This window comes from Novosphingobium sp. FSW06-99, assembly GCF_001519065.1.
Classification (GTDB): domain Bacteria; phylum Pseudomonadota; class Alphaproteobacteria; order Sphingomonadales; family Sphingomonadaceae; genus Novosphingobium.
In genome coordinates, this window is record NZ_KQ954252.1 from 230,687 (window position 1) to 288,357 (window position 57,671).

General features: G+C 65.8%; 45 protein-coding genes (2 of these 45 running past the window's edge). 25 read left to right on the forward strand and 20 right to left on the reverse strand.

The window, feature by feature from the left end; translation table 11 throughout:
* Window positions 1-162 carry the 5' end (the start) of an HD domain-containing protein gene (locus AQZ49_RS03700; protein ID WP_067613061.1) on the reverse strand. It extends 402 nt beyond the left edge of the window, so only the first 162 of its 564 coding nucleotides appear in the window; the start codon lies at window positions 160-162; the stop codon falls past the left edge of the window.
* A 15-nt stretch (window positions 163-177) separates the two neighbouring features.
* Window positions 178-1,269 carry a TauD/TfdA family dioxygenase gene (locus AQZ49_RS03705; protein ID WP_067613063.1) on the reverse strand — a complete coding sequence of 364 codons (1,092 nt, stop codon included), beginning with the start codon at window positions 1,267-1,269 and terminating at the stop codon, window positions 178-180.
* Between the two features lie 167 nt (window positions 1,270-1,436).
* Here AQZ49_RS03705 and AQZ49_RS03710 point away from each other — a divergent pair, with 167 nt between their 5' ends.
* Window positions 1,437-2,429, forward strand: a complete 993-nt coding sequence (locus AQZ49_RS03710) for a GlxA family transcriptional regulator (protein WP_067613065.1) — start codon at window positions 1,437-1,439, stop codon at window positions 2,427-2,429.
* Window positions 2,430-2,452: 23 nt separating this feature from the next.
* The gene (locus AQZ49_RS03715) at window positions 2,453-3,679 is read left to right on the forward strand and encodes an MFS transporter (protein WP_231738694.1); all 1,227 of its coding nucleotides are present in this window, start codon (window positions 2,453-2,455) and stop codon (window positions 3,677-3,679) included.
* On the opposite strand, the gene AQZ49_RS03720 is transcribed toward AQZ49_RS03715, so the two are convergent.
* Both AQZ49_RS03720 and AQZ49_RS03725 read right to left on the reverse strand, forming a co-directional pair.
* Window positions 3,645-4,712: an alpha/beta fold hydrolase gene (locus AQZ49_RS03720; RefSeq protein WP_067613068.1), complete on the reverse strand. Its 1,068-nt coding sequence runs from the start codon at window positions 4,710-4,712 to the stop codon at window positions 3,645-3,647. The two genes, AQZ49_RS03715 and AQZ49_RS03720, sit on opposite strands and share 35 nt — an antisense overlap.
* Window positions 4,709-6,130, reverse strand: a complete 1,422-nt coding sequence (locus AQZ49_RS03725; protein WP_067613070.1) for a purine-cytosine permease family protein — start codon at window positions 6,128-6,130, stop codon at window positions 4,709-4,711. Before AQZ49_RS03725 ends, AQZ49_RS03720 begins: the two co-directional genes overlap by 4 nt.
* Window positions 6,131-6,393: 263 nt before the next feature.
* Here AQZ49_RS03725 and AQZ49_RS03730 point away from each other — a divergent pair, with 263 nt between their 5' ends.
* Both AQZ49_RS03730 and AQZ49_RS03735 read left to right on the forward strand, forming a co-directional pair.
* The gene (locus tag AQZ49_RS03730) at window positions 6,394-7,320 is read left to right on the forward strand and encodes an alpha/beta fold hydrolase (protein WP_067613072.1); all 927 of its coding nucleotides are present in this window, start codon (window positions 6,394-6,396) and stop codon (window positions 7,318-7,320) included.
* On the forward strand, window positions 7,317-8,300 hold the full coding sequence (locus AQZ49_RS03735; RefSeq protein WP_067613074.1) for an MBL fold metallo-hydrolase: 984 nt from the start codon (window positions 7,317-7,319) through the stop codon (window positions 8,298-8,300). Before AQZ49_RS03730 ends, AQZ49_RS03735 begins: the two co-directional genes overlap by 4 nt.
* Here AQZ49_RS03735 and AQZ49_RS03740 read toward each other — a convergent pair.
* Window positions 8,280-8,852, reverse strand: coding sequence for an NnrU family protein (locus AQZ49_RS03740; protein ID WP_067613076.1), 573 nt, complete (start codon window positions 8,850-8,852; stop codon window positions 8,280-8,282). The two genes, AQZ49_RS03735 and AQZ49_RS03740, sit on opposite strands and share 21 nt — an antisense overlap.
* A gap of 133 nt (window positions 8,853-8,985) precedes the next feature.
* Between AQZ49_RS03740 and AQZ49_RS03745 the strand changes: the two genes are divergently transcribed.
* The 17 genes from AQZ49_RS03745 (at window position 8,986) to AQZ49_RS03825 (ending at window position 34,673) form a co-directional block, all read left to right on the forward strand.
* Window positions 8,986-12,975: a non-ribosomal peptide synthetase gene (locus tag AQZ49_RS03745; RefSeq protein WP_156428118.1), complete on the forward strand. Its 3,990-nt coding sequence runs from the start codon at window positions 8,986-8,988 to the stop codon at window positions 12,973-12,975.
* A gap of 101 nt (window positions 12,976-13,076) precedes the next feature.
* Window positions 13,077-13,973 (forward strand): beta-keto acid cleavage family enzyme, encoded by an 897-nt coding sequence (locus AQZ49_RS03750; RefSeq protein WP_067613080.1) that lies wholly within the window; start codon window positions 13,077-13,079, stop codon window positions 13,971-13,973.
* Window positions 13,974-13,975: 2 nt separating this feature from the next.
* Complete coding sequence (locus AQZ49_RS03755; RefSeq protein ID WP_231738698.1) at window positions 13,976-15,439, forward strand: carnitine 3-dehydrogenase; 1,464 nt, start codon at window positions 13,976-13,978, stop codon at window positions 15,437-15,439.
* An 80-nt stretch (window positions 15,440-15,519) separates the two neighbouring features.
* Window positions 15,520-16,260, forward strand: a complete 741-nt coding sequence (locus tag AQZ49_RS03760; RefSeq protein ID WP_067613084.1) for an SDR family NAD(P)-dependent oxidoreductase — start codon at window positions 15,520-15,522, stop codon at window positions 16,258-16,260.
* A 9-nt stretch (window positions 16,261-16,269) separates the two neighbouring features.
* Window positions 16,270-17,310, forward strand: coding sequence for an alcohol dehydrogenase family protein (locus AQZ49_RS03765; RefSeq protein ID WP_067613481.1), 1,041 nt, complete (start codon window positions 16,270-16,272; stop codon window positions 17,308-17,310).
* A gap of 49 nt (window positions 17,311-17,359) precedes the next feature.
* Window positions 17,360-18,298, forward strand: a complete 939-nt coding sequence (locus tag AQZ49_RS03770) for a LysR family transcriptional regulator (protein WP_067613483.1) — start codon at window positions 17,360-17,362, stop codon at window positions 18,296-18,298.
* A 285-nt stretch (window positions 18,299-18,583) separates the two neighbouring features.
* Complete coding sequence (locus AQZ49_RS03775) at window positions 18,584-19,687, forward strand: putative urea ABC transporter substrate-binding protein (RefSeq protein ID WP_369819066.1); 1,104 nt, start codon at window positions 18,584-18,586, stop codon at window positions 19,685-19,687.
* Between the two features lie 11 nt (window positions 19,688-19,698).
* The gene (locus tag AQZ49_RS03780) at window positions 19,699-20,517 is read left to right on the forward strand and encodes an ABC transporter permease (protein ID WP_067613086.1); all 819 of its coding nucleotides are present in this window, start codon (window positions 19,699-19,701) and stop codon (window positions 20,515-20,517) included.
* Window positions 20,514-21,278 carry an ABC transporter ATP-binding protein gene (locus AQZ49_RS03785; protein ID WP_067613089.1) on the forward strand — a complete coding sequence of 255 codons (765 nt, stop codon included), beginning with the start codon at window positions 20,514-20,516 and terminating at the stop codon, window positions 21,276-21,278. The genes AQZ49_RS03780 and AQZ49_RS03785 overlap by 4 nt, the downstream gene beginning before the upstream one ends.
* Window positions 21,275-24,916 carry an urea carboxylase gene (uca, locus tag AQZ49_RS03790; RefSeq protein ID WP_067613090.1) on the forward strand — a complete coding sequence of 1,214 codons (3,642 nt, stop codon included), beginning with the start codon at window positions 21,275-21,277 and terminating at the stop codon, window positions 24,914-24,916. The genes AQZ49_RS03785 and uca overlap by 4 nt, the downstream gene beginning before the upstream one ends.
* Window positions 24,913-26,673, forward strand: coding sequence for an allophanate hydrolase (gene atzF / locus AQZ49_RS03795; RefSeq protein WP_067613093.1), 1,761 nt, complete (start codon window positions 24,913-24,915; stop codon window positions 26,671-26,673). The genes uca and atzF overlap by 4 nt, the downstream gene beginning before the upstream one ends.
* A gap of 108 nt (window positions 26,674-26,781) precedes the next feature.
* Complete coding sequence (locus AQZ49_RS03800) at window positions 26,782-27,120, forward strand: hypothetical protein (RefSeq protein ID WP_067613095.1); 339 nt, start codon at window positions 26,782-26,784, stop codon at window positions 27,118-27,120.
* Window positions 27,117-28,631 carry a methyl-accepting chemotaxis protein gene (locus tag AQZ49_RS03805; RefSeq protein WP_067613098.1) on the forward strand — a complete coding sequence of 505 codons (1,515 nt, stop codon included), beginning with the start codon at window positions 27,117-27,119 and terminating at the stop codon, window positions 28,629-28,631. Before AQZ49_RS03800 ends, AQZ49_RS03805 begins: the two co-directional genes overlap by 4 nt.
* 101 nt (window positions 28,632-28,732) lie before the next feature.
* Window positions 28,733-30,640: an NPCBM/NEW2 domain-containing protein gene (locus tag AQZ49_RS03810; RefSeq protein WP_067613100.1), complete on the forward strand. Its 1,908-nt coding sequence runs from the start codon at window positions 28,733-28,735 to the stop codon at window positions 30,638-30,640.
* A 116-nt stretch (window positions 30,641-30,756) separates the two neighbouring features.
* The gene (locus tag AQZ49_RS03815) at window positions 30,757-33,168 is read left to right on the forward strand and encodes a TonB-dependent receptor (protein ID WP_067613101.1); all 2,412 of its coding nucleotides are present in this window, start codon (window positions 30,757-30,759) and stop codon (window positions 33,166-33,168) included.
* A gap of 23 nt (window positions 33,169-33,191) precedes the next feature.
* Window positions 33,192-34,025, forward strand: coding sequence for an urea amidolyase associated protein UAAP1 (locus AQZ49_RS03820; protein WP_067613103.1), 834 nt, complete (start codon window positions 33,192-33,194; stop codon window positions 34,023-34,025).
* A 6-nt stretch (window positions 34,026-34,031) separates the two neighbouring features.
* The gene (locus tag AQZ49_RS03825; protein ID WP_067613104.1) at window positions 34,032-34,673 is read left to right on the forward strand and encodes an urea amidolyase associated protein UAAP2; all 642 of its coding nucleotides are present in this window, start codon (window positions 34,032-34,034) and stop codon (window positions 34,671-34,673) included.
* Here the strand turns inward: AQZ49_RS03825 and AQZ49_RS03830 are convergent.
* Window positions 34,670-35,203 (reverse strand): GNAT family N-acetyltransferase, encoded by a 534-nt coding sequence (locus tag AQZ49_RS03830; protein WP_304438449.1) that lies wholly within the window; start codon window positions 35,201-35,203, stop codon window positions 34,670-34,672. The genes AQZ49_RS03825 and AQZ49_RS03830 overlap by 4 nt on opposite strands.
* Before the next feature lie 224 nt (window positions 35,204-35,427).
* Between AQZ49_RS03830 and AQZ49_RS03835 the strand changes: the two genes are divergently transcribed.
* Complete coding sequence (locus AQZ49_RS03835; RefSeq protein ID WP_067613489.1) at window positions 35,428-37,068, forward strand: OFA family MFS transporter; 1,641 nt, start codon at window positions 35,428-35,430, stop codon at window positions 37,066-37,068.
* Window positions 37,069-37,116: 48 nt separating this feature from the next.
* Here AQZ49_RS03835 and AQZ49_RS03840 read toward each other — a convergent pair whose 3' ends face one another.
* Entirely contained in the window at window positions 37,117-37,731 is a 615-nt protein-coding gene (locus AQZ49_RS03840; protein WP_231738700.1) for a YceI family protein, read from the reverse strand.
* 106 nt (window positions 37,732-37,837) lie between these two features.
* On the opposite strand from AQZ49_RS03840, the gene AQZ49_RS03845 reads away from it, so the two are divergent.
* A complete protein-coding gene (locus AQZ49_RS03845; RefSeq protein WP_067613111.1) occupies window positions 37,838-38,461 on the forward strand; it encodes a hypothetical protein in 624 nt (207 codons plus the stop codon).
* On the opposite strand, the gene AQZ49_RS03850 is transcribed toward AQZ49_RS03845, so the two are convergent.
* Window positions 38,458-39,078 (reverse strand): ParB-like protein, encoded by a 621-nt coding sequence (locus AQZ49_RS03850; RefSeq protein WP_197410906.1) that lies wholly within the window; start codon window positions 39,076-39,078, stop codon window positions 38,458-38,460. The two genes, AQZ49_RS03845 and AQZ49_RS03850, sit on opposite strands and share 4 nt — an antisense overlap.
* Before the next feature lie 194 nt (window positions 39,079-39,272).
* Between AQZ49_RS03850 and AQZ49_RS03855 the strand changes: the two genes are divergently transcribed.
* A complete protein-coding gene (locus AQZ49_RS03855; protein WP_067613115.1) occupies window positions 39,273-40,121 on the forward strand; it encodes a TauD/TfdA dioxygenase family protein in 849 nt (282 codons plus the stop codon).
* A 26-nt stretch (window positions 40,122-40,147) separates the two neighbouring features.
* The gene (locus tag AQZ49_RS03860) at window positions 40,148-40,780 is read left to right on the forward strand and encodes a TIGR02466 family protein (RefSeq protein ID WP_067613119.1); all 633 of its coding nucleotides are present in this window, start codon (window positions 40,148-40,150) and stop codon (window positions 40,778-40,780) included.
* On the opposite strand, the gene AQZ49_RS03865 is transcribed toward AQZ49_RS03860, so the two are convergent.
* From AQZ49_RS03865 to AQZ49_RS03920, 12 genes are all read right to left on the reverse strand, one after another.
* The gene (locus AQZ49_RS03865; protein ID WP_067613121.1) at window positions 40,773-41,999 is read right to left on the reverse strand and encodes an MFS transporter; all 1,227 of its coding nucleotides are present in this window, start codon (window positions 41,997-41,999) and stop codon (window positions 40,773-40,775) included. The two genes, AQZ49_RS03860 and AQZ49_RS03865, sit on opposite strands and share 8 nt — an antisense overlap.
* A 222-nt stretch (window positions 42,000-42,221) precedes the next feature.
* Window positions 42,222-44,516 carry a TonB-dependent receptor gene (locus AQZ49_RS03870; protein WP_082701302.1) on the reverse strand — a complete coding sequence of 765 codons (2,295 nt, stop codon included), beginning with the start codon at window positions 44,514-44,516 and terminating at the stop codon, window positions 42,222-42,224.
* A gap of 46 nt (window positions 44,517-44,562) precedes the next feature.
* Window positions 44,563-47,439, reverse strand: a complete 2,877-nt coding sequence (pgmB, locus tag AQZ49_RS03875; RefSeq protein ID WP_067613126.1) for a beta-phosphoglucomutase — start codon at window positions 47,437-47,439, stop codon at window positions 44,563-44,565.
* Window positions 47,440-47,605: 166 nt separating this feature from the next.
* Entirely contained in the window at window positions 47,606-48,598 is a 993-nt protein-coding gene (locus tag AQZ49_RS03880) for a LacI family DNA-binding transcriptional regulator (RefSeq protein ID WP_067613128.1), read from the reverse strand.
* Window positions 48,599-48,716: 118 nt separating this feature from the next.
* On the reverse strand, window positions 48,717-50,414 hold the full coding sequence (locus tag AQZ49_RS03885) for a hypothetical protein (RefSeq protein WP_067613130.1): 1,698 nt from the start codon (window positions 50,412-50,414) through the stop codon (window positions 48,717-48,719).
* Entirely contained in the window at window positions 50,414-51,484 is a 1,071-nt protein-coding gene (locus AQZ49_RS03890) for a protein-glutamate methylesterase/protein-glutamine glutaminase (RefSeq protein WP_067613131.1), read from the reverse strand. The genes AQZ49_RS03885 and AQZ49_RS03890 overlap by 1 nt, the downstream gene beginning before the upstream one ends.
* A gap of 1 nt (window position 51,485) precedes the next feature.
* Entirely contained in the window at window positions 51,486-52,346 is an 861-nt protein-coding gene (locus AQZ49_RS03895) for a CheR family methyltransferase (protein ID WP_082701303.1), read from the reverse strand.
* Window positions 52,347-52,370: 24 nt separating this feature from the next.
* A complete protein-coding gene (locus AQZ49_RS03900; RefSeq protein WP_067613132.1) occupies window positions 52,371-52,868 on the reverse strand; it encodes a chemotaxis protein CheW in 498 nt (165 codons plus the stop codon).
* A gap of 2 nt (window positions 52,869-52,870) precedes the next feature.
* Window positions 52,871-54,568 carry a methyl-accepting chemotaxis protein gene (locus tag AQZ49_RS03905; protein ID WP_067613134.1) on the reverse strand — a complete coding sequence of 566 codons (1,698 nt, stop codon included), beginning with the start codon at window positions 54,566-54,568 and terminating at the stop codon, window positions 52,871-52,873.
* Window positions 54,569-54,593: 25 nt separating this feature from the next.
* Window positions 54,594-55,097, reverse strand: coding sequence for a chemotaxis protein CheW (locus AQZ49_RS03910; protein WP_067613136.1), 504 nt, complete (start codon window positions 55,095-55,097; stop codon window positions 54,594-54,596).
* Between the two features lie 2 nt (window positions 55,098-55,099).
* Entirely contained in the window at window positions 55,100-56,920 is a 1,821-nt protein-coding gene (locus tag AQZ49_RS03915) for a methyl-accepting chemotaxis protein (protein ID WP_067613138.1), read from the reverse strand.
* Between the two features lie 23 nt (window positions 56,921-56,943).
* On the reverse strand, window positions 56,944-57,671 hold the 3' end of the coding sequence (locus AQZ49_RS03920; RefSeq protein WP_067613141.1) for a chemotaxis protein CheA. It continues 1,213 nt past the right edge of the window; only the last 728 of its 1,941 coding nucleotides appear in the window; its start codon lies beyond the right edge, outside the window; it ends in the stop codon at window positions 56,944-56,946.

The following is a 57,671-nucleotide window of genomic DNA, read 5'->3' on the forward strand; positions in this document are numbered from 1 at the left end:
CAGCGAATGGACATAGCGATCGATCGGATAGCCCAGATCATGCCCGGCCAGCAGTTGCAGGTGCGCGATCATATGCCCCGCGATGCCCTTTTGAAACGCGACGAACTTTTCGTCGATCGGTTTCCAGTCTGCGGCGGTCGCTTCGTCGAAATGGCGGAACATCGTCACCGGGCTCCTTCAGGCGGGTTGCAACAGACGGCGCTTGCTGCCGACCATGTCGCGATCGAGATAGCATTGGCGCATGTGGCGCGATCCGGTGGCCAGTGTATAGCCGGTGCGGCCGTGCAACAGGCGGTAATTGTCCATCACCAGCAATTCCCCCGGTTGCAGCCGGAACTGCAGCGTCAGTGGCGAAACAGGCGCGATCAGTTTCCAGAACGCCGCGCGCGCGGCGTAATAGGCATCGAGCTGATCGACGGGCAGCCGCCCGACCATCTCCGTGCGGTTGTTGTAGCGTATCTGTACCACATCGCCCGCCGCATTGCGCTCGATCAACGGCGCCTGATGTTCGAGGAACGCGCTATCGTCGTGATAGCGAAAAGTGACGTCGGTACGGGTCAGCGTGTCGAATGCGGCCGGATCGATGCTGCGCAACATGGCGGCGGCGTGAAATCCGTCGACCAGCGTTGAATCCCCGCCATCGGCATCGTTTTGCAGGCAATGCAGCAGGATATAGCCCGGCACCGGGTCACGATAGGGATTGTCGCTGTGCGGTTCGAGATGGCGCGGGGTCATCGTCAGGTCATAGGCGTTGGGGATCGCCTTGACATCGGCCATCCCGCCCCAGTTGGTCATGCGGATCGGTCCGATCAGGTCGGCAAACGCCAGCCCGCCATCGGGTTCGATCGGCACGCCGCGCACGATTGCAAAGCCATAGGCATCGAGCCCCGCCAGCAAGGCGCCCAGCGCCGCCGGTCGCGCACGCAGATCGGCCAGATCGGCGCAGGGAAACCGCGCGGCATCGAGCGTGCCGTCCCAATGCACGTGTTGCGCCTGATGCGGCTGGACGGCGATCGCACCAGCCAGCCAACCGGCGGGCAGGCGCGTGGCAAAACCGTCGGAAAAGGCGATCGTGCCATCGTGGGCGGCGGCGGTGACGCGCAGATCGGTCGGCGTTTCGGCAGCCTCTTCCAGACGTTGTCCAGTTTGCGGATCGAGCACGGCGGCATCGGGCAGGCGTTCGCGCAGCCAGATCGGGTGCAGCAGCACGGGCGCATCCCCGGCGCCGGCCACCTGCAACAGCCCTTGTGCGGTGATGGTCAGATCCATGTGCGCAAAACCCTCTCCGATTCGAGCCACCAGTCTAACCGTGAACGCCACCGGCATTCACGCCTTTGCGACATCGCTGACTCATTTTGCGACAGGGGCCCGGTTCGCCTGCCATAAGTGAAAACGGGTTTTGCACTTGTGCGAATCTGTGTTTGTCTGTGCGGATCATGAACGCAGCATTTGGTCCGCTGGATCAGGAAACTTATTGCTTCTACCTTGTGCCGGGGTTTTCCGCGATGGGCTTTGTCGCGGCCATGGAACCCTTGCGCGTGGCGAACCGGCTGGCCCAGCGTCCGGTGTTTGCCTGGCGGCTGTTTTCGTCAGACGGGGCACCTGTCGAAGCTTCGTGCGGGTTGAAAGTCGCGGTCGACGGCCCGCTCGATGAAAGCGCCGCCTCGCTGATCGTGTGCGCGGGGTTTGAACCGCGCCGGGGCATAACCCGCCCGCTGATCGCAGCGCTGCGCCGCATGGCGCGCAAGGGCACCACGCTGGGCGCGCTCGACACCGGGGTCTATCTGCTGGCCGAGGCCGGGTTGATCGGCGATCATGCCGTCACGCTGCATTGGGAGGCGGTGCCAGCGTTTCGCGAAGACTGGCCCGATATTGTCGTGACCGAGGAATTGTTCGTGCTGGGCGAGCGGCTGTTCACGTGCGCCGGGGGCACCGCGGCGATCGACATGATGCTGGAACGCATCGCCCAGCGCCAAAGCCCTGCGCTGGCGCGCGCGGTGTCGGACCAGTTCATCCACAACCGCATCCGTCCGCACGAGGAACGCCAGCGGCTGGATCTGGGCGCGCGCATCGGCACGCGCGATCCGCGCCTGGTCACGGTGATCGCGCGGATGGAACGTTCGATCGAAAACCCCGCCCGGCTGGAAGACCTGGCCGATGCGGCAGGCGTCACCCGGCGTCAGCTCGAACGCCTGTTCATGGCCCATTTCGGGATCGGCCCGGCCTCGTATTACCGCAATATCCGGCTCGATCGTGCGCGCAGCTTTCTGGCCGAAACCAGCCTGCCGCTGATCGAGGTGGCGGTGGCCACCGGGTTTTCGTCGAAAAGCGCAATGGCGCGCGCCTATGTGCAGAAATTCGGCCGTCCACCGGGGGCGGAACGGGGGCGCTGGAAGGCCCCGCCGGTCCATTGCCTGCAAACCGCCTGAAACAACCAAAGACGAGGATCCGCTTGGCCATTGCATCCCCCGCCGCGCAAGGCACCATCCCCACCGACGCACGCATTCCGCTGGTGTTGTGCCTGGGCATCGCCGCGGTCAGCGGGGCCGCGCATATCGGCATCAATTATACCCAGTATCTGGTTGGCGGGCTGATCGACCGGTACGGGTTCGGCCAGTTCCTGATGGGGTGCTTTGCCTCGATCGAATCGTTCGCGTTTGCAGGCGCGATGTTCCTCTATGCGCCGCGCGCGCACAAGTTCAGGCCGCGCCGCATGGCGATCACCGCCAGCGTGTTGATCGCGGTGTCGCAGATCGCCTGTGCGTGGACCGCGGTCTGGCCGCTGCTGCTGCTCAGCCGGGTGGTCACCGGGTTCGGGTTCGGCACGCTGAACACCGCGGTCAATGTCGCCGCCGGACGCACCAGCCAGCCCTCGCGTGCGATCTCGGTGGGCATATCGCTGCAAGTCGTACTGTTTGCGGTGATGAACTGGACCATCCCGACGATAGGCAAGGATGGCGGGGTTGGCGCCATGTTCATCGCGCTGGGGCTGATATCGGGCACGCTGGCGCTGGGCATGCTGCCGCTGCCCGATACGGTCGAGGCTGGCACGACCGGTGAGGTGCAGCACGATGTGCCGCCGATCGCGCCCGGCGGCTGGCCGGTGCTGGCGGCGATGGCGCTGTTTGCCTTTGGCACGATGGCGATCTGGCCGTTCATGGAACGCGCCGCGCACGCCATCCATCTGCCGGCGACGACTTATGGCCTCTATCAGGGGCTGGCGATGGCGCTCAGTTGTCTGAGCACTTTTGCGCTGACGATCGCGCTGGCCAGGGGGCCCCGGCCGTGGTTGCTGGAACTCGCGTTGATGACCTGTGGCACGATGTGCGCGGTGCTGACCACGGTGAACAGCCAGGCGGTGTTCGCGGTGGCGCTGCAATTGTACAATATCTCGTGGTATATCACGTATCCGCTGCTGCTCGGCCTGGCCTATGTGCACGATCCGCATGGGCGGTTGGCCGTGCGCACCACCGGCACCTGGCTGGTCGCGCAATCGCTGGGGTCGCTGGCGGCGGGCTATGTCGCGCAGGAAACCGCCGGCTACGGGGTGATCGGGTGCCTGGGCATGGGCACCTGTGCGGTGGCGGTGGGCATCGTGATCTGGTTTCAGGCGGGCCTGAAGCGCGTGACCGAGCGTGCCCCGCTTACGGCTGCGGTTGCCACAGGCACAATCCACTAGGCAGTCCGGCGGCGCGTTCGGGCGCCAGCAATTGCGCATGGCCGTGGCGGCACACCAGCGCGCGCGCCTTTGGCCCGGTTCCGGCCAGCCCCGACAGGTCGATCATGATCTGGTCCCAGTGGCGATATTGCACATCGTGGCCTTCGCCGGCGTATTCGCGCGCGGTGACCGGGCCGGCCATCCGGGTCTGCCAGAACTTGGCATTGGCGGGTGAAACGGTGTGGTCGTCCAGGCCATAGTACGTGAACACCGGCGCGGTCACTTTGGTCAGTGCGGGCGCCAGCGTGGCCAGATTGGCATGGCAATAGCGTTGCATTTCCGCCGCTTCGGGTGCGGCATTGCCCATTTGCCCGCGAATGAAGAACGCGCGCGCGCCTTCGTCATAGGCGCGGTCGGCAAAGCCGGGGATGGCATGGGTCGGGCTGGTATCGGGATAGCCCCACCAGATCTGCGGATTGTCGATCGTGGGGGCCAGCGCCTTGGCCACTTGCGGCGGGGACAAGTCGCAATTCACCGAATCGCCGACCATCCGATCGGCCAGTGCGGCGGCGAAATGCAGCGAGATGATCCGGTCGGGCATCGTCGCGGCGACATGCGCGGCATAGGGCCCGCCGCCCGAAATCGCCACCAGCGCAAAGCGCTGGATACCCAGGTGGTCGAGCACCGTGCGCACATCGCCGGCATAGTCGGCCAGCGACCAGCCGGGATCGAACGCGGTGTCGCCAAAGCCGTTGCGCTCCACGCTGATCAGCCGCAGATGCAACTGGCGGCGCATGGTTTCCAGATAGCCGGTCATCAGCATCGCGCGCGCGCTGGTGCCGGTGCCGCCCAGATAGAGCACGGGCCGCCAGCCTGCCTCGCCGGTGTCCGTATAGTGGAGCACGCGGCCGCCGGTGCCGGGCAATGCGACTACCGCCGGGCCCATCGCATCGAACTGGTCCTGCAATGCGGGCAGATGCCCCACGCTGGGCGGCTCGGCCAGCACGGGGGTGGCCATCAGCAACAGCGACAGGCAAGCGGTGCGACCGATCATGCAACAACTCCATCTTCCAGCCCGGCATCGGCCACGGCAATATGCGCGCGTTCGGCGACCAGATCGATCGAACGGCACGCCAGATAATAGACCAGCGCCGACACCGGCAACCCCACGAGCATCGACAGATCGGCCCCGCCCAGCGCACGCGCCACCGGGCCGACATAGACCGGCGTCGAAAAGCACGGCACCATCGCGACAAAGCCGATGGCATAGGCGCCGATCCCGCGCCAGTTCCAACGGCCATAGATGCCGTCGGGGTTGAAGATTTCACGCACCGAATAGTGCCCGTGGCGCACAAAGAAAAAGTCGACCAGGTTGATCGCGGTCCACGGCGTGAACAGGTAGATCAGCACCGACAGCAGGTTTTCGATCAGTTCGCGCACGTTGTCGCCCGCAATCGCCGACAGCCAGGTCGACACTACGCCCAGCAGGACAATCGCGATCAGCCGCGCCTGTCCCGGCTTTTTGATATGGTGAAAGCTGTCGACGATCGACAAGAGGGTCAGCGACCCGCCATAGAGATTGAGCGTGGTGATCGTTACCAGCGACAGCGACGACAGCACGATCAGCACCGGGCCGAACCCGGGCCAGACCAGATCGCCCGCAGCCAGCACCGCGCTGACGATTTCGCGCCCCGGAAACAGCGCGATCGCCACATCGCCGACCAGCATCATCCACGCCCCGCCGACAAACGCGCCGATGAACGTCCACCAGAACGAGGCCTTTACCCCCACGTCGCGCGGCAAATAGCGCGAATAGTCCGACACATAGATCGACCACGACAACTGATACCCGGCGACCGCAAAGAACTGCACCAGAAACGGGATCGTCGCCCAATGGCCCAGCCCGAGCTGCGCCCGCCCGTGCCCGGCCAGCGCCACCCCGACCGTATAGATCAGCAACGCCACGATCACCACCGCCGCCAGCGTACGCTGCGCCAGATGGATCATGTCATACCCGGCAATCGCAAACGCCAGCGCGGCCAGGCTGAACGCGGCAAACACGCCGACCAGTGCCCCTTGCGACAGATGCGTGCCGGTCAGATCCTGCACCGCGACGCCGAACACCACTTCGTTGAACACGGTATAGCCGACATAGGTGACCAGCGCGAAGCACCACACCAGCAGCGCCCCGCGATAACCGAATTGCGGCCGCGACTGGATCATCTGCGGCAGGCCCAATTCGGGCCCCTGGCTCGAATGGCTGGCCATGAACAAAGTGCCCAGCGCACACCCGGTCAGGATCGAAAGTACCGACCAGCCGAACCCCAGCCCCATCGCCATGCCGATCGCGCCGGTTGCCAGCGTGGCCAGATGCGCGTCGCCGCTGAACCAGATCGGCCAGAGATGCCAGACTTTGCCATGGCGTTCCTTCAGCGGAACATAATCGATCGAATGGCTTTCAACGAGCTGCATCGGCGCCCCTTTGGCGGGTGGGATCGAACGGGTTCATGCCCGACTGCGATCGCAGGGGGAAGGGGGCGGGCTAAAAAGCCCTGCCTGCCCCCGGGTCCGCGACCGCCATGCCGAACCGCGACCTGGGTATCGCGGCGGCGAGGCCCTGCACATGCAATGCGCGTCATGGCGCGAACGATTTGCGACAAACCGTGCCCATTGCGAAGGCGTGGCCAACGGCGCGGCGTGCGCTATGGTGTCCACAGACACAATGGGGGGCGGAAATGGCTTTGACGGTGATCGGGTTGGTCGTGCTGGCGCTGGTGCTGGTCACGCAAGGGGCGGTGCGGCGGGCCGAGCGGCTGGCGCCGCCGCTGGGGCGGTTTCACGATGGTCCGGGCGGGCGGCTGCACTATACCGACCACGGCAGCGGCCATGCCATTGTGCTGATCCACGGACTGGGCGGAAACTTGCGCAATTTCGCGCCAGATCTGGTCGCACATCTGGCCGCGCGCTATCGGGTGATCGCGATCGACCGGCCGGGCGCGGGCTATTCCACCGTGATCGGCCCGATGCCCGATCTGCCCGCGCAGGCTGCGCTGATTGCCGCGCTGATCGAGGCGCTGGAGCTTGGCCCGGTGACGCTGGCGGGCCATTCGCTGGGCGGGGCGCTGTCGCTGGCGCTGGTCGAGGCGCGGCCCGATCTGGTCGCGCGGCTGGCGCTGATCGCCCCGTTGACGCAGGAAATCGGTGAAATACCGCCGCAGTTTCGCACGCTGATGATCCCCTCGCGGCTGTTGCGGCTGGTGTTCGCCTGGCTGGTGGTCTGCCCGCTGGGGGTGCTGGCCGGGCGCGCGCGGCGCTTGCCCGCGTTCGATCCCGATCCGGTGCCCGCCAGCTTTGCAAGCGTGGGCGGCGGCGCACTGCTGTTTCGTCCGGGCACGTTCGATGCGGCCTCGTGCGATGCGCAATCGGTGCGCGGCGTGCTGGGCGCGATCATCGCGGGCTATGGCGCGATCGACCGCCCGGTCGCGGTGCTGTTTGGTCGTGACGATGGCATTCTTGCCCCCGCGCTGCACGGCGAAGCGTTCGTGACGCAAGTCGCGGGGGCGCAGTGCACGCTGGTCGATGGCGGGCACATGCTGCCCTATGTCCACCCGCTGATCACCGCGCGCTGGATCGAGGGCGTGATCGCGGGAGCAGCGGCATGATCAGGCGCCTCTTGCTGATCGTGGCGATGCTGTTCGCGGCCCAGGTCGCCAGCGCGGCTCCTGTCGCCATGCGCGTGTTGCGGATCAACGATCACCTGTTGTGCTTTTACGACGGGCGCCCGCCGCAGGCTGCGGTGGCATCGGTCGACACCAACTGGGCCGATTTTGGCGCGAACAACGTGGGCGTTGCGACATATGTGATCTATCGCGGCGATCGTGCGCTGGTTTATGATGCGTTTCCCGGCGTGGCCCAGGCGCAATGGGTGCGCGATTATCTGGCCAGGGCGGGCATCCGCCATTTCGTGCTGGTCAACAGCCATTGGCATCTCGACCATGTCGGCGGCAACGCGGTCTATGCCGACAGCGATGTGATCGCCACCGCCCGCACGCGGCAATTGCTGATCGAAAACCGCGCCGGGATCGAGGCTGGCACGACCTGGGGCCCGCCCGCGATCAGCCCGCTGGTGATCCCGACGATGACGATCACCGCCGATACCACGGTCTATGTTGGCGACATCCGGGTCGTGCTGCGCCCGGTCAATATCCATTCTGCCGATGGCCTGGTGATCTGGTTGCCCGATGACCGCCTGTTGCTGGCGGGCGACACGCTGGAAGACACCGTCACGTTCATCACCGAGCCCGACCAGATCCCCGCGCAAGTGACCAATCTGGCGGCGATGCGGCAATGGGGGTTCACGCGCATCCTGCCCAACCACGGCAACCCCGATGTGATCGCCAAAGGCGGCTATGGTCTTGCGCTGATCGATTTTACCCGCGCCTATCTGATCGCCATGGTCGACCATTCCCACGACGCCGATTTTCTGACGCAGCCGATCGAACGCTATATTGCCGATGGCGTGCGCGACGGCACGGTCAGCCTGTGGTGGGCCTATCGCGATGCGCACCGGCAAAATCTGGAACGCGTGGCCAAGGCATGGAAAGGCCGACCGCTGCCCGCCCTACATGGAAGCGAGCGGTGACACGCCGATCAGCCACAGATGCAACCAGTGCGCGAACACCGCGGCGAGCACCGCTCCGGTGATCACCACCAGCACGGTGTTGATCGCGCGGGGCGCGGCGCCGGGTGATGATCCGCGCCGCCGCAGCGACAGGAAATCGACCACAGCCCAGACCAGAAAGCTGCCGAACAGCGCGAGCGCGGCGGGGGTGGCATTGACCAGCAGATGGCCCACCGCCCACAGGCCCACGCCCGCCACCATCGGATCGCGCACCGCATGCTTGATGTGGTTGGCGGGCCAATAGGCCGCAACGATCAGGATAAACGCCAGAAAGACCAGTCCGAACGTCGCATGGACCAGCCCGGGCGGCGCGGCATAGAGCGGGGCGCCACCGCGCGCGATGCCATAGCCATGGATGATCAGCGCAAACCCGGCGAGCGAGGCCAGCGTATAGAGCCCTTTCCAGGCGCCGTCGCCCAGCCGCGCGATCACGCCGGCGCGCCAGTTCGGCGCAAAGATCCGCACCGAATGGGCGCCAAGAAACAGTACGAGACCTGCGATGAGCCAATTCATGTGACGTGATCCCCCCGATCGATGCCCACCATCATCCGCCTGCATCGCGCCGGGGTCAAGCGTACTCGCCCCGGTTGACAAATCGCCGATTGCGCCCGAACGCCCGCAGCAACAGGTGTCTGGCCAGGGTCTGATGAATTCACGCGAACCTCTCGATACGTATGGCACCCTGCACCCTGTGCTGCATGGCTTTCTGGCGCGATCGGTGGCACGCGATCCGGCGGCGCTGGCGATCGATGTGCCGCCGGGGCGCGACCGGCCCACGCGGCAGACGATGGCCTATGGCGAACTTGATGCGCTGTCGACGCGGCTGGCGCACCATCTGGCCGGGCGGGTCGCTGGCGAGGCGGTGGTCGCGCTGCTGATCGGCCGGACATCGCCCTTGCTCTATGTCGCGCAGATCGCGGTGCTGAAGGCGGGCGCGGCGTTCACCTGCCTCGATCCGGCGTTTCCCGACACGCGCATGGGCGAAATCATCGACGATGCCGCGCCGGTCGCGGTGCTGGCCGATGCAGCCGGGCTCGACCGGCTGGACCGGCTGGGGCTGGCCGCCGGGCTCGTGTGCGATGTGGCGGCCCTGGCGCGCAGCGCGCCGCCCGCGACCGACTTGCCCCTCGCGATCGATCCGGCGCGGTTGGCCTATGTGATCTATACCTCGGGCACCACCGGGCGGCCAAAGGGGGTGGAGGTCGAACACCGCAACATCGCCAATCTGGTCGCTTCGGATCTGGCCGAATTCGCGCTTCGTCCCGGCGACCGCGTGGTGCAGGGCTCGTCCAGCGCCTATGACAGCTCGCTTGAGGAAATCTGGCTGGCGCTGGCGAGCGGGGCCACGCTGGTGGTGATGGACGATGCCGCGGCGCGCGCGGGGCCCGATGTGGTCGGCTGGTTGCAGGCCGAACGCGCGACGGTGTTCTGCCCGCCGCCCACGCTGCTGCGCGCATCGGGCTGTGCCGATCCGCGCGCGGCGCTGCCCGACCTGCGGCTGCTCTATGTTGGCGGCGAGGCGTTGCCGCAGGATCTGGCTGATCTGTGGGCCGCCGGGCGGCGCATGGTCAACGGCTATGGTCCGACAGAATGCGCGGTCACCTGCATGCGGTGTGATGTGCTGCCGGGGCACGCGGTGGGCATCGGGCGCGCGGTGCCGGGGATGACCGCGCATGTGCTCGACGATGCATTGGCCGAAGTGCCTGCAGGTGAACGCGGCGAACTGTGCATGGGGGGTGCCGGGGTGGCGCGCGGCTATCGCCACAGGCCCGATCTGACGGTGGAAAAGTTCACCGATCACCCGCGCCTCGGGCGGCTCTATCGCACCGGCGATCTGGTCGATTGCGACAGCGAGGGGGTGTTTTTCTACCACGGGCGGATCGACGCGCAGGTCAAGATCAGGGGCTATCGCGTCGAGCTGGGCGAAATCGAGGCGCGGCTGGCGGCCCATGACGGGGTGCGCGCGGCGGCCTGCCGGGTGCAGGATGGCAACCATCTGGTGGCCTTTATCGTGCCGGCCGATGCCGCCTGCCCGCCCGATGTGGAGCCTATGCGTGCGGCACTGGCGCGGCAGGTGCCCGCCTATATGGTGCCGGTACAGATCGGCGTGATCGACGCGCTGCCGACCAGCGTGGGGGGCAAGCTCGATCGTGCGCGGCTGCCCATGTTGGTGCTGGCGCCCACGGCGGGCGATCGCCCGGTGATCGCGCCGGTGGGCGAAATGGAAACGCTGATCGCGCGCGCCATGGCCGACGTGTTGCGACGCGATCATGCGGTGTCGGTGGAGGATGATTTCTTTGCCGATCTCGGCGGCGATTCGCTCAGCGCCGCGCTGCTGGTCACGCTGTTGCGCGATGATGTGCGCACGCAATGGGTCACTGTCAGCGATATCTACGAAACGCGCACCGTGCGCGACCTGGCGCGCCAGGCGCATGCGCTGTGCGAGGGCGATCTGCCGCCCCCGGCCGAGCTCGACCAGCCGCGTGTCGGCACGGTGCGGCCGGGGCTGGCCACGGTCGTGCAGGTGGGCTGGTTGCTGGGCGAACTGTGCGTCGGCGGCTGGATCGGCTGGCTGGTGGCATTTCGCCTGTTGCCGGTGGTCTATGGCGGATTGGGCCCGCTGGGGTTCGTGCTGGCGGTGCCCTTGCTCGGGCTGGCCGGGCTGGCGCTCTATCTGCCGCTGGCGGTGCTGTTTGCGGTCGTGGTCAAATGGGCGCTGGTCGGGCGCTATCGCCCGATCCGCGCGCGGGTGTGGAGCGGGTGGTATCTGCGCCACTGGATGGTCGTTGCGGCGGCGCGGATGATCCCCTGGCCGCTGTTGCAGGGCTCGGGCTTGCAAAAGGCCATCCTGCGCGCGCTGGGTGCGCGGATCGGGCGCGGGGTGCATATCCACCGCGGGGTCGATCTGGCGCGCGGCGGGTGGGACATGCTCGATATCGGTGATCACGTGGCGATCGGGCAGGATGCCATGATCGGCCTGGCCGATCTCGATCGCGGCGATGTGGTGATCGGGCCGATCGTGCTGGAACCGGGTGCCACGCTGATGACCCGCGCCGGGATTGGTGGATGGTGCCGGATGGGCGCGGGCAGCGTGCTGACCGCGCTGTCGGTGCTCAATCCGGGCATGGCGGTGCCGCCCGGCGAACTGTGGGATGGCGTGCCCGCGCGCAACGCCGGCCACGCCCCGGCCTTGCCTGCGCCGGTTGCCGATGGCTTGCCCGAGGCGCTGTGGGACATGCTGGCGATGGGGGCCGAGGCCGTGCTGGGCTTTGCCGCCACGCTGCCGACGCAGGCGCTCGCGCTGATACTGTGTATGCTTACCGGCACGCCACTGGCCGATCTGTGGGGCTGGGCCTGGCACCCGACGTTTGCCACCCGCGCCGGGCTGGTGGTGCTGGCGCTGACGGTGCTGTCGCTGCCGCTGACGCTGGTGTGGAGCGCGGTGCTGTTGCGCCTGATGGGCCGCGTACGGCCCGGCGTCGTCTCGCGCTGGAGCCTGGCTTATTTGCGCGCCTGGCTCAAGGCGGGGATGCTGGCGCTGGCGGGCGAATGGTTGACCGGCACGCTGTTCTGGCCGCGCTGGCTGCGGCTGGCGGGGATGGATATCGGCGCCCGCTGCGAAATCAGCACGATTACCGATGTCGTGCCCGAACTGGTGACGATCGGCGCCGAAACGTTCTTTGCCGACGGCATCTATCTGGGCGGCGGCACGGTCAGCCACGGCACCGTGCGGCTGGGTCATACGCACCTGGGGCGCAACACGTTTCTGGGCAACCATGTGGTGATTGCACCGGGCGAGACTTTGCCCGACGACATCCTGATCGGCATCGCCACGCCCGCGCACGGAATCGATATCGCTGGCGGCGAGGCGCGGTTCGGCCATCCCGCGTTCGATCTGCCGCGCCGCGAAGTGGTTGCCGTCGATCGCAGCCTGACGTTCGAACCCTCGGCCTTGCGCTTTGCCAACCGGCTGTTCTGGGAAGCGCTGCGGTTTGTCCTGCCGGTGCTGCCGGTGGTGCTGGCGGCGGTGTGGTACCGGCTGCTGACCGATGCGGCGGGGGCGGTTTCGCCGCTGGCTTATGCGCTGCTGGTGATCCCGGCGGTCACGCTGATGCCGTTGGCGGTGTTGTGCCTGACGGTGCTGGCGCTCAAATGGGGGCTGATCGGGCGGGTCAGGCCGGGGCAGCACGCGCTGTGGTCGTGCTGGTGCAGCCGCTGGGACTATGTTTATGTTGCCTGGGCGCGCTATGCCACGCGCATACTGCGGCGGCTCGACGGGACGCTGCTGCTGGCGGTCTATCTGCGCGCGATGGGGCTGACCATCGGGCGGCGCGCGGTGCTGGGGCCGATGTTCGCCCAGGTGGTCGATCCCGACATGATTGCCATCGGCGATGGCGCGACTGTGGTGGCGTTCTTTCAGGCGCATACGTTCGAGGATCGCGTGCTGAAGGTCGATTGTGTGCGGATCGGCGCGGGCGCGACATTGGCACGCGGAACGGTGCCACTTTACGGCGCGGTGATCGACGATCGCACCCATGTCGGCGCGGGCAGCGTGGTGATGAAACGCGAACATCTGTTGCCAGGCCTGCGCTATCAGGGCGTACCTTCGCGCGCGCTGGGTGAGGAGCCTGGCTGAATCGGGCGATGTCGCAAAATGTGCGCGCCCATTCGCAAATTGGTGTTGCCGGGCCCCGCCGACGGCTATCGTGGCGGCAAGCTGGATGAGGACAAGTCCCCATGAATTTCGAGACGTTCATCACGTGCGCGGTCACCGGTTCGGGCGAGACCGCCGACAAGCATCCCGATCTGCCGATCACCCCCAAACAGATCGCCGCGGCTGCGATCGAGGCGGCCAACGCGGGCGCGGCGATCGCGCATATCCATGTGCGTGATCCCGAAACCGGCAAAGGATCGCGCGATCCCAAGCTCTATCGCGAAGTGGTCGAACGCATCCGCGATTCGGGCACCGACGTGGTGATCAACCTGACCGCCGGGATGGGCGGCGATATCGTGTTCGGCCCCGGCGAAAACCCGCTGCCGCTCAATCCCGAAGGCACCGACATGGTCGGCCCGATCGAGCGGCTGGTGCATGTCGAGGAATTGCTGCCCGAAATCTGCACGATCGATTGCGGCACGATGAACTTTGCCGCGGGCGACTATGTGATGACCAACACGCCCGGCATGCTGCGCGCGATGGCCGCGCATGTGCAAAGCCTGGGCGTGCGGCCCGAACTCGAAGTGTTCGACACCGGGCATCTGGTGTTCGTCAAGCAGTTGATCAAGGAAGGGCTGCTGGACGAACCGGTGATGATCCAGTTGTGCATGGGCATCCCTTATGGCGCGCCCGATGATCCGCTGACGACGATGGCGATGGTCCACCAGTTGCCTGCGGGCGCGATTTTCAGCGGCTTCTCGATCGGCCGCTACCAGCTTCCCTATGTTGCCATGGCGGCGCTGGCGGGCGGCAATGTGCGCGTCGGTCTGGAAGACAACCTCTATCTCGGACGCGGCCAACTGGCCAGCAACGGCGATTTGGTGACGCGCGCGAAAACCATTCTCGAGGCGATGGGCGCCCGTATCCTCGGCCCCGCCGAAGTGCGCCAGAAGCTTCAGTTGACCAAGCGCTGGGGCTGATTATGACCGATATTTCGCACATTCGCCGCATCGGCCTGGTCGGTGGCGGGGTGATCGGCGCGGGCTGGGCAGCGCGCTTTGCGCTGGCCGGATACGATGTCTGCCTGTTCGACCCCGATCCTGCGGCCGATCGCAAGGTCGCGGCAGTGCTGGGCAATGCGCGCCGTGCGCAGCAACGCCTGCTGGGCGCGCTGCTGCCGCGCGAAGGCACGGTGACGATCGCCGCGACGCTGGCCGAAGCGGTCGCCGATGCCGATTTCATCCAGGAAAGCCTGCCCGAAGTCGAAACGCTGAAGCAGCGCGTGCTGCGCGAAATCGAGGCGGCGGCGCGGCCCGGGGTGGTGATCGGATCGTCCACATCGGGGCTGTTGCCGACCCAGTTGCAATCGGTACTGGCCGATCCGGCGCGCTTTGTCGTGGGGCACCCGTTCAACCCGGTCTATCTGTTGCCGCTGGTCGAAGTGTGCGGCGGTGCCGCGACCACGCAGGCGACCAAGGATATCGCCACCGCACTCTATACCGCGTGCGGGATGCAGGCGCTGCAAGTGCGGGTGGAAATCGACGGCTTCATCGCCGACCGCCTGCTGGAGGCGCTGTGGCGCGAGGCGCTGTGGCTGGTCAACGACGGTGTCGCGACGACCGCCGAAATCGACGATGCGATCCGGTACGGCGCCGGGCTGCGCTGGTCGTTCATGGGCACGTTCCTGACCTATCGGCTGGCCGGGGGCGAGGCCGGAATGCGGCATTTTCTGGCGCAGTTCGGCCCCGCGCTGAAACTGCCCTGGACCAAGCTGGTGGCGTGCGAGCTGACCGATGAATTGACCGACCGGGTTGCTGCGCAATCGGACGAACAGGCCGGCGGCATCGGCTTGCGCGAATACGAACAGAAACGCGACGATTGCCTGGTCGACGTGATGACCGCGCTGAAGGCCAACGACTTTGCCGCCGGTGCCACGTTGAAGGCGCATGGCGAGCGGCTGGCGGCGCGGCAGGCGACCCCGCAGGACGGTGCGGCGCTGGTCACCCATGTCGATGCGGCGTGGATCGATTACAACGGCCACATGACCGAATGGGCCTATCTGAAGCTGTTTGGCGACACCACTGATGTGCTGTTGGCGCAAATCGGCGCGGGGGCCGACTACGTCGCGGCCGGGCACTCGTTCTATACCGTCGAAAGCCATCTGCGCCATCTGGGGCAGGCGCGGCTGGGCGAACGTGTGGCGGTGGCCACCCAAGTGTTGTCCGCCGATGCCAAGCGGTTGCACATTTTTCACACGATGACCGGCGCCGATGGCAGCGTGATTGCCACTGCCGAACACATGCTGGTGCATGTCGATGCCGCCGCCGAACGCAGCATCGCGATGCTGCCGGCCGTGGCCGCAGCGGTTGCCGCGCGCGTGTCCGCTGATGCGGGCCGGGCCAGGCCCGACGCGGCAGGGCGGAGCATCGGCCTGCCGCAACGCTGATCGCCGTGGCCCATTGACTTGGGCCATCGATCGCGGCCAACCTGATCGCACCGGACCAGAGCCGGGCGGGAGAGGCTGGCATGATCGACGACACCGACTTTACCGCGCGCCGCGTGCTGGTGGTCGGCGGGTCGAGCGGGATCGGCAATGGCATTGCCCAGGCATTTCGGGCGCGCGGCGCGCGCGTGCACGTTTGGGGCACGCGGGCGCAGGCATCGGACTATGACCCGGCAGACGGCAGCGATCTGGCCGGGCTGGGCTATGACCGGGTCGATGTCGGCGATCCCGATGCCATCGCGGCCGCGCCGGTGCCGTTTGCCGACGGGCTGGATGTGCTGGTGCTGTGCCAGGGCGCGGTCGTCTACAAGCGCGGCGAATTTGCGCGGCCCGGCTGGGATGCGGTGATGGCGGTCAATCTCGACAGCGTGATGCATTGCGCGATGCGGTTCCGCGCCGTTCTTTCTGCCGCCAAGGGCACGGTGATCGTGGTCAGCTCGGTTTCGGGGCTCGGTGCCAATATCGGCAACCCGGCCTATGCCGCCTCGAAAGCGGGCGCGATCAGCCTGACCAAATCGCTGGGGCAGGCACTTGCCGCCGAGGGGATCCGAGTCAACGGATTGGCCCCTGGCTTGGTCGATACCAAGCTGACCAAAGTCACCACGCAGCACCCCGATCGGTTGAACGGCGCGATTGCGCGCATTCCCCAGGGGCGCATCGGCACGCCTGCCGACATGGCCGGGGCGGCGATCTTTCTGGCCTCTCCCCTCGCGGCCTATGTCACCGGTCATACGCTGGTGGTCGATGGCGGCCTGTCGCTTTAGGAATCGATGATGAAAGCCTTGCGATATTACGGTCCGCGCGACATCCGGCATGACAGCATGGACGATCCGGTGCTGGAAAACGGCGGCGATGCGATCGTGCGGATGACTGGTTGTTCTATCTGCGGCAGCGATCTGCACATCTGGCACGGGCACGGCTTTTCCGACGATATCGGGTTTTGCGTCGGGCACGAGGCGGTCGGCGAAGTGGTCGAAACCGGGCGCGATGTGCGCCGCATCAAAGTGGGGGACCGCGTCATGCTGCCCGCTGCGGTTGGCTGTGGCCAGTGCCGGCCCTGCCTTCGCGGGCAAGTCTTTGCCTGCGAAAACAATGCCATGGCCTGTTATGGACTGTCCAGCCGTCTGCAAGGCGTGCAGGCCGAGGCGTTTCGCGTGCCCGCTGCCGACATGAATGCGGTGCCGATCCCCGATGGCATCAGCGAGGATCAGGCGCTGATGCTGACCGATGCCATGGCCACTGCCTGGTTCGGCGCGCGGCAGGCCGACATCGTGCCGGGATCGAGCGTGGCGGTGATCGGGCTGGGGCCGATCGGGTTGATGGCGGTCGATGCCGCCTGGGTGATGGGCGCGAATGTGGTCTATGCCATCGATCCGGTGGCCGAACGTCGCGCGCTGGCCGCGCAGACCGGCGCGATCGCGCTCGACCCGGCGCTGGCGCTCGACACCATTCGCGAAGACACGCGCGGGCGAAAGCTCGACTGCGTGGTCGAGGCGGTCGGATCGGACGCGACTGTCGATCTGGCGCTGCGGCTGGTCACCCGGCGCGGCACGGTTTCGGTGATCGGCGTGCAGCAATCGCGCCGGTTTGCCTTTCCGCTCGAACGCGCGTTTACCGCCGGGCTGACCTTTCGCACGGGCACCTGTTCGGTGCCCGAGGAATTGCCCGCGCTGTTTGCGCTGGTGCAATCGGGCCGGTTGCGTCCCGAACGCTTTGTCACCCATCGCCTGCCGCTCAGCCAGGGCGAAGCGGCCTACCGCCGGTTCGAGGCGCGTGAGGCAGGCGCGCTGAAAGTCATCCTGACGCCCGATTGAGTGCGCGGGGCTACTGGCGCGCGCCGCGCCGATGGGCCAGAATGGTGCCATGTCCGACCCTGCCGCCCGTATCGACCGCAACTTTGCCGCGCGCGTCGACTGGAACCTGTTGCGCACGTTTGTCGAGATCGTCCGCGCGGGCGGCATCGGCGCCGCCGCGCGCAAGCTCAATCGCCAGCAACCGACGATCAGCGTCGCGCTCAAACGGCTGGAGGATCATGTCGGCACGCAATTGCTGCGCCGTTCGGCCAGCGGGGTGGAACTTACCGTCGCGGGCCGGGCGCTGCTGCTGATCTGTGAAGAGATGTTCGAGGCGGCGCGGATGGTGCCGCATCAGGTTGCCGCTGCGATGAAACAGGTCGAAGGTCTGGTGCGCATCCAGATGATCTCGTCGATCGTCTCGCCCGAATTCGACGAGGCGATCGCGACCTTTCGCCGCCGCCACCCGGCCATCCAGATCGAGCTGCGCGTATCGCCCTGGCGCCAGGTGCTCGATGCGCTGGAACGCGGCGAAGTGGAAATTGGCGTCGGCTATGACAGCGGGGTGCGCGCCGGGCTGAATTACGAACCGCTGTTTGTCGAAGTGCAGCAACTCTATTGCGACCGCAACCACCCGCTCTATGGCCAGCGGGTAACGCGGTTGGGCGATCTGCGCGATCAGGGGTTTGTGCTGACCGGCGAGGATGAACTCGATTCGGTTACCCGCCTGCGCCAGCGCTATGGGCTGGGCACGGTGGTCAACGGCATGGCCGAGGACGTGCACGAGGCCAAACGCCTGATCAGTCTGGGTGTCGGCATCGGCTTTTTGCCGGTGATGGCGGCGGGCGATCTGGCCGCGCGCGACCGGCTGTGGGGCCTGCTGCCGGGCGATGTCGAACCCTCCTACGACATCTATCTGCTGTCGCGCCAGACCGCCGCGCGCGACACCGCCACCCAGTTGTTCCTCGACGAGATCCAGCGCCGCCTGCGCGCGCGACCCGTGGGGTAACGCCTGCCCGAAAAGCCCTCCCCCTGAAGGGGGAGGGTTGGGTGGGGGTGTGCCAAGGTTACGAAATTGCACAACAATTCGGCGGCAGCACGCCCCTCCCCAACCCCTCCCCGCACGGGGAGGGGCCATGCGGGCGCCTGTGCGCCCGTTCCCGGCAAACAGCGTGTGATGGCTGCCGTGCCAGGGCATAGACGGTTTCTATGCCCTGCATCACGAAACAGGCTCTAGCATGATGGCCTGAGCATGGGCACGAAGGGTGTGCATGCCACACGAGGAAACTTTGCCGTGATCCGAACCGCCCGTCCCCCGCGTTCGCTTGCTCTTGCCCTGCTGTTGGCGCTGGGCGGCTGCGGCCATTCGGTCCGGACGGCGGGCGCAGACGGCATCGCCACCGAGGCGCCCAAAAAAGACTTCACCATCGGCTGGTCGATCTATGCCGGATGGATGCCCTGGCCTTATGCGCAGGAAACCGGGATCGTGAAGAAATGGGCCGACAAATACGGCATCACGATCAAGCTGGTACAAGTCAACGACTACGTCGAATCGGTCAACCAGTATACCGCGGGCAAGCTGGACGGAGTGGTCGCCACATCGATGGACACGCTGACCATTCCGGCGGCGGGCGGCAAGGACACCTCGGTGGTGATCCTGGGCGACTATTCCGACGGCAACGATGGCGTGGTGCTGAAAAACGCCCGTTCGATCGGCGATATCAAGGGCCGCTCGGTCAATCTGGTCGAGCTGTCGGTGTCGCAATACCTGCTGGCGCGCGGGCTGGAAAAGGCCGGGCTGAAACTGTCGGATGTCAAGCTGGTCAACACCGGCGATGCCGATATCGTCGGCGCCTTTGCCTCGCCGCAAGTCAACGCGGTGGTCACCTGGAACCCGCAACTGTCCGAAGTGAAAAAGGCCCCCGGCGCCACATTGGTGTTCGACAGCCACCAGATTCCCAACGAAATTCTCGACGTGATGGCGGTCAGCAGCGCCACGCTGAAGGCCAATCCCGCGCTGGGCAAGGCGCTTGCCGGAATCTGGTATGAAACGATGGCGCGGATGCACAGCGACGATGCCGGGGGCAAGGCCGCGCGCGCGCAGATGGCGCACGATGCCGGGACAACACCGGCCGGATACGACGCGCAACTGGCGACCACACACCTCTATTATCAGGCCGCCGATGCGACCCGGCTGGCCAGGAGCCCCGAACTGATCACGGTGACCGACCGGGTGCGCCAATTCTCGTTTGCCAAAGGGCTGTTCGGCCCGGCGGCAACGTCGGTCGATGCCATCGGGATTTCCTTTCCCGGCGGCAAGACGCTGGGCGATCCGGCCAATGTCAAACTGCGCTACGATCCCCGGTTCATGCAGATGGCCGCCGACGGCAAGCTTTGAGTGACGCCGCGATGACCCGCCTGATCAATCTGCGGCCCGGTCGGCGTGGGCGCATCGTGGCCGGCGCCGTGCCGATCCTGATCCTGTGCCTGGTCTATGCCGTGGCCGCCGCGCTGCGTCATGCCGACAACCCGGCCGACAAAGTGCTGCCGACGCTGGGCGCGATGGGCACCGCGCTGTGGAACATGGGGGCGACGGTCGATCCGGTCAGCGGGCAGGTGACGTTGCTCGCCGATACGCTGGCCAGCCTGTCGCGGCTGGGCGCGGGGCTCGCGCTGGCGACCGTAACGGCGCTGGTGCTCGGGCTGTTGCTCGGCGTGATGCCACTGGCGCGCGCGATCCTGGGCCCGGTGATCACGGTGGTCGCGGTGATCCCGCCGATTGCCGTCCTGCCGATCCTGTTCATCGCGCTGGGCCTTGGCGAAACCGCCAAGATCGCGCTGATCGCGATCGGGATCGCGCCCTATATGACACGCGATCTGGCCGCGCATGTCGCCGCGCTGCCTGCCGAGCAGTTTATCAAGGCCGAAACGCTGGGCGCCAATTCGTGGGTGGTGGCGATCCGCGTGGCGCTGCCGCAGATGATGCCGCGCCTGATCGAAACGCTGCGGCTGTCGATGGGCCCGGCCTGGGTGTTCCTGATCGCGGCAGAGGCGATCGCATCTGATGTCGGGCTGGGCTATCGCATCTTTCTGGTCCGCCGCTATCTCGCGATGGATATCATCCTGCCTTATGTGGCGTGGATTTCGCTGCTGGCGATTGCTGCCGATGCGCTGTTGCAGGCGCTGTCGCGGCGCGCGTTTCCCTGGGCGAAGGGGGATGCACGATGAGCGCGGGGCCCTTGCTCGAACTGCGCAATGTGTGGGTCGAATATGGCGAAAAGGTCGTGCTCGAACGCGTCGATCTGGCCATCGAGGCGGGCGCGTTCGTGTCGGTGGTCGGGCCCTCGGGTGCGGGCAAGAGCACGTTTCTGCGACTGCTGCTGGGGCAGGAAGCGCCCAGCCGGGGGCGCATCGTGTTCGATGGCGCGCCGATGCGCGCCGAATGCGGCCCCGACCGGGGCGTGGTGTTTCAGCGCTATTCGGTGTTTCCCCATCTGACGGTGATCGGCAATGTGCTGTTCGGCCTGGAATGTGCGGCCGCGCCGGTGCTGGGGCGATTGTTCGGCGCGCGGCGGCGTGTCGCGCTGGCCGAGGCGGACGCGATGCTCGACGCGGTTGGCCTGACCCACGCGCGCGATCAATATCCCGCGCAACTGTCGGGTGGAATGCAGCAACGGCTGGCGCTGGCGCAGGCGCTGGTCAGGCATCCGCGCCTGCTGCTGCTGGATGAACCGTTCGGCGCGCTCGATCCGGGCATCCGCGTCGACATGCACGATCTGGTCACCCGCCTGTGGCGCGAACATGGCCTGACCGTGGTGATGGTAACCCACGACATTGGCGAAGCGTTCAAGCTGGGCACCCGCGTGCTGGCATTCGACAAGCGCCGCCACGATCCCCACGCACCGCACCGGTTCGGTGCGACCGCGACTTATGATGTGCCGCTGCTGCGCAAAAACGGCGCGCGGCCCGATGCAAAGACCGCCGCATGACCAAGCCCCCCTTTCGCAAAGTCCTGATCGCCAATCGCGGGGCAATCGCCTGCCGCATCATCCGCACCTTGCGCGCGATGGGCATTGCTTCGGTCGCGGTGTTCAGCGAGGCCGACGCCGGATCGCTGCACGTGGCCCAGGCCGACGAGGCCGTGCCGATCGGCCCGGCGCCTGCCGGCGAAAGCTATCTGAACATCGCCGCGATCCTGGCCGCCGCGCGCGCGACCGGAGCTGAAGCGATCCATCCCGGATACGGTTTTCTGTCGGAAAACACCGCCTTTGCGCAGGCGTGCGAGGCGGCGGGAATCGCCTTCATCGGGCCTACGGTCGACAATATCCGCGCCTTCGGGCTGAAACACACCGCGCGTGATCTGGCGCAGGCGCATGGCGTGCCGCTGGCGCCGGGATCGGGGCTGTTGCGCGATGCGGCGGCGGCGGAGGAGGCGGCGGCGCGGATCGGCTATCCAGTGATCCTCAAGGCCACGGCCGGCGGCGGCGGGATCGGCATGAAAGTTTGCACCGATGCCAGCGAACTGGGCGAGGCCTTTGCCATGGTGGCGCGGCTGGGCGCAGGCAATTTCGGCGATGCAGGGGTGTTTCTCGAACGCTATGTTGCACGCGCGCGCCATATCGAGGTGCAAGTGTTTGGCGATGGTGCCGGGCATGTCGTGGCGCTGGGCGAACGCGACTGTTCGCTGCAGCGGCGCAACCAGAAAGTGGTCGAGGAAACCCCCGCGCCGCTGTTGCCGCCCGCCACGCGCGCGGCGCTGATCGAGGCGGCGGTGCGGCTGACCGCGGGGGCGAACTATCGCTCGGCGGGCACGGTCGAATTTCTCTATGATGCTGACCGTGACGATTTCTTCTTTCTGGAAGTGAACACCCGGCTGCAAGTCGAACATGGCGTGACCGAACAAGTCACCGGGGTCGATCTGGTCGAATGGATGATCCGGGGCGCGGCTGGCGATTTTGCCTTTCTCGACGGATTTGTCGCACAGCCCAGGGGGCATTCGATCCAGGTGCGGCTCTATGCCGAAGATCCCTCGCGCGATTTTCAGCCGAGTTCGGGCCGTCTGATCGAGGTCGGCTTTCCGGCAGGCGATCGCGCCACTGTGCGTGTCGATGGCTGGGTCGAAAGCGGCAGCGAGGTGCCCGCCTGGTATGATCCGATGCTGGCCAAGCTGATCGTCACCGCGCCGACGCGCGCGGCGGCGATTGCCGCGATGCAGGCCGCGCTCGATGCCACGCGGCTGGCGGGGATCGAAACCAATTTGCGTTGGCTGCGCACGGTGGTGCGCAGCGCGGCATTTGTCAGCGGGCAGGTTTCCACCCGCGCGCTGGGCGAACTGGTGTGGCAACCCGCCGCCGTGCGCGTGCTGGCGGCGGGCGCGGCGACCACGGTGCAGGACTATCCGGGGCGCACCGGGCTGTGGGATGTCGGCGTGCCGCCATCCGGGCCGATGGATGCGCTGTCGTTCCGGTTGGGCAACCGCCTGCTGGGCAATCCGGACGGCGCGGCGGGGCTTGAAGTGACCGCCTCGGGCCCCAGCCTGCAGTTTCTCGGCGCGGCGCGGATCTGTCTGACCGGGGCGGAGTGCGAGGCTACGCTCGATGGCGTGCCGGTGCCGCGCTGGACCCCGCTGTCGGTCGTGGCGGGGCAGGTGTTGCGGGTGGGGCGGGTGCAGGGCGGGGGCCTGCGCGCCTGTCTGCTGTTTGCCGGCGGGCTCGACGTGCCGGTCTATCTCGGCAGCCGCAGCGCGTTTACGCTGGGCGAATTCGGCGGGCATGCGGGCCGCGCGGTGATGACCGGCGACACGCTGCATCTGGCGGGCGCGCCCGTTGCGGACGAAGGGGTTCTGGCGCCCGGACTGGTGCCCCACATCGACCATGCCTGGACCGTGCGCGTGCTCTACGGGCCGCACGGCGCGCCCGATTTCTTCACCCCCGGCGATATCGCGATGATCTGCGCGGCGTCCTGGCAGGTGCATTACAATTCCAATCGCACCGGGGTGCGGTTGGTCGGGCCAAAGCCCGAATGGGCGCGGCGTGACGGGGGCGAGGCGGGGCTGCATCCATCGAACATCCACGACAACGCCTATGCCATTGGCGCGGTTGATTTCACTGGCGACATGCCGATCATCCTGGGCCCCGATGGCCCGTCGCTGGGCGGGTTCGTCTGCCCGTTCGTGGTGATCCAGGCCGACTTGTGGAAAGTGGGTCAATTGTCGCCCGGCGACACGGTGCGATTCCTGCCGGTGTCAGAGGCCGAGGCACGCGCGGCCGAACAGGCGCAGGACGCGCTGATCGCCACGCTGGCGGCCCCGGCACCGTTTGCCGGCGACACCGCGTCGCCCGCATCGCCGGTTCTGCACATGATCCCCGCCGAGGGCGCACGCCCGGCAGCGACCTATCGGCGGCAGGGCGACCGGCACTTGCTGGTCGAATATGGGCCGATCGTGCTCGATCTGGAATTGCGGCTGCGTGTCCATGCGCTGATGCTGGAACTCGAGTCCGTGGCCCTGCCCGGGGTGATCGACGTGACCCCCGGCGTGCGTTCGGTGCAAATCCATTACGATGCGCGCGTGCTGACCCAGGCCTCGCTGCTCGACGCGCTGATCGCCGCCGAGGAACGGCTGGGCGGGCTCGATGATTTCGCGATCCCCAGTCGTACCGTGCATCTGCCGCTGTCATGGGCCGATCCGGCGATTTACCAGACCATCGACAAATATATCGCCGCCGTACGCGATGATGCGCCGTGGTGTCCCGACAACATCGAATTCATCCGCCGCGTCAACGGGCTGGACAGTGTCGAGGATGTGCGGCGGATCGTGTTCGATGCCGATTATCTGGTGCTCGGGCTGGGCGATGTCTATCTGGGCGCGCCGGTTGCCACCCCGGTCGATCCGCGCCACCGGCTGGTGACCACCAAGTACAATCCGGCCCGCACCTGGACCCCGCCCAATGTGGTGGGCATCGGCGGCGCCTATATGTGCATCTATGGCATGGAAGGGCCGGGCGGATACCAGTTGTTTGGACGCACCATCCAGGTGTGGAACACTTGGGCCGGCGCGGGGAAACAGAGCGAGGCGTTTGCCGAGGGCAAGCCCTGGCTGCTGCGGTTTTTCGACCGGATAAAGTTCTTTCCGGTCAGCCATGACGAACTGACCGCATGGCGCCGCGACTTTCCGCTCGGGCGCCGGGCGATCCGCATCGACGAGGGCGAATTCCGCCTGTCCGACTATCGCGCGTTTCGCGCCGCCAATGCGGCCAGTATCGCCGCGTTCGAAAGCACCCGGCAGGCCGCGTTCGACGCCGAACGTGCGGCATGGCAGGCCAGCGGCGAATTCGACCGCGTGGCCGCGCTCGTCGATGCGGGCAGCGGGGGCGACGATGCCACTGGCGTGGTCGATCTGCCAGTCGGGTCCGAACTGGTCGAGGCGCCGTTCGGCGGCAGCGTGTGGAAACTGCTGGCCAGCGAGGGGCTGACCGTCGCGCTGGGCGATCCGATTGCGGTGATCGAGGCGATGAAGATGGAATGTCCGGTGCCCAGCCCGGCGGCGGGCGTGGTGCGGCGCGTCTATGTCAGCGAGGGGCAGGTGATCCAGCCCGGTTCGGCGATGCTGGCGATCGAACCGGCATGACCAGCGCCGCATCGATCGCCGCAGCGGTATCCGGCGGCAGCACCACGGCACTGGCGGTGGCCCGCGACACGCTGGCACGGATCGCCGCCTATGCGCCGGTTCAGCCCGCAGTGTGGATCCACCGCGTACCAGAGTTCGAGGTGCTGGCCATGGCCCGCGCTGTCGACGCGCGCGTGGCGGCGGGCGAAACGCTGCCGCTGGCCGGGGTGCCCTTTGCGATCAAGGACAATATCGATCTGGCAGGCAGCCCGACCAGTGCCGGGTGCCCCGATTTCACCTATCGCCCGGCGCAATCGGCGACGGTGGTGGCGCGCCTGATTGCGGCGGGCGCGGTGCCGGTGGGCAAGACCAATCTCGACCAGTTCGCCACCGGGCTGAATGGCACGCGCAGCCCTTATGGCGCGCCCGCCTGTGCGTTCAACCGCGCCTGGATCAGCGGCGGATCAAGCTCGGGCTCGGCGATTGCGGTGGCGGCCGGGCTGGTGCCGATCGCGCTGGGCACCGATACGGCGGGATCGGGCCGCGTTCCGGCGGCCTTCAACGGCCTGATCGGGTTCAAGCCGACCAAGGGTCGGTGGAGCACTGCGGGACTGGTGCCCGCGTGCCGATCGATCGATTGCATCACCGTGTTTGCGCGCGATGCCTGCGATGCGGCGCTGATCGATGTGGTGGTGGCAGGCCGCGACGGCGCCGATCCGTGGTCGCGCGATCTGGCCGATCACGATCTGACGCTGGCGCGCGTCGGCGTGCCCCTGCTGCACCAGCGTCAGTTTCTGGGCGATCTGGCCGCCGAGCGGTTCTATGCGCAGGCGCTCGACCGGTTGGCGGCGCAGGGCTGCGATCTGGTCGAGATCGATCTTGCGCCGCTCAGCGAGGCGGCGCGGCTGTTGTATGACGGGCCGTGGGTGGCAGAGCGCACGGCGGCGCTGGCCGACTTTCTGCGCAGCCATCCGGGCAGCATCGATCCCACCGTGCGCACGATTGTCGAGGGCGGGCTGGGGCGCAGCGCGGTCGAGGCGTTTCAGGGTATCTATCGCCTGGCCGAACTGAAGGTTGAGGCCGATGCGCTGTGGGGGCGGATCGATGCGCTGTGCCTGCCGACCGCGCCGACGATCTATCGCCTGGCGGAAATGCGCGCGGCCCCGATCGCGCTCAACAGCAATCTGGGGCTCTATACCAATTTCGTGAACTTGCTCGACATGGCGGCGATTGCGGTTCCGGCGGGCTGGCGGCGCAATGGCACCGGGTTCGGCGTGACGCTGATCGGCCCGGCGTGGACCGACCGCGCGCTGATCGCCCAGGCCGCGCGCTGGTGCGCCGACGATCCCTATCCCCATCCCCCGCTCGATCTGGAGACTGTCGTGGAAACCGTGCACCTCGCCGTTGTCGGCGCCCATCTCGAAGGCATGCCGCTGCACTGGCAATTGACCTCGCGCGGGGCCCGCCACGTCGCCACCACCACCACCGCGCCGCACTATCGCCTCTATGCCATGGCCGACAGCGTGCCGCCAAAGCCGGCATTGATCCACGATGCCACCGGCGGCGCGATCGCGGTCGAAGTCTATGAACTCGACATGGCCGCGTTCGGCAGCTTCGTTGCCGAAGTGCCGCCGCCGCTGGCAATCGGTACGGTTACATTGGTCGATGGCAGCACGGTCAAAGGCTTCGTTGCCGAACCGCGCGCGATCGCGGGCGCTACCGACATCACCGACCTCGGCGGCTGGCGCGCCTTTATCGCCGACCAGACCGGGTCCTGAACAAAGCCCCTGCGCCGCCTAGCGGTTGCTACGCAGCGCGGGGCACAGGATTTGTTGGCCGACACCGTCGCACAGTGCACTTGAACGGTTTGACCCGGCGGGACGCGCATGGATGGCAATTCGATACCCGGATTGATGAAACGTCTGGCGCTGGTCCAGTTTGGTCTGGTCGTGCTGGTGCTGGTCGGCTGCGTGGCGATGCCGCGTCCGGGTGGCGCGGTGTTGCTGATACCGGTGTTTGCAGGGGGCGGCGGCGCGATTCCCCCTGGACGGATTGCGGTGCTGCGGGCGGGATCGATCGGCGGCAGCCTGCTCGTGCGGATCGATCCCGGCGTGCCGTTCACGATGATCCTGCGCGGTGGTTTCCTGCCGCTGGCGGCGCCCGGCTGGCTGTGCGCCGATGCACCGCCGTCAACGCGCATTTTGGAAAAGGCCGTGTTGCCATGAATGAACTTGTTGCCTTGCGCCTTCAGGGCGTGCGCATGCTGGCAGGCCTGGCCTGGCTGGCGTGCCTGGTGGTGATTGCCGGGACTTTGTTCGCAGGGTCGGGGCCGGTTCCCGCCATCCTGGCGCTGGGCTTGACCGCGTTCCCCACACTGGCCGTCTTGCGCGGCGCCACCGATCCCATGACGCGCACGGCGCTGGGCGCGACCATGCCGTTGTATTGCGCGGTGCTGCTGTACCAGTGGAGCGGGTCGACCTGGATGATCGATCTGCACATGACCTTTTTTGCAGCGATTGCGGTCACTGCGGTGCTGGCCGATTGGCGGCCCTTGCTGGCAGGCGCGGCGGTGACGGCGGTGCATCATCTCCTGCTCAACTTTGTGGCGCCCGCGCTGGTGTTCGGCGCGGCCGGAGAACTGGGGCGGGTGGTCCTGCATGCCGTGGTGGTGGTCGTCGAAACCGGAGCGCTGATCCAGGTTGCGGTGTTGCTCGAAGCCATGTTGATCACCCGCGAGGCGACCCAGGCCGAAGCGGCGCGGATCGAGGCGGCTGCGACGCGCGAACGCGAACAGACCGCCGCCGAACAGCAGGCGGTGGTGTCCGCGCTGGCCGATGCGCTGGGCAAACTGGCCGAAGGCGATCTCAGCCGCCGCATCGTTACCGCGTTTCCACCCACGTTCGAGCCGCTGCGGGTCAATTACAACCGGGCCCTGGGCGATCTGGAGGAACTGTTGGGCCACGTTGTCCAGGCAACCGATCGCATCAAGTCGGGCACCGGCGAAATCCGCATCGCATCGCAGGATCTGGCGCAACGGACCGAATCGCAGGCGAGCGTGGTGGAACAGGCAATGACCACCATTTCGCAACTGGTCACGATGGCTGGCGAAACGCTGGCCGGGGCGCAATCGGCCAGCTCTGCCATCGCCCATTCGGGCGAACGGGTACGTGCCGGGCACGAAGTCGTCGCCAGCGCGATTGCGACAATGGAACGCATCCAGAATTCATCGGGCGAGATCGGCCAGATCGTCAGCCTGATCGATGGCATCGCGTTTCAGACCAACCTGCTCGCGCTCAACGCCGGGGTCGAAGCCGCCCGGGCGGGCGAATCGGGGCGCGGCTTTGCGGTGGTTGCCAACGAAGTGCGCGCACTGGCCCAGCGCAGCGCCGATGCCGCGCGCGATATCCGGACGCTGATCACCGCATCGACCGCGCTTGTCGGCGAAGGCGTCGATCTGGTCGGGCAGACCGGCGTGGTGCTGCGCGAAGTGGTGGGCGATGTCACCCAATTTGCCGAAACCGTGGGTGCGATCACGCTGGCAGTGGGTGAAACCGCACGCGACCTTGGCGATATGCGCGACAAGTTTGCCTCGATCGATCGCGCCACCCAGAGAAATGCCGCGATGGTCGAGGAAAGTCACGCCGCGCTAAGCTCGCTCTCTGACGAAGCGGCAGGCCTGGCCAATGCGGCGCACCGGTTTTCCACCGGGCACGGTGATATGCGCCGCGCGGCGTAACGCCGCGCATGGAGGACCCGACGCAATCGAATGTTTAGCGCCGATCCGCTTCACAGCGGGGCCAACCGCCTGCACAAGCGTGCACAGATCGGGAGGTGGGCATGGCATTGGTGCGGTCGGTGGTGCTGGCGGTGGTGGCCCTGTGCGCCCATCCGGCCATGGCAGACGAGGCGCATGGGCTCGAACCCACCGGCACCTGGGATATGCAGCCGGTTGGTACCGCGCCGACTCCGCCGATGGGATGGAATAGCTGGAACGCGTTTCACCTCGATCTGACCGAGGCTGGCCTGATCGCTTCGGCGCACGTGCTGGTCGATGGCGGGTTTGCCGCGCTGGGCTATCGCACCGTCAATATCGACGATGGCTGGTGGCTGAAACGGCGGCAGGGCGATGGCCGTCTGCAAGTGCGCACCAATGTGTTTCCCGATGCGGCGCTGGCGGGCGGCGAAACCTCGCTGCGGCCGTGGACCGACCGGCTGCACGCGATGGGTCTGAAGGCGGGCATCTATACCGATGTCGGGCGCAATGCCTGTTCGCAGGCGTGGTCGTCCGATCCCGCAACGCTGCCGCAGGGCACCCGCGATGAGCGTGAGGTCGGGCTGGCGGGCCATGTCGATCAGGACATCGCGCTCTATTTCGCGACGTGGAATTTCGATTACATCAAGGTCGATGGTTGCGGCATTGCCCATTATGGCGCGGACCGGCACCATGTGGCCAATGGCACGTTTCGCGCGCTGGCACCGCTGATCAACGACACCGATCCGGGGCAGGACGACATTCCGGCCACCCGTGCGCGCTATGCCGAAGTCCGCGATGCCTTGTGGCGGGTGCGGCCGCGCGGCGATTTTGTGCTGTCGCTGTGCAACTGGGGCACCGCCAACGTGCGCGACTGGGGGCGGCAGGTCGGCACGATGTGGCGCACCAGTGGCGATATCGACCCGACGTGGGGCCGCATGCTGCACAATTTCGACAGCGTCGCCACGCGTGAATTCTATGCCGGGCCGGGGCACTGGAACGATCCCGACATGCTCGAGGTGGGCAATGGCGCCTTCGACGGCGCACACCTGACCGAGGCGCGCGCGCACATGGCGCTGTGGGCGATCGAGGCCGCGCCGCTGATCATCGGCACCGATCTGGCCGCCGCACCGCCTGCGATCCGCGCCATTCTCGCCAATCCAGAGGTCATCGCCGTCGATCAGGACCCGGCGGGCCATCAGGGGGTGATCGCCTATGCCGATGACGAGCGCGAGATCGTGGTCAAGACGCTGTCGGTGCGCGGCACCAAGGCCGTACTGTTGTTCAATCGCCTGGACGAGCCGACCACGATCACCCTGACCGCACAGCACCTGAAGATGGCCGACTCCACGCCGATCGCACTGCGCGACCTGACCATGCGGCGCGATATGGGCACGATGACCGGCATGCGCCGGTTTGCGCTGGCCCCGCATGAGGCACTGTTGTTGCGTGCGGTCGGCACTCCGCGCCTGACGCATGGGTGGTATCTGGCCGAATTGCCGGGGCGCATCGCAGTGGCTGCCGACGGGATCGTGGTGCCGCAGCCCGATCCGACCATCCATCGCATGATCGATTCGCACACCGGCGACACCACCGGCTTTGGCCCCAGGCCGACGTATTATGGTTGGGGGGCGCCGCGCGCCGATGCCACGGTGTTTTCCGAAACGCTGACCCTGGCCGGGCAGCCGCTGCGCGACGGGATCGGGGTTGAGGCCAATTCGCGGTTGCAATTGCACGCCGAAGGCGCCTTTGCGCACTTTGCCGCGCACGCCGGGGTCGATGATTCCACGCGGGGGCGCAAGGCGGGCGTGCGGTTTGAGGTCTGGGGCGACGGACATTTGCTGGCAAAGTCTGCCGAACAGCACTTCGGCGTACCGCCGGCAGATATCAGCGCCGATATCACCGGGGTGAAAGTGGTCGAACTGGTGGCGCGACAAGTGGGCGCCGATGACGGCCCGGTGCTGGCGACCTGGGGCGAGGCGCGGGTGGAATAGCTGCCGAGGCATAGATCAGATCTATGTCCATCATCGAAAATTGGCGTCTACCGTGATGGGGGGCTGATCGGCAATTCTTGCGCTGCACAACGAAACCAGCGCAGGGAATCACCACCATGACGTCACGCCGTATCGGGCTTTGCACCGCGACTTCCGCGATCGCGCTGGTGCTGTGTCCCGGTCTTGCCCTGGCGCAGGCGACCCCCGCAGCCGAGGCCTCGGCGGGCGATGCGGGGGGCGAAATCATCGTTACCGCGCAAAAACGCAGCGAAGACATCCGCACCGTGCCGATCAGCGTGTCGGTGCTGTCGGGTGCGGCGCTCAAGGACCAGCAGATCGCCAATTACGACGATCTGTCGCGCGCAGTGCCGGGGGTCGCGTTCAACGCCGTCGCGGGCGAGGAAGGACGCACCAATATCGTCATTCGCGGGGTCAGTTCGGTGTCGGGCGCCTCGACCGTCGGGGTCTATCTCGATGACGTGTCGATCACCGTGCCCAATCTCTATCGCGACGGTTCGATCGAAGTGCGCCTGCCCGATATCGAACGCGTCGAAGTGCTGCGCGGGCCGCAGGGCACGCTCTATGGCGACAGTTCCGAAGGCGGCACGATCCGCTATATTGCCACCCCCGCCAATCCCGATGCGTTTGGCATGACGTTGACCACCGATGCCTCGGGCACGAAACACGGCGGGGCCAATTTCGCGGATTCGGCCACGTTCAATCTGCCGGTGGTACCCGACAAGCTGTCGCTGCATGCCGCCGTCAATTACGAGAACGACAGCGGCTGGGTCGACAATTACAACCAGCAGGGCGTGCTGCAGAAAAAGGGCGTCAATTCGGCCAACAGCCTGACCGCGCATGTCAGCGCGACCTGGACCCCAGATTCGACGCTGACGATCACCCCGGCGGTGTTTTACCAGCGCGCGACCAATGCGGACAACGCCGCGTTCTATCCCAATCTTGGCTTGTGGCAGCAGGACAAGGAAGTGGCCGAACCCAGCCGTGATACCGTTGTGCTGGGCAGCCTGTCGATCAAGAAGACGCTGGGCTTTGCCGACCTGACCTCGGTCACCGGGTTTTTCGACCGGATCGCCTCGCGCCAGGAAGACGGGACCTATTTCAACAGCACCGCCTTTGCCGAATTTTTCCTCGATCCGATCTATCCCCAGTATCAGCCGCAAAACGACAGCGTCATCGCCAATCTGCCCTCTGCGGTGGAAATCCGCACGCATTACCGCAATTTCAGCCAGGAATTGCGGCTGTCGTCCAACGATACCAGTGCGGGCGCGTCCTGGCTGAAATGGGTGATCGGCGCCTATTATTCGACGCAGAGCGTGCACAACACCGATTACCAGACGATCAACGGGATCAATTCAACGTTCCAGTCGATCTATGGCGTGCCGATGGAACAGTCGCTGGTCGAAACCAGTTACGGCAATCCCACTTATGGGCAGCCCGGCGGCGGCGCGGCGATCACGCTGTTTCCGGGCGATGTCGATGAAAGCGACAACCGCACCTATCGCCAGCAGCAAGTGGCGGTGTTCGGGCAAGTTGGCATTACGTTTGCCAAAGGGTGGAAACTCGATCTGGGCGGGCGTTTTTCCGCCGCGCACGAAGATTTCGTGTCGGTCGAAACCGGGTTCTACCAGATTGGCAACCTGGGCTATCAGACGCCGGGCCAACCCGCCTCGGCACCCTATACCCAGGATGGCACCAGCACTGCGTTCCTGCCCAAGGCCACGCTCTATCATGATGTGGCGGCCACCAGTTCGGTCTATGCTTCGGTCGCCAAAGGCTTTCGCCTGCCCGGGCCGACCGGCCCGATCGTCTATGGCCCGACCTCTGTTTGCAACGGCGATTTCCAGGCGATCGGCCAGACCACCCAGCCGACCCAGTTCAAATCGGACAGCCTGTGGACGTATGAAGTCGGCACCAAGAACGAATTTGCCGGGCGCCGCATCCGCCTCAACGCCTCGGGCTATCTGACCAACTGGAACGACATTCAGCAGCAGATCTATCTGCCCACTTGCGGCTATTATTTTACCAGCAACATCGGCAATGCGCGGATCTGGGGCGCCGAGGCCGAATTCTCGTTCAAGCTGACCCCCAGCCTGTCGGTCAGCGCGACGGGCAGCGTCAACGATGCCAAAGTCATCCAGTCGAACAACCCGATCGATGTCGCGGTGGGGCAGCACCTGATCGACGTGCCCGACTTCACCGCGACCGCCGGGGCGAACTATCTCCATCCGGTCGGTCCCTCGGGGGCGGTGATCGCGCTGGTCAACTATGCCTATACCGGGCACAGTTACGGCAGCTATCTGGTCACCGATACCAATTACTACAACCCGTCCTATGGCGTGGTGAATGCCAGCGTGGGCTATCGCTTTGGCGCCAACCAGCTGACCTTGTACGTCAAGAACCTGCTCAACAACGAAACCATCATCCAGCGCCCGGAAATCAACACCGTGACCGAAGGCTATACCGTGCACCCGCGCACGATCGGCCTGACGCTCAAACTGGTCGAATAATTCCAACCGAGGAGCCGACGCCCATGACTGCGTCAAGCACCACCGCCGACCCGGCCGGAGCTCGCGCCCATGCGCGCGCCATGGGCGGTACGCGGGTCGAAGCCATGCCGACCATTCCCGCCACCGATGCCACCGGCCTGCCGCCTGGCGTGGCTGCGCCCGACGTGGTGTGGGACGAAACGATCGCCGCCGGGGGCTATGCCTCGCGCACATTGGCGCGCGGCAGCCGGTTGCGGCTGACCGATCTTTATGGTGATGGCTGTGTTGCCATGCTGGTGTTCAATGCCGAGCGTACGGTCGAACGGCTGAACGTGGCCGACACCGTCAAAGTGCAGTGGAACGCCTATCTCGGGGCCGGGCGGCTGTTGCTGTCGGACATGGGCCGGGTGCTGTTCTCGGTGCTCGATGATGACACGGCGGGCCACGATGCCTTTTGCGGCGCGTCGAACCAGGCGTCGAACGCGCGCAGATATGGCGACGGGTGCAACCACGGCGCACATCCCAACGCGCGCGACCGGTTTGTCATCGCGTTGGCCAAATATGGCATGAACCGGCGCGATATCCACCCGTGCCTGACCTGGTTCAAACCGGTGACGATTGCCGCCGATGGCGCGATCGCGCTCGACCACGGGCCGCACCGCGCCGGACAGGCGATCACCTTGCGCGCCGAGATGGACGTGATCGTGGTCCTGGCCAATTGCCCCCACGTGCGCGACCCGCGCCACGCCTATAGCGTGACCCCGGTGCGCGCGACTGCCTGGCGCGGGCCGGTCACCCCGTCCGACGATCCGATCCGCCTGGCCACGCCCGAGGGCCTGCGCGCGTTCGAAAACGTCGAAGACTATTACCGGAGGTAGGGTATCATGATCGCCAACACGCCCATCCCCGATCTGCCCGGCCGGATTGTCCACGATGAAGTGGTGCCCGCGCGGGCGCCCTGGCATCACCTGGTCAGGCGGGGCGAGACGCTGCGGATTGTCGATCTCGAAGGCAATCAGGCAGTCGATTTCCTGATCTATGCCGCCGCCGATGATGCCGAACGCTACAGCGCGCAAGATACCATCGCCGCGCAGGGCAATGTCTATCTCGACACCGGCACGGCCCTGCTGTCGAACGAGGGGCGCCCGATGATGACCATCGGATCGACCAGCGTGGCGCGCCACGACACCATCGGCGGGGCCTGTAGCTGCGAATCCAACACCTTGCGTTATGGCCACCACACCAAGGCGCAGCACGCCTGTGTCGACAATTTCCTGCTGGCCAATGCCGACCATGGCCGCACCAAGCGCGACATGGTGTCGAACATCAATTTCTTCATGAACGTGCCGGTCGAAGCCGACGGATCGCTGGGGATTGTCGACGGGATTTCCGCGCCGGGGCTGCATGTCGACCTGGTGGCCGAGATGGATGTGGTGGTGGTGGTGTCGAACTGTCCGCAGATCAACAACCCCTGCAACGGGTTCAACCCCACCCCGGTGCGGATGATCGTGGCCGCGCCCGCTTAATCGGGCGCGGCATGTTCGCCGAGCGTGATCCGCATGAACACCAGATCGAGCCACCGCCCGAACTTGGTGCCGACTTCGGGCAAGTGGCCGACGCTGGCAAAACCCAGTTTGCGGTGGAGCGCGATCGAGGGCAGATTGCCCGCCTCGATGCCGCCGACCATCGCGTGCAGGCCTTGGGCGCGGGCATGGTCGATCAGCGCCTGCAACAGCGCGGCGCCGATCCCTGCGCCGCGCCGGTCTTCGCGCACATGCACCGAATGTTCGACGGTGTGGCGATATCCGCTGCGTGCGCGCCACACGCCATAGCTGGCATAGCCCACCAGCGCGCCGCCCGCATCGATCGCCACCAGCACCGGAAACCCGTCGCCATGACGCGCCGCCACCCATTGTGCGCGGTCGGCCTCGTCCACTTCCACGTCGTCCCACACCGCGGTCGAGTGGCGCACCAGGTGGTTGTAGATCGCGGTGATCGCGGCGATGTCGCCATCCCCCGCGGCGCGGATCGTCAGCCGCACGGGAACCACGCTCATGCGGCGCGATTCGCGGCAAAATGCGTCATTGTCCTGCCCCTTGGTGCGGTTTTCGGTGCAACGGTTCGTGCTATCAGACGCGTTGTGTGACAAGCGCAAAATCCCTGCCGGCAGGGGTGCGGCAGTCGGATATTGCTTGCGCCCCACACTTGGTTAACAAGGATGGCAAGGGCCGGGTCAAGGCCGGAAGCGCCGGCAAAAAAGGGTCGCAAGGAGAGATCACCATGAATACCCCAACCGATCGCGGATCGGTCAAACCCGGTTGGCTCGACCGGGACAACACCATTGCATCACCACGTTTCAACCGCTGGATGGTGCCGCCTGCGGCACTGGCCATCCATCTGTGCATCGGCATGGCCTATGGCTTTTCGGTGTTCTGGCTGCCGATCACCAAACTGTTGACCGGGGCCGACGCTGCGACATGTGCAAAGATCGGCTTTGTTGCCGAATTGACCACGACGGCGTGCAACTGGACCGTGCCGTCGATCACCCATGTGTTTGAAATCTTCATCGCGTTCCTGGGCATTTCGGCGGCGATCTGGGGCGGCTGGCTGGAACATGCCGGGCCGCGCCGGGCAGGGTTCTATGCGGCGATCTGCTGGGGCGGCGGGCTGGTTCTGCTGGGGCTGGCGGTGGCGGTGCACCAGTTGTGGCTGGTCTATGCGGTCGCGGTGCTGTGCGGGGTGGGCCAGGGACTTGGCTATATCGCGCCGGTTTCGACATTGATCAAATGGTTCCCCGACCGGCGGGGGCTGGCGACCGGGATGGCCATCATGGGCTATGGCGGGGGCGCCATGATCGGCGCGCCGCTGGCCGTGTGGCTGATGGCAAAGACCGCCAGCAACGGCGTTCCCGGCGTAACGTCGACGCTGATCGCGCTTGGCGTGATCTATTTCGGGGTGATGACGCTGGGGGCAATGGCGTTCCGCGTGTCACCCAACGGGTGGAAACCGCTCGGCTGGGTGCCGGGCGCGGGGGCTGCGTCCAATGCGATGATCACCGACAGCCATGTGCACGTCAACACCGCGTGGAAAACGCCGCAGTTCTGGCTGATCTGGGGGGTGCTGTGCCTGAACGTCACCGCCGGGATCGCGGTGATATCGATGGCCAGCCCGATGTTGCAGGACGTGTTCGGGGCAAAGCTGGTAGGGGTCGACAGCACCGCCGCGCTGACACCGGTGCAAAAGGCGTCGATCGCGGCGGCGGCGGCGGGGCTGGTCGGTCTGATCAGCCTGTTCAATTCGCTCGGCCGTATTTTCTGGGCGTCGCTGTCGGACAAGCTGGGGCGCAAGCGGATCTATGTCCTGCTGTTTGTCATCGGCATCGTGGTCTATGGCCTGTTGCCGACCTGGGGCCATCTGGGCCTGCCCCTGCTGTTCGTGCTGTCGATCTGCGTGATCCTTAGCCTGTATGGCGGCGGTTTTGCCACGGTGCCCGCCTATCTGGCCGACATTTTCGGCACGCAGATGGTCGGCGCGATCCACGGACGGCTGATCACCGCCTGGTCAGTGGCGGGCGTGGTTGGGCCGGTGCTGATCGCCAGCCTGCGCCAGTTCCAGATCGATCACGGGGTGGCGCACAACCTGGTCTATGACATCACGCTCTATGTCATGGCCGTGCTGCTGTTGTGCGGGCTGGTGTGCAACGCGTTTGTCGGGCCGGTGGCCGACAAGTACAAGATGACCGTGCAGCAACTGGCCGCCGAACGCGCGCTGCAACGCGAAGACCGCGTGGCCAGCGGGGCGCAGGATGCCGCGCGTGGGCCGTTTGGGTTGGTCGGGGTGCTCGCCTGGCTGGCGGTCGGCATTCCGTTCCTGATCGGGCTGATTATCGCGCTGACCAAAGTCGTGGCGATGTTCGGATAAAGGCGCGCGCGCCATGCCCCGGTCGGGGCATGGCGCGCGCCCTGTCGATCAGCCCTGCTTTTCGAAGGCGGCGGTGATCGTCAGTTTGACTTCGTCGCTGATCAGCGGGACATATTTGGTCACCCCGAAATCCGACCGCTTGATCACGCCGGTGGCGCCAAAGCCGATGGTGAACGCCTTGCTCAGCGGATTGACCCCGGCACCGCCGAACGTGGCCTCAAGCGCGATCGGCCGGGTGACGCCGTGCAGCGTCAGATTGCCGTCGATATGCGCGGTATGCGCGCCGGTCTGCGTGACTTTGGTCGCGGTGAAGTGGATTTCGGGATATTTCGCCGCGTCGAGCCAGGTCGGGTCTTTCAGTTCGCCATCGAGCACGCTGTTGGTGGTCGAGATCGCGGCGACCGGCAGGCTGATATCGAGCGCATCGGCGGCGGGATTGGCGGGATCGAGCGTCAAAGTGCCGGTTGCACTGGGGATGACGCCAAAAAAGTCGTTGAACCCCATGTGGTTGATCGAAAATGCCGCCAGCGTGTGATGGCTTTCGACTTTGTAGGTGCCGGCGGGAACGGGGGTGTTCGGGCTGCCGCCCATCTGGGCGAGCGCGATGGTCGGGACAAGCGCTGCGGCAAACAGCGGTGCAAACATGAGTTTTGTGGGATGCATCGGTCGAGATCCTGTCATCTGAACGTGGCCGGAGGGTCGGCACGCCACCAGATGTAGACATTTCTGGGCCGGATGGTAGGCGCTTGGATGATATTCGGGGGGTGGGATGAACCGCAAGTCTGGCGACGCGCCGATCACGCTGTCGCCGCTGACCCTGGCGCTGGTGCTGATCGTGCTGGCCTTTGTCGTGGCCGGGATGTGGCTGGCGCTGCATCGGCGGCCAGTGGCACCGGTCGCACTGCCCGCCGCGACCTGGCCCGATCGCCGCCTGACGCCCGGCGCAGTCGATCCGGCGGTCACCGATGCCGATATCTGCACGCATGACTGGGCGCCGGGCGATCCGCCGCAACGTGGCGGGGACGAGACGTATTCCAGAGCGGCGCGGCACACTTCGGCCCAGATGAAAGATGCGGTGTTCGCCGCCTATCACCTGACCAATCCGCATGATGGCGGGCATGCGTGGGAAATCGATCATCTGGTTCCGCTGGGGCTGGGCGGGCGCGATGTGCGCGAAAACCTGTGGCCCGAAAACCGCCGTGGCGATGGCATGAACGCCTGGGCCAAGGACCGGCTGGAATATCGGCTCTATCGGCTGGTGTGCCATCCGCCGCCGGGTGAGCCGCCCGTTCCGCTGGCGCAGGCGCAAGCGGCGTTTCGCACCGACTGGGTCGCCGCCTATCGCCGCTATTGCGCCGATGATGCGGATTGCCCGGCGTTTGGCGGGGATTAGGCGATTCCGGCCCAACCGGGCAGATATTTCGCCTCGGCGCTGCGGGCCAGCGGTACGGCTCGCTCGACCGCCTTGTTGAAATGGTCCTTCAGATGGTCGGCATCGATGCGGTCGCGAAAGAAATCGGCCCACAGGAATTCGGTATAGGGCACGGGTGACTTGGCATAACCGCCCGCGCAGCGCACTTCGCCCGCCAGCGAGCGATAGGGATCGTCGGCCATATCGGTCAGCTTTTTCGGCAGATCCTCGAATTCGCAGCGCTTTCCCTTTTCGTCATAGGGGTGCAGCCAGTTGTGCGCGTCCATGAACGCCATGAAGCGTTTCTTGGGCAGCGTGTCGAGCCGGGCGATGAACGAGACCATGACTTCGGTCACGCCCTCCAGATGCATCGCCAGCGCCAGGTGATGGTGATCGACCACCCACGGACGGGCGTCGGGGCCAAGCACGGCGGGGATCATGTGCGAACCGAGGTACTTGCCCGCCGAGTCGCGCGGGCGGTTGCGCCATTCCTCGCGCTTGGCCGATACCTCGCGCATGCCGACGGTCATCTGCGTCGGGCGCAAATCCTTGATCAGCACGGGGTGGAGCACGGGCTGGATGCGATGCGTCATGGCCATGGTTCAGGAATTCCCGGTTAAGGCGGTTTCGGCCAGCATGATCAGCCCCCGTCATACAGATTGCGTGCCGGGGCCAGCATAGGCCGGGCAGGGACGGGCGCAAGGCTTCCCGGTGGCGGCAAACGCACTCGGGCACGATTGCTGCGGCGGCATGCTTGTGCAAGACTGCCGCAAAACAAACAATGGAGAGAGCGATGACCTTGGACATTCGCCCGCATGGGCGTGTCGGTGCGGAAATCCTGGGGGTCGATCTGGCCCGGATCGACAGTGCGGCGCTGGCGCAGATCCGCGCCGCCTTTGCCGAATATGGCGTGGTGTTCTTTCGCGACCAGACCATCGACGAGGATGACCATATCGCCTTTGCGCGCGCGCTGGGCCCGATCAACATCAACCGCTTTTTCGCGGCGCACCCGCGTTATCCTGAAATTGCGCTGGTGCTCAAGGAACCCGATCAGCGCGAAAACATTGGCGGCGGCTGGCATACCGATCATTCCTATGATGCCATTCCCGCGCTGGGGTCGGTGCTGGTGGCGCGCGAATTGCCGCCGCAGGGCGGATCGACCGGGTTCGCATCGATGTATGCCGCCTATGACGCGCTGCCCGATGGCTTGCGCGCGCGAATCGACGGCGCGCGGGCGGTGCATTCGGCACGCCATGTGTTCGGCAGCCGGTCGCGCGTCTATGAGACAGTGCGCGAAGCCGCCGATGATGGTCGCATCGGCAATGCCGGGGCCGCCGATGTGCTGGTCGATGTAACCCACCCGGTGGTGATCACCCACCCGCTTAGCGGCAAGCGCGCGCTCTATGTCAATCCGGCCTTTACCACCGCGATTGTCGGGCTGGAACCCGACGCATCGCAGGCTCTGCTGGCCGACCTGTTTGCCCATGGCCAGGACTCGCGCTTCAACGAAACCTTCCATTGGCAACCCGGTTCGGTCGCATTGTGGGACAACCGCGCCACCTGGCACTATGCGCACAACGATTATCACGGCCATCGCCGCGAAATGCACCGCATCACGATCGAAGGCGAACCCTTGCACTGACCGGCCCGTGCGTTAGGAACGCGGACATGACGCAGAATTTCCGGGTTTCCTTCCAGGCGGACGGCGCGCCTGCGCCGATCCGGCTCAGCCGGCACGAGCTGTTTCCCACGGTGATCTGGCAGGCGCGGCTGACGCAGCACGATGGCCACCTGGCCGCGTGGTGCGACGCGGTCGAGGCGATGCGCGCGGCCAGCCCGGAACCGGCCGGGCGCACCAACCGCGCAGGCTGGAACAGCCAGGACAATGCCGTGCTCGATCATGGCCTGTTCGCGATGCTGGGCGATGATGTGCGGCGTGTGGCGGGCGGGCTGATCCGCGAAATGGGTGGCGACGATCGCCCGTTCGCGCTGCAATCGTGGATCAACATGCACGATCGCGGCGGGTTCAATTTTCTCCACATGCACGACAATGTGCTGTTGAGTGGGTGTTTCTATCTGCGCGTGCCGCCCGGATCGGGCGCGCTGGTGTTTCGCGATCCGCGCCCCGGCGTGCTGCATTCACCGTTCAAGGGCAATGGGCCCAATGCGTCGAAAGATGTGCGGCTGGCCCCGTCGGCGGGCCTGCTGGTGTGTTTTCCACATTGGCTGGAGCACTATGTCGAACCGCACGAGAACGACCAAACCCGCATCGCCATCGCGTTCAACGCGCTGGTTATGTAGGGGTCGCGGCCAGTTGCCGGCGCCGCAGCAACCGCACGCCCAGCGCCAGCACCGCGATCGGCACGACCATGCATCCGAACGCGGTCGCGCCGTCCAGCCCGGCGAACAGCATCGCCGTCAGGCGCGATCCGGTGGTGCCGCCCAGTGCCGAAAAGATCACCACCAGCCCCATCAGTTCGGGGTGGCGCGCGCGCGGGCTCGATGACAGCAGCACCGAGACCAGCGTCGGATAGATCGGCGCCATGAACAGCCCGATGCCCAGAAACAGCCACGCTGCCAGCGGCGCGTGCAGCCAGTCGGTGATCGGCACGGTACCGGCATGGCGGCTGAGCGGCACGATCAGCGCAATCGCCAGCGCCACCGCGACCAGCCCGACATTGACCACGGCGTACCAGCCAAAGCGCCGGATCAGCACGCCGCCGCCCAGCCGCCCGAGCGCGATCGATCCGGCAAAGAAGCTGCCCGCCAGCACGCTCATCGATTGGGGCAGACGCAGCACTTCGTTGTTGAACGTGGGCAACCACGTGCCGATGCCCTGTTCGACAAAGACATAGGAAAACGCGCAGAGAATGAACACCAGCACCAGCGGCAATCGCGCCAGTGCCAGCATCGCCAGGATCGAGGGCGCCTGGGTTGCGGGGGCTTCACGCGTGCCGTTGGCTGTCAGCAACAGTGCCAGACACACCGCGCACAGGCCCGCCAGGATCCAGTAGACATCCAGCCATTCGCGCCCGGTATCGACCAGCCCCGCACCGACAAAGCGGCTGAACAGCACGGTCACCGACAGGACGCCGACCATGAAGCCGCCCTCGATCATCGAGGTCAGGCTGGCATGCGCGCGGGGGCTGTCGGTCACTTGCCCGATCAGCGTGTAGATCCCCACCTTGATGAACGCGAACGCCGTGCCGATCAGCACGAAGTGGACGCAGATCGCCCAATAGGCGCTGGCCAGCGGCATCAGCACACAGGCCGCCACCGACAGCGCCAGCGCACCCGCCATCGCGCGGCGAATGCCGATCCGCGTCAGATAGCTGGCGGTCAGGAACGAGACGGCGGCGATGGAAACATCCTTGCACCCGTCAAACCAGCCCGCCCCGGCCTTGGTCACGCCCAGGCTGGCGATCGAGCGCAGGATCACCGTGCCCACCGTGTTGAGCAGCATGCCATAGGCAAGGTAGGTCAGCACCATGGCAAGGATAAGCCGGGAACGCTGGGACATGGGCAACAGTCCTGCAAGAAAACAAGGCAGGAAAGCCTCTACCCGTGTGGAGCGAAGTTGGGGAGGGGCCTGCGGCACCCGATCCGTCGTGTGACCAATCGGCCTGGTATACCCCCACCCAACCTTCCCCCCCATGGGAAGGCTCAATCAAGCCTTTGCGAAAAAAAGGGGGCGACGGGCGCAAGGTCCGCCGCCCCCAAGGGTGGAACGTGTCAAATAGGCTTAGAACTTGTAGCCGACGGTGAACTTGAACGACCGGCCAAAGATCGGACGGTTGTCAGGCAGTGCCGCGCCGGGGGTGTTCAGGAAGCGCGGGTTGCCTTCGGTCAGGCCGTGCGAGTTGGTCAGGTTGTCGGCAGCGACCTGGAACGACAGGCCGGCCCGTTCGACCAGCACGCCCGCACCGAGCGTCTGATAGGCGGGCAGCGACTGGATATTTTCCAGGTCGCCATAGCGATTGCCGATGGCTTCGAACGTGCCGTAGACCGTGGCGCGGGTCTGGCCAAAGCTGGCCTTGTAGGCAGGCGTGAGGCGCAACTGGTACTTGGGGATGCGTTCGGCCTGATTGTGGTCATAGCTGTCGCCAGGTGCCCAGGTCTTGGGGTTTTCGACCACGGCATCGGTCTGCACCGACAAGCCGAAATCGCTGGTCCAGCTACCGGACAGTTCCGCACCCCAGGTCTTTGACCCGGCAACCACCGGCGCCACGCCGACGTCGTTGTACACCGCGCCCTTCACTTTGTCATAGAACCCGCTCAACGCCACATCGAGGCCGTGGCCGCGATATTTGACGCCGGTTTCGAACGACAGCACCGACCAGGTGTTGTCGAGCGCAGGCCCGGTGTTGCCGATCTGCGAACGCAGATCGTCAAAGCTGGGCATGTGATAGCCTTCGCTGGCGCGGGCATAGAGGTTGAGGTTGGACAGCAGCTTGTAGTCCAGCCCGACCGACCACGGCGTGGCATAGTTCGTCTTGCGGATGAACTGCCCGGCGCTGCCGGTGTTTTCCAGATCGAAGTTGGTCTTGAGGATTTCGTGGCGCACGCCCGCATCCAACCGCAACAGATCGGTGATCTGCCAGCTGTCGGACAAGTAGAACGCGTTTTCGTCGGAAGTGCCGAAATCTGCGATGCAATAGCAACCTGCAGTCGCGTTCGAGTTGTTCAAGTTGACGACGTCACCCGAACCACCGACCTGCATCCAGTAGTCGTTACCCAGGCTCCACACGTCGTTCGACGTGAAGTGCGAGAAGAAGTACCCGGCGGTGATCTTGTGCCCGGCAATCTTGTAGGTCAGCGCCAATTCGTTGCTGATCGAGTTGAGCGCCTTTTCGACCACCCACGCACCGAACTGCTGCACATAGTCGTTGCCGGCCAGTGCTTGTGCGGTGTGAACGCCAGACACCACCGTCTGCCCAGGCGTGCCGTCGCCGTCGGCCAGGGCCGTTGCCACGGTGATCGCGCCTGCACCCGCCGGAACCAGCCCGGTCGTCTGCAAGGTGCCGTTGGTAAAGCCGAAGTGATCGGCCAGATCGAGGTTGTCGTTCAGGCTGAACGACAGGTTGCCGCCGCCGACAACGCCCTTCCAGCCGCGACCAGAACCGATATCGAACTGTTCGGTCGACCCGCTGCTGCCCGAACCCGGCGTGGCGATCGTCAGATAGCGGGTGTAGTTGTTGAGCTGGTTGTACGTGCCCAGATTGATGCCCGGCACGTTGGTGGCAAACGGCAGGAACCATTCACCGTGATCATCGGTGTAACGCGCGAACACGTTGATCTTGCCGCTGTCGAACTTGTGCGACAGGTTGAGCGTGATCTGGCCACCCTTTTCGGTGTCGAACCCGGCCGAACGGATGGTGTCGCCAGCCTGGTAATAGCCGCCGACCATGTAATAGGTGTCATCGGCCAGCTTGCCCGACATATAACCATCGATGCGCCGCGCGCCATAGTCGGTGGCCGAAACCTTGATGTCGCCCTGGGTTTCTTCGTGCCCTTCGCGCAGGATCAGGTTGGTGGTCAGACCCGGCTGGCCATCGGCGAACAATGCCGCAGGGCCACCGTTGACCGCTTCGACATTCTGGATGGTTTCGTCGATGCGCACCAGTGCGGTCTGGTCAAAGAACGACGGGCCGCTGCTGCCGTAGACCGGCACGCCGTCGAATTCCATCGTCACGAACGGCGCGTCGCCGGTGGTCGGGATACCGCGCACAAACACGTTCGACGTGCCGACACCGCCCGAGCTTTCGACCCACACGCCGGGAACCGACTTGAGCAGGTCGCCCGTGCTCTTGGGGTTTTCGATGGCGATCTGGTCGGGCGAGATCGTGGTGATCGAGTAGCCGGCTTCCAGCTTCTTGATGCCGCTGCCTGCTGCGCGACCAGTCACGATGATATCGGGTGCCGATGCGTCGGTGGCGGCGGCGGGGGCCGGGGCCTGCGCGGGGGCGGTCTGTGCATGGACCGCGATCGGGGCCGTTACGGCGGCGATCGTGGACAGCAGCATGTGCCGGTATGTCATGGTTGATCCTCTCTTTGTCATCTTACGTCCTCCCTCGAAAATGGCGCTACGCCTGATGCGTCGCTGCCAAAGCTGTGCGATGTGTGGTGATGATTGCATCGAGCGACAGTTCGCCGATGCGCGGTACGGTCAGCGCGGGTCCGTCGAGCGTACCTGCCGGGCCGATGCCGATGGCAACCATGCCGGCGGCGCGGATCGCATCGACCCCGGCCTGCGCATCCTCGATGCCAACGCAGGCCGAAGGATCGACGCCCATGGCATGGGCACAGGCCAGAAAGATGTCGGGCGCTGGCTTTGGTGCTGCAACCGCACCGGCATCGGCGATGAAATCGAACTGGTCGGCAATCCCCAGTCGCGCGATCACGTCGGGCGCATTGCGGCTGGCCGAGGCGAGCGCGATTTTCAGTCCGGCGCTACGCGCGGCGGCAAACAGATTGGCCACCCCGGCAAACAGGTTGGCCGGGGTATAGGCATCCAGCCGGTCGCGATACATCGCGTTCTTTTCGGCCAGGCACGCGGTGAACACGTCATCCGCCAGCGTCACGCCCGAATTTTCGCAGATCAGCCGCAACGAATTGGCGCGGTCGACGCCCTTCAGCCGCTCGTTGAACGCGCGGTCGAATGCCAGCCCATGGCGGCGGGCGAGTTCGGCCCAGGCCTCGTAATGGTCTTCTGCGGTGTCGGTCAGCACCCCGTCGAGGTCGAAGATCAGCGCCTTGACGGTGGGCGCGGGGGCAAACACCGGCGCATCGCCGACATGCAGCGCGCGGCCATGGTCGAACAGCGCAACCGGTGCGCCATCGACCAGTGTATACGTCGTGCCTTGCGCAGTGACATCGAGCGCGATCGTGCTGCCGCGCCAGTTCAGCCGCAGGCCATAACGAGCCATGTCGGGCGTGGTCTGCGGGCGCAGATGCAGCGCCCCTTCGCGCAGCGTCAGCCCGGCATAGCCGAACGCGAGCACGTTCCAGCTTCCCGCCAGGGCGGCCATGTGCAGCCCGTGGTCGGTGTTGTGGTGGCGGTTTTCCAGATCGACAAAGGCCGCTTCGTCAAAGAAGTGGTGCGCCGCCTCGGCCAGCCCGAGCCGCGCGGCGACAACCGCGAAGGCGGGCGCCGACAGCGTCGAATCGTGCGACGTGATCGGCTCGTAAAACGCATAGTTCGCCGCCTGGCGCGTGATCGGCATATCGACCAGACCCATCGCCAGTGCCTGGATCACATCGCCCTGTTTGCACACCTGATGGCGGAACAGCGTCATCGGGTGATGGTCGAGCAGCAGCGGCCGGCCCGGCACGCGCAGCGCGAACGGGAATGCGGGGCGCGCCAGAAAGCTGTCATCCTGCGCGCTGACGCCGTCGGGGCCATCGGTGGGCAGCCACATCGCGGCGGCGGCCCGGGCCCACAGGCGCGGTTCGTCGTCGTCGAGCCCGATCCGCTGCGCCAGTGCGGCAAACCGCGCCGGATCGTCGGCCTGCAACCGCGCGGCGGTATCGGCGGCAAATGCCAGATGCTGGCGCGCAGCGGCGTTGGTGTAGAAATCGTTGTCGATCAGCGCGGTGTATTCATCGGGCCCGGTCACGCCATAGATGCAGAAGGCGCCGCCGCGCGCCGGGTCAAAGCGGCCGATGCGCGGCCAGATGCGCGCGGTTTCAAACAGCATTTCCGCCGCATCGGCCAGCAGCGCGGTATCGCCAGTGGCTTCGACGCACAGCTTTACCGCATGGGCAATATCGGCGTTGATATGCACTTGTGCCGCGCCGGTGGGATAGTGCGACGAACATTCGCGTCCGCCGATCGTGCGCCAGGCATAGAGCGCGCCGCTGGCATGGCCGAGCAGCCGCGCATTGGCGCGCGCCACATCGAGCGTGCCGATGCGATATTCGATCAAGGTGCGCGCGCGGTCTGGCGCGGTGAACGCCAGCACGGGCAGCAGGAACGCCTCGGCGTCCCAGAACGTGTGTCCTTCATAGCCGTCACCGGTCAGGCCCTTGGCCGCGGTGCCAAAGGCTGGGTCGCGTGATGCCGATTGCAGCACCTGAAACTGGTTGAACGCCAGTGCACGCGCCAGCGCCGGATTGCCGTCGATGGCGCAGGCCGCACCGGCCCAGAAATGGCGCAGCGTGGTCGCCTGTTCCCCCGCCAGCGTGTCGAAACCGGGGAGGGGATCGGTCTGCAACGCGCTGGCAGGAGTGGCGGCGACCACGCGGTCGAATGTCAGCGTTTCACCCGGGGCAAGCCGGGCAACAATCCCGCCGCCGTGGCGATGTTCGGCAGGTGCGGTGATCGTCTGGCGATAGACCAGCGACAATTCGCCGCTGGTGAACCGGGTGCTCTGCGCATCAATCGCATCGCTGTGCCAGCGGCGCACCAGCCGGGCCGAAATACGCGGGTCGTCGGCATCGCCGGTGGCGCTGTCGTGGCCCAGCCCGAACACCGGTTCGAGCGCGACCTGCCCGGTAAAATCGATCGCCGTGAACACGATCCGGCTGGCGATCAGCGGGCCGCCATCCAGCGGCACCAGCCGCAGGGCGTGGATTTCGAACGTGCGACCATCGGCCAGTTGCCAGCGCGTGGTGCGATCGAGCACCCCGCTGGCAAGATCGAGCGCGCGGGTGAAATGATCGATCCGCGCGGTGGCAAGATCGACCGGCAGGCCATCAATGGCGATGCGCAAGGCCACCGGGCTGGGGCACAGCACGCGCGTTTCGGTCGCGCTGGCATAACCTGGAAAGGCCTCGTGATAAGTGATCGGCCGGGTCACATAGGCCGAGGGCAGGATCAGGTCGGGGGCCAGGGCCAGTTCATCGACCGAGCCCTTGATGCCGACCAGACCGTTGGCGAGTGCGAACAGCGAGGCATAGCTGTCGGCCAGCGGATCCTGCGAGGCAGGTTGTTCGATAGGCTGGGCGCACGTCGGCGACATGGCGGTTGGCACTTCGCATCCTCTTTCGGTTCGTGCCCTGAAACGGGCATCGACTCCCTGAAAGCGTTGGATACGGAAAGAATGGTATCGTTGTCAAGTTATCGATAACATTATTGCAAGTGCGAAAAAACCACTTTGTAAAGCGCCTTTTTAAGCTAAAAAAAGTCTATGATTCCCGTGCTTTGATCTCAACGGGCATGGACTCTGACAAGGGCTTTGCGCCTTTGGTCAGGGCAAGAATTTTTTGCGCCAACAGCTTGCCGCCACGGTCCCAGTCTTGACGGATCGAACTGACCGACGGGGTGAACAGCGCGGCGCCGGGGGCATCGTCAAAGCCGATTACGGCGACATCGTCGGGCACTGTGTGCCCCGCATCGCGCAGGCAGGTGATCACCCCCATGGCGATCGCATCGCTGGACGCAAACACGCCGTCGAACACCGCACCGCCCGCCAGCAGCGTGCGCGCGGCATCATAACCGCCTTCGCGGGTAAACCGGCTCGATGCCTGGCCGACCAGCGTGGCCCCGGCCTCGTCGATGCGCGCGGCAAAGCCGCGCAGGCGGTCGGCGATTTCGAGGTGCTTGTCATCGCCGATGAACGCCAGCGCGCGTCGGCCCTGGCCCAGCAGATGGTCGGCGGCGATCCGCCCCCCCGCAACATTGTCCGATCCGATCGTGATATGGTCTTCATTGCCGTCGACCGAGCCCCAGATGACATAGGGCAGCCCGGTACGCTGGACCATGTCGACCGCATCCTCGTGCACGCCCTGGCCCAGCAGGATCAGCCCGTCGACCGCAGGGGGCGAGGCGACGAACAGCGGCAGCGTGGTCAGCACCATGTTGTAGGCGTGGCTGGTCAATTCCTGCATGATCCCGCCCAGCAGCGACAGCGGATAGGGTTCGCTCATCGAACGGTCGTGCGACGGGGTCATCTCGATCACCACGCCGATCGTGCGCGTGCTGCGCTGGCGCAAGTTGCGCGCCGCGATGTTGAGCCGGAAACCATGCTGTTCGGCCAGGTGCAGCACGCGTTCGCGGGTGCTGGTCTTGACCAGCGGATGGCCCGACAGCGCGCGCGAGACGGTCATTTTCGACACCCCGGCGGCCTTTGCCAGATCGTCCATCGTGACTCGCGGGGACTCTGGCTTGTCGCGGCTCATCTGCGGTGTGGTTCCGGTCAAATCGTGGTGCACCGGTTCCTAACCGCATCGTCCCCGAATTCCAATCGCTTCTGTCACCAGTACGGTGCTGGCCCAGGGGCGTTCGGCAAACGTTCGCCTAAAACAGACCGTCCTCGTCCTGATCGACCGCAGGGGAGGGTGGCGCGCTGTCGACCGCGACATCGTTCACCAATCGCGCCAGTGCATAGCGCGCATGGACCAGACGTTCAGCGGCCATCGTATAGCGGGCCTCGATCCGGGGCAGCGCGCGACGCAGCCATGCCTCATCAGCCTCATCGAGCGAGGGCCGCGCGCGGGCAAATGCTGCGGTTGCGGGTTGCAGAGTCTGCACCAGCCGATCATCGCCGCCGACGACGGCGCTGGCATCGTCGAGCTGGGTCATCAGGCGGCGCACGGTGGATTCGCCATCGGTCAGCGCGGCATCGCTTTGGCGACACGCACTGCCGATCACATCTTGCGCCTGATCGAGCATAGCGCCGACATCGGCCTGTTCCGCACCACCGCGCAGAACCTGGTTGAGCCCCGAAAGGCGGTCGATCGCGGTGGCGATCCTGGCTGCGGTCTCCTTCAACTGGGTGGCCTGTGCGGCGACTTCGACCGCGATCACCGCTACCGCGACGCCGGTCTGGCCCTGGCGCAGGCACAACAGCCGGGTGTTGATCGCGATCGCTTTCACATCGCGCACGATCTGGTCGATACTGTCGAGCCGCCGGGTCAGATCGTCGGCGGCGTCGGCGATGCAGCCGGTCATCGCATCGGCGCGCGTGGCGGTTTCGGCCAGGCGTCCGGTCATTTGCCCGATCGCGGCGATCCCGGTTTCCAGTTCGTGCAGCGAGCTGGCCCCATCGTCCGCCACGCGCTGGCTGACCAGCCCGGCCAGATCGCCGCTGGCCGCCGCCAGCAGCCCCAGCGATCGAGTCAACGCTGTGGTCTGGCGCGCATGGTCGGCGCCCGCGCTTTCGATCAGATCGCCGATCAGTCCGGCCAGATGGTCGCATGCGCCCGGCGGCATCGGTGCCTCGCGCGCTTCGGCGGCGATGATATCGATCGCTTCGGCGGCATGTTCGATGCGTTGTCTGGTGCTGTCGGCCACCTGGATCGCGGCGAGCACCCCGCCCACGCTGTCCTGCACCCGCATCGCCAGTGTTTCGATCTGTCCGGCAAGCGCCGCGCCCCCGGCAAGATGGCGTTCGAGCCGCGCGCTGCAATCGGTGATGTGCTGGTGGACCTGGTGCGACATGCCCGATTGGGCCGACAGCACCGTGGTATAGGCGCTGCGGACCGGGGCGATGCTTTGCAGCACCCCGGCCAGGCGCTCGGCAAAAATGCCGATTTCGGCCTCTCCGGTGGTCAATCGGCCGGCCATGTCATCGACAAAGATGCGAAAATCGCCGCCGGCGCCGGCAATCTTGATGTTCATCCCGTAGATGCCGATCACCTGCAACTGGCGTCGGATATCGGCGATATGGCTTTCAACTTCGCGTACCAGCCGAGCGACATCGACCAGATCGCCGTCGCGCTTGCCGATCTGATCGGGCAATTGCGCGATTTGCGAGGCGGCTTCGCGCAATTGCCCCAGCGCCGCGCCCGCCCGATCGGCGTCGAGCGCCTGGCTCATGCCCGCCAGGCCGTCGAGCAAAGTGCGGATGGTGTCGATCGCTTCGGACAGCAGATTGCCGCCACGCACAAACCGCTCGTCAAGCCCGGCGGCCAGTTCGGCAAGCTGCGGGCGCAGCACGTCGCCCGGCCAGGTGCCATCGGGGGCGGTGTCGAGAACGGCTGCGCGTGTTGCCATTACCGGGTCGCCGCCTGCAGCAGCGCCCGCGCGATCCCGTCCAGCGCGACCACTTTTTCAGCCGCGCCACAGGCAATCGCTTCCTTGGGCATGCCGAACACCACCGAACTTGCTTCATCCTGCGCCAGCGTGCGTGCCCCGGCGCTGCGCATTTCGAGCAGACCTTTGGCCCCGTCGTCACCCATCCCGGTCATGATCACCCCGACGGCGTTGGCGCCCGCACTGCGTGCCGCAGACCGGAACAGCACATCGACCGAGGGCCGGTGGCGCGACACCAGCGGACCTTCCTTGACCGACACGACATAGCGCGCGCCCTGCCGTTCAAGCATCGTGTGGCGCAAGCCGCCCGGTGCGATCAGGACATGGCCACGCATCACCGTATCGCCGTCTTCGGCCTCTTTCACGCTGACTTCGCACAGGCCGTCGAGCCGCTGGGCAAAGGCGCGAGTAAAGCTTTCGGGCATGTGCTGGACCACGACGATGCCGGGGGAATTGGCGGGCAGCGCGGTCAGGACCGTGCGCAAGGCCTCGGTCCCGCCGGTCGAGGCGCCGATGCACACGACCATTTCGGTCGTCCGCGCCATCGCCCGCGTGTTCGGCGGTGGCAGCATCGCATCGGCGGTCAGTTTGGGCGCGGGGGACACGCGTTGCGCAGCGCTGCGCGCCGAAACGCGCGCCCGCGCCGCCGATTTGACCGTGTCGCGGATATGCTGGTGCTGTTCGGCCAGATGATCGGCCACGCCCATGCGCGGTTTCAGGATGACATCGACAGCGCCTGCCTCCAGCGCCTGAAACAGCGTTTCGCTGCCATTTTCGACCAGCGAAGACACCATCACCACCGGCAGGGGGCACTGGCTCATCAATTTGCGCAAAAAGGTGATGCCATCCATGCGCGGCATTTCGACATCGAGCGTGATCACATCGGGCACGCGCCGCGCGATATGGCCGGCCGCGGCAAATGGGTCCGAGGCGACTTCCACTTCGAATACCGGATCGGCCGACAGGATGGTGACCAGCGCCTGGCGCACACTGGCACTGTCATCGACCACCAGAACCTTGATTTTGGCCATATCACCTCCGCCGGTAAATGGTGTTGGTGACCAGTTCGAGGCGTGGATCACTACCCGCCGCGCCCTCGGAATGGCCAAGGAACAGGAACCCGCCCGGGTTCAGATTGTCGACCAGGCGCGACACCACCTGGCGCTGGACGGTCTTGTTGAAATAGATCAGCACGTTGCGGCAAAAGATCAGATCCATCGGTTTGCCCACCGGATAGGCGCTGTCCATCAGATTGAGCTGGGCAAAGCCGATCGTGGCGCGCAAGGGCGCGCTGATGCGCACATCGCCGCGCTGCTTGTCGCGCGATTCCATCACATAGGCGTTGCGCAGCGCGGGCGGCACGGGATCGATCAGTTCGCTGGGATAGATGCCGCGCCGTGCGGTTTCCAGCACATCGGTGTCGATATCGGTGGCCAGGATGCCATAGCCCGGCCCGCCGTGCTGTGTGGCAAAGGCATCGAGCACCATGGCCAGCGTATAAGGTTCTGCCCCGGTCGAACAGGCCGCACTCCACGCGCGAATGGAACTGCCCGATCGCGCCGCATAAGTGGGCAGGATCTGCTGGCTCAACACCGTAAAATGGATCGGTTCGCGGAAAAAATCGGTCTTGTTGGTGGTGACTGCATTGATCAGGTGCGACATTTCCGCCGCCAGGTTGCCATCGACGAACAGATGGCGGCAATAATCGTCGAGCAGCAGATTGCCCAGCGCGCGCGCGCGCCGTCGCAACCGGCCTTCGAGCATCACGCGTTTGGACGAGGGCATCTGGATGCCGCAACGATCGTTGATCAGCTTGGCCAGCCGGTCGAAATTGGCCTGGCTGAGCGTGTCCTCCGACAGGTCGTTCAGCGATAGCCGGGTGTGGGCGTTCAAGGCATGGATCCTTTTCTGGCCGGTTCAGGCCGCAGCGTCGAGCGGCAGCATCGGCGCCAGTTCGCTCCCGGTCAGCACCCCGGCAATATCGAGCAACAGCACGAAGCCGTCGCTGCGCCGCATCACCGAACGGATATATTCGGCCTGCCACTGGCCGCCGAAATCGGGGATGGATTCGATCGCGGTCCCGGAAAAACCTGTGACATCCAGCACTTTGTCGACCACCAGGCCCAGTACAAGGGTGCCTCCGTCGCGCCCGCTGCCGGGCAGGTCGACCACCAGGATGCGGGTGGTCTCATCGGCGGCGATTTCCGCCATGCCCAGCCGCAATCGCAGATCGATGATCGGAACCGACTGGCCGCGCACGTCGGTCAGGCCTTTGAGCCATTCGGGTGCGCCAGGCATGTGAAACGCCTCGCGGTGGTCGAGGATTTCGCGGACCATGTTGACCGGCAGGGCAAAGAATTCGGCGCCAAGCCGAAACACCACGGCCTGGATTTCGAGCGGCAGTGCATCGGACATGGTCAGGCCACCTTGCTGAAGGCGGCGTCCTCGGCATCTGGGCCGCCGCTGCTGAGATCGAGTGCAAAGCCGGTCAGGCGCGCCTTCTGGTCGCCGATCGATCCGCTGCGCGGTGCCTTTGGCGAGGCGGCCTTGCGCGGTGCCTTGGTGCGGGCTGCTGTGGCACGCGGCGCCGGTGCCTGGATGCGGGGTGCCTGGGGCGGCGTGGTGGCACCAAGCCGGAAATAGGATATCCCCTGTTGCAGTTCCTCGGCCTTGGTCGACAACTCGGACGAGGTGGCGGCGATCTGCTCGGATGCGGCGGAATTCTGCTGGGTAACGCTGTCGAGCTGCTGGATCGCCTGGTTGATCTGCGAGGTGCCGACATCCTGTTCGCGACACGCCGCGCTGATTTCCGACACCAGTTCGGCGGTGCGGCGGATATCGGGCACCAGCCGGGTCAACATGTCGCCAGCTTCCGCGGCGGCGGTTACCGTGCTGGACGAGACCGAGCTGATTTCGGCGGCGGCGGACTGGCTGCGTTCGGCCAGTTTGCGCACTTCGCTGGCGACCACCGCAAAGCCTTTGCCATGTTCGCCCGCGCGGGCCGCCTCGACTGCGGCGTTGAGCGCCAGCAGGTCGGTCTGGCGCGCGATTTCCTGCACGATGCCGATCTTTTCGGCGATCGTGCGCATCGCGACGACGGCCTTTTGCACGGCCACGCCGCTGGTTTCGGCATCCTTGGCCGACTGGCGCGCGATCTTTTCGGTCTGCGCCGCGTTGTCGGCGTTCTGCTTCACGTTGGCGGCCATTTCCTCGATCGAGGCAGAGGCCTCCTCGGTGCTCGCGGCCTGTTCGCTGGCGCCTTGCGACACTTGTTCGGAGGTCGACGACAACTGCTGGCTGCCGGCCGCGACATCCTGCGCGACCAGCGTGGTGGTGCCGAGCACCTCGCGCAGGCGGGCGATCATGGTGTTGAGCTCGCCGATCAGGTCGGAAATCTCGTCATTGCCGGCATAGCTGGCATCGCGGGTCAGATCGCCGCTGGCAACGGCCTCGACGGCGGTGGTGGCCGCTGACAGGCCCTTTGACACCGTGCTGCGGACCCACAGCGCCCCGCCTGCGGCGATCACCAGCGCCAGCGCCGAAACCGCGATCAGCATCGAGCGCGCACTGGCGAATTCGTCACCCGATTCGGTGACCGCCTGCTTCATCGCCTGATCCTGCAGCTTGACCAGTTGGTCGATCGATCCGGCAATACCGTTGACCAGATCGCGCGACCGGGTGGTGGTCAGCTTGGCGGCATCGGCGGTGCGGTGTGCGGCGACCAGTTGGCGAACCTGGTCGTTGACCTGGGTATAGTCGTTCCATTTCTGCTGCACTTCCAGCCACAGCGGTTTGCCCTGTTCGCTGGCCAGCGTGATCCCTTTGGTCAGGGTCGCCTGCACTTCTTCGCGCGCCGCCATCATGCGGGTTTCATTGGCCTGGACTTCTGCATCGGTGGTGTCGAGCACCGCGTTCTTTTCCATGCGCACCACGGTCGCGACCTGGCCATCGACGGTCTGCGCCAGCGCGAGCCGCTGGACCGGACCATCGATCACCGCCGACAGGTTGGCGTTGAGGCTGCTCATCCGGCTGACCCCGGTGATCGCCACCGCCAGCAGCAGGACGATGATGATGGAAAACGACGCAACTATCTTGAGACTGATCGTGGGGCGCATGGATCGGTTCCTTGAATGAACGGTGTCAGGCTGCGGCGGCGGTTTCGCCCGCGCGCCCGGCAATCTGGTCGAAAATCATCACGAGATCGGGGATCAGCACGACATCGCCGCCGCGCCGCACCAGCGCGCGCAGCAACCCGCGCGGCCAGCGCACGCCGAGCGCGGGCGGCGGTTCGGCGTCGGCCTGGCGCAAGGTGGTCACTTCGTTGACCCGGTCGGTGCCGATCGCCAGGTGCAGCGTTTCGCCACCCAGTTCGAGTTCGAGCACGACCACTCGCGCATCGGCCGACAGCGTGTCACGCTGTAGACCGAAGGCGACGTGCAGATTGGCGAGCGGGATCACCGCGCCGCGAAAATTGATCACCGATGCGACCAGCGGATGCGCGCCATGAACCATGGTTTCGGGCAGGGGGTCTAGGATTTCGCGGACCAGCCCGGCTTCGATCGCCAGCGTTTCGCCGTGCACGTCGAACGTCAGCACTTCGAGCGTGCCATCCTCGGCCCAGCCGATTGTCGTGTTGTCTGCCATGGTCAAGCCACCTTGCCAAATTCGGAGTCCTCGGAATCGGGACCGCCTGTCGAAAGATCGAGGGCAAACCCGCTCAACCGCGCACGCTGATCGCCGATCGATCCGGCCGTCCGCGCCGGGGTCACCTTGCGCGCGGGTTTGCCCCGGGGCGGAGCCTTGGCGGTCGGCACGGCTCTGGCCTCCGGCGCCTGTGTGCGTGCGGCGACGCGTATGCCGTGATCGAGCCGGAAATAGGCGATCCCTTGTTGCAGTTCCTCGGCCTTGGCCGACAACTCGGCTGAAGTGGCTGCGATCTGTTCGGATGCGGCGGAATTCTGCTGGGTCACGCTGTCAAGCTGCTGGATCGCCTGGTTGATCTGCGAGGTGCCGACATCCTGTTCGCGACACGCCGCGCTGATTTCCGACACCAGTTCAGCGGTGCGGCGGATATCGGGCACCAGCCGGGTCAACATGTCGCCAGCTTCCGCGGCGGCGGTTACCGTGCTGGATGACACGGCGCTGATTTCGGCAGCGGCGGACTGGCTGCGTTCGGCCAGTTTGCGCACTTCGCTGGCGACCACTGCAAAGCCTTTGCCATGTTCGCCCGCGCGGGCCGCTTCGACTGCGGCATTGAGCGCCAGCAGGTCGGTCTGGCGCGCGATTTCCTGCACGATACCGATCTTTTCGGCGATCGTGCGCATCGCGACGACGGCCTTTTGCACGGCCACGCCGCTGGTTTCGGCATCCTTGGCCGACTGGCGCGCGATCTTTTCGGTCTGCGCCGCGTTGTCGGCGTTCTGCTTCACGTTGGCAGCCATCTGCTCGATCGCGGCAGAGGCTTCCTCGGTGCTCGCGGCCTGTTCGCTGGCGCCTTGCGACACTTGTTCGGAAGTCGACGACAATTGCTGGCTGCCGGCCGCGACATCCTGCGCAACTTGCGAAGTGGTGCCCAGCACGTTGCGCAGACGACCGATCATCGCGGCCATGGCATGGCCCAGCTTGTCCTGCGCCGACAATGGCGTGCTGGTCACGGTCAGATCGCCTTCGGCAATCGCCACCGCCACGCCAGCCGATTGCGACAGGTTTTCGGCCATCGCGTTGACCTGACCGATCAGGTCGGCAATCTCGTCGTTGGTGCTGACCGCGATACGGGTGTCGACATCGCCCAGCGCCATTGACCCGATGGCCTCGCCGACACGGGCGATCCCGCGCGAAACCTGCCTGGAAATCCATACCGCGCCGCTGATTGCCGCCACAATCGCTGCCGCGGCAATCGCCAGCAGCAGCATGCGGGCATCGACATATGTCTGATTGGCCAGCGCGGCGGCGTCCTTCAACCGCTGTTCCTGCAGCACGACAAGCTGATCGAGCGTACTGTCGATTGCGTTGGCCAGATCCCGCGAGCGTGTCCGGCTCACTTCGGCTGCTTCATCCGACCGGTCGGCCATGGCCAGCTTGCGCACTTCGTCGCTGGTCTGGATATAATCATTCCACTTTTGCAGCGCCTGCTGCCACATCGGGCGACCTTCTTCGGACGTGCGGGCAAGTCCCTGGTTAAGCAAATTCTGCATCGTGTCGCGCGCGGCCAACAGCTTGGTATCGACATCCTTTCGATCTGCCGGACTGGTCGCGAGCACCTCGTTTTTTTCAAGACGCACGACGGCGGACAGCCGTTCTTCCAACTTTTCGTCGTAGTTGAGGCGGCGGACGGGACCATCGATGAGGTTGTTGATAGTGTCGTCCAGTATGCCCATGCGGCTGACGGCGAACCCTGCAACCACGAGCAACAGGACAATGATGGCCGCAAATGTCCCGGCGAGCTTCAGCCTGATGGTCGGCCGCATGATCAAACTCCTAGAAAGATGGTTCAGCCGACCGCGCGCAGCCGGTCTTCCCGACCGCCCGCAGCGGCGAGCAGATGTCCGATGTCGAGGATAAGCGCGACTGTGCCGTCGCCCAGGATGGTGGCGCCGGCAAAGGCGGCGGCGCCTTTCTGCAAGGGCGACATCGATTTGATCACGGTCTGGTGGCTGCCGATGATCTGGTCGACCACCAGCCCTACGCGCGACGAACCGCTGGCCACCACCACGATTTTCTGGAACGGGTCGGCCGGTTCGCTGACCGCGAACAAGTCGCGCAGCCGCACAAACGGCACCAGCCGCTCGCGCAGCGTGATCAGGCTGCGGCCCTGCGACCGGGTATCGTCGGCGGTGCTCAGTTCAAGGCATTCCTCGACCGCCGCCAGGGGCAGCACGTACCGGCCCGAACCGACGCGCACCAGCAGCCCCTCGATGATCGCCAGCGTCAGCGGAATGCGCAGCGAGATCGTGCTGCCGTGTCCCGGCTGGCTGGCAATCTCGATCGTGCCGCGCAGGGCTTCGATGGTGCGCTTGACCACGTCCATGCCGACGCCCCGGCCCGACAGGCTGGTAACTTTGGTGGCGGTTGAAAAACCGGGGTGAAAGATGAACTGGATCAGGTCGTGATCGGGGATCGGCGCGCCGGGTTCGATCAAGCCGTTGGCCTCGGCACGGGCGCGCACGCGGTCGATATCGATGCCCCGGCCATCGTCGGTGATGGTGATCACCACCTGGC

Coding starts and splice junctions, on each gene's coding strand:
- AQZ49_RS03705 (WP_067613063.1), bottom strand. CDS start 1,269: ATGGATCTGACCATCACCGCACAAGGGCTGTTGCAGGTGGCCGGCGCC.
- AQZ49_RS03710 (WP_067613065.1), top strand. CDS start 1,437: ATGAACGCAGCATTTGGTCCGCTGGATCAGGAAACTTATTGCTTCTAC.
- AQZ49_RS03720 (WP_067613068.1), bottom strand. CDS start 4,712: ATGATCGGTCGCACCGCTTGCCTGTCGCTGTTGCTGATGGCCACCCCC.
- AQZ49_RS03725 (WP_067613070.1), bottom strand. CDS start 6,130: ATGCAGCTCGTTGAAAGCCATTCGATCGATTATGTTCCGCTGAAGGAA.
- AQZ49_RS03730 (WP_067613072.1), top strand. CDS start 6,394: ATGGCTTTGACGGTGATCGGGTTGGTCGTGCTGGCGCTGGTGCTGGTC.
- AQZ49_RS03735 (WP_067613074.1), top strand. CDS start 7,317: ATGATCAGGCGCCTCTTGCTGATCGTGGCGATGCTGTTCGCGGCCCAG.
- AQZ49_RS03740 (WP_067613076.1), bottom strand. CDS start 8,852: ATGAATTGGCTCATCGCAGGTCTCGTACTGTTTCTTGGCGCCCATTCG.
- AQZ49_RS03745 (WP_156428118.1), top strand. CDS start 8,986: ATGAATTCACGCGAACCTCTCGATACGTATGGCACCCTGCACCCTGTG.
- AQZ49_RS03750 (WP_067613080.1), top strand. CDS start 13,077: ATGAATTTCGAGACGTTCATCACGTGCGCGGTCACCGGTTCGGGCGAG.
- AQZ49_RS03755 (WP_231738698.1), top strand. CDS start 13,976: ATGACCGATATTTCGCACATTCGCCGCATCGGCCTGGTCGGTGGCGGG.
- AQZ49_RS03760 (WP_067613084.1), top strand. CDS start 15,520: ATGATCGACGACACCGACTTTACCGCGCGCCGCGTGCTGGTGGTCGGC.
- AQZ49_RS03765 (WP_067613481.1), top strand. CDS start 16,270: ATGAAAGCCTTGCGATATTACGGTCCGCGCGACATCCGGCATGACAGC.
- AQZ49_RS03770 (WP_067613483.1), top strand. CDS start 17,360: ATGTCCGACCCTGCCGCCCGTATCGACCGCAACTTTGCCGCGCGCGTC.
- AQZ49_RS03780 (WP_067613086.1), top strand. CDS start 19,699: ATGACCCGCCTGATCAATCTGCGGCCCGGTCGGCGTGGGCGCATCGTG.
- AQZ49_RS03785 (WP_067613089.1), top strand. CDS start 20,514: ATGAGCGCGGGGCCCTTGCTCGAACTGCGCAATGTGTGGGTCGAATAT.
- uca (WP_067613090.1), top strand. CDS start 21,275: ATGACCAAGCCCCCCTTTCGCAAAGTCCTGATCGCCAATCGCGGGGCA.
- atzF (WP_067613093.1), top strand. CDS start 24,913: ATGACCAGCGCCGCATCGATCGCCGCAGCGGTATCCGGCGGCAGCACC.
- AQZ49_RS03800 (WP_067613095.1), top strand. CDS start 26,782: ATGGATGGCAATTCGATACCCGGATTGATGAAACGTCTGGCGCTGGTC.
- AQZ49_RS03805 (WP_067613098.1), top strand. CDS start 27,117: ATGAATGAACTTGTTGCCTTGCGCCTTCAGGGCGTGCGCATGCTGGCA.
- AQZ49_RS03810 (WP_067613100.1), top strand. CDS start 28,733: ATGGCATTGGTGCGGTCGGTGGTGCTGGCGGTGGTGGCCCTGTGCGCC.
- AQZ49_RS03815 (WP_067613101.1), top strand. CDS start 30,757: ATGACGTCACGCCGTATCGGGCTTTGCACCGCGACTTCCGCGATCGCG.
- AQZ49_RS03820 (WP_067613103.1), top strand. CDS start 33,192: ATGACTGCGTCAAGCACCACCGCCGACCCGGCCGGAGCTCGCGCCCAT.
- AQZ49_RS03825 (WP_067613104.1), top strand. CDS start 34,032: ATGATCGCCAACACGCCCATCCCCGATCTGCCCGGCCGGATTGTCCAC.
- AQZ49_RS03830 (WP_304438449.1), bottom strand. CDS start 35,203: ATGAGCGTGGTTCCCGTGCGGCTGACGATCCGCGCCGCGGGGGATGGC.
- AQZ49_RS03835 (WP_067613489.1), top strand. CDS start 35,428: ATGAATACCCCAACCGATCGCGGATCGGTCAAACCCGGTTGGCTCGAC.
- AQZ49_RS03840 (WP_231738700.1), bottom strand. CDS start 37,731: ATGCATCCCACAAAACTCATGTTTGCACCGCTGTTTGCCGCAGCGCTT.
- AQZ49_RS03845 (WP_067613111.1), top strand. CDS start 37,838: ATGAACCGCAAGTCTGGCGACGCGCCGATCACGCTGTCGCCGCTGACC.
- AQZ49_RS03850 (WP_197410906.1), bottom strand. CDS start 39,078: ATGGCCATGACGCATCGCATCCAGCCCGTGCTCCACCCCGTGCTGATC.
- AQZ49_RS03855 (WP_067613115.1), top strand. CDS start 39,273: ATGACCTTGGACATTCGCCCGCATGGGCGTGTCGGTGCGGAAATCCTG.
- AQZ49_RS03860 (WP_067613119.1), top strand. CDS start 40,148: ATGACGCAGAATTTCCGGGTTTCCTTCCAGGCGGACGGCGCGCCTGCG.
- AQZ49_RS03865 (WP_067613121.1), bottom strand. CDS start 41,999: ATGTCCCAGCGTTCCCGGCTTATCCTTGCCATGGTGCTGACCTACCTT.
- AQZ49_RS03870 (WP_082701302.1), bottom strand. CDS start 44,516: ATGACATACCGGCACATGCTGCTGTCCACGATCGCCGCCGTAACGGCC.
- pgmB (WP_067613126.1), bottom strand. CDS start 47,439: ATGTCGCCGACGTGCGCCCAGCCTATCGAACAACCTGCCTCGCAGGAT.
- AQZ49_RS03880 (WP_067613128.1), bottom strand. CDS start 48,598: ATGAGCCGCGACAAGCCAGAGTCCCCGCGAGTCACGATGGACGATCTG.
- AQZ49_RS03885 (WP_067613130.1), bottom strand. CDS start 50,414: ATGGCAACACGCGCAGCCGTTCTCGACACCGCCCCCGATGGCACCTGG.
- AQZ49_RS03890 (WP_067613131.1), bottom strand. CDS start 51,484: ATGGCCAAAATCAAGGTTCTGGTGGTCGATGACAGTGCCAGTGTGCGC.
- AQZ49_RS03900 (WP_067613132.1), bottom strand. CDS start 52,868: ATGTCCGATGCACTGCCGCTCGAAATCCAGGCCGTGGTGTTTCGGCTT.
- AQZ49_RS03905 (WP_067613134.1), bottom strand. CDS start 54,568: ATGCGCCCCACGATCAGTCTCAAGATAGTTGCGTCGTTTTCCATCATC.
- AQZ49_RS03910 (WP_067613136.1), bottom strand. CDS start 55,097: ATGGCAGACAACACGACAATCGGCTGGGCCGAGGATGGCACGCTCGAA.
- AQZ49_RS03915 (WP_067613138.1), bottom strand. CDS start 56,920: ATGCGGCCGACCATCAGGCTGAAGCTCGCCGGGACATTTGCGGCCATC.